The organism is Jiella sonneratiae (assembly GCF_017353515.1).
GTDB lineage: Bacteria > Pseudomonadota > Alphaproteobacteria > Rhizobiales > Rhizobiaceae > Jiella > Jiella sonneratiae.
Genome location: NZ_JAFMPY010000004.1, coordinates 170,011 through 227,681, shown reverse-complemented (window position 1 = coordinate 227,681; position 57,671 = coordinate 170,011). Strand labels below are relative to the sequence as shown.

Sequence of the window (57,671 nt, the reverse complement as noted above, 5' to 3'; positions counted from 1 at the left end):
GGCTCGCCGGCGTTTCGCAGGTCACCGTCTCGCGGGCGCTGCGCGACCCCTCGAAGGTCTCGCCCGACGCGCTGCGGCGGATCAGGGACGCGGTCGCGACCACCGGCTACGTGCCGAATGCCGTCGCCGGCGCCCTCGCCTCGAACCGCAGCCGGCTGGTGACGGCCCTCGTCCCGTCGATCACCAACGTCGTCTACTCCTCGCTGGTGAAGTCCTTCATCGAGGGAATGCGCGCCGAGGGCTACCACATCCTGTTGTCGGAAACCGGCTTCGATCCGGACGACGAGGAGGCCCTGATCGCCGCGCATCTGTCGCGGCGCCCCGACGCCATGCTGCTGATCGGCATCCATCACACCGCGCAGGCGCGGCGGCAGCTGCTCGGAGCCGGCATTCCCGTCGTCGAGGTCTGGGACATCACCGACACGCCGATCGACATGTGCGTCGGCTTCTCGCATGCCGATGCCGGCCGCAGCGTCGCAGACTTCGCGGCCGAGGGCGGCTACCTTGCGGCCGCCACCCTGACGGCCGCCGACGAGCGGGCGCGGCGCCGCGCCCGGGCCTTCGCCGAACGTTTCGAGGCCCGGACGGGACGGCCGGTCACTGCGGTGACGCTGCCGGGGCCGGCGAGCCTTGCCGAGGGCCGCCGAAGCTTCGCCAGCCTCTGCGACGACCATGGCTTTGCCGCCGGCGTCGTCTTCTGCAGCTCCGACCTGCTCGCCCACGGCGCACTGATCGAAGCGGAAACGCGCGGCATCGCCGTGCCCGAAACCGTGGCGGTCATCGGTTTCGGCGATCAGGACTTCGCCGCCCACACGGCTCCCGCTTTGACCACCGTGTCGGTCGACCGGACGGCGCTCGGACGCAAGGCCGCCAGCGCCCTCCTCGCCCGGCTCGCCGGCACCCCCCGCGAAGAGGCGGTGATGAATCTCGGCTTCAACATCGTTCGGCGGGGCTCTGCCTGATGTCGCCGGACGAACGCCGCTCTGTCCGCCGGCGGCCATCCGAAAGCGACGCCGTCACATGTCCGCCGGCATGAGGGCGTCCCGCCGGCTCGCCGCGGCGTCCTCGGGCAATGTCGGGCGGCGTCACGACATGATCAGCCCGCCGTCGACGTTGATCGTCTGGCCGGTAATGTAGGCGGCGTCGTCCGAGGCGAGGAAGGCGACGAGACCGGCGACGTCCTCGCCGCTGCCGGCCCGCGCCATCGGAATGTTCTGGACCCACTCGGCCATCAGTTCGCCCGGCTTGTAGTCGCCGAGGAGCTTGCCCCAGGCGGCGTCGTTATAGGCCCACATGTCGGTCTCGATGATGCCGGGGCAGAAGGCGTTGACCGTGATCTTCTCCTTCGCGACCTCCTTGGCGAGGCTCTGGGTGATGCCGACGACGCCGAACTTCGACGCCGCATAGTGCGGCGTGTAGATGAAGCCCTGGCGGGCCTGGCCCGACGCCGTGTTGATCAGCCGGCCGCCGCGGCCGTGCCGGCGCATGCGGGCGATCGCCTCCTTGCAGCAGAGGAAGACGCCGGTGGTGTTCACCTCCATCACCTTCCGCCAGTCGTCGACCGACAGGTCTTCCACTTTGGCGATGGTGATGACGCCGGCGTTCTGGACGGAGATGTCGATGCCGCTGCCGAAGGCGGCCTCCGCGGCGTCGTAGAGCGCGGCGATCTCCGCCTCGCTGGTGACGTCGGCACGAAAGCTCTCGGCCCGGCCGCCGGCCTTTCGGATCGCCGCGACCGCCGCGCCGCAGTCTTCGTTGGCGCTGAGCATGATGCTGGCGCCCTCCCGCGCGAAACGCGCCGCGATGGCGGCGCCGATCCCGCGGCTCGCGCCGGTCACGACGACGGTCCTGTCGGTGAAGCGGGTCATGAGTATCCTCCCTTGAATTCGACGTGAGCGGTGGGTCGCGGCCGGTGGCATGCGGCCCGAAAGGTCTCGCGGCCGATGCTCGCCGCGACGCCTCGGCAGGGTCGCGGGCGCCCGCACGTCAGTCGGCAGCGAGCGCGGCGGCGGTGTGATTGTCCGTCACCAGGACGGAGATGAAGCCGCCGAGCATCGCGGCCCTGATCGCCGCGACCTTGCGCAGGCCGCCGGCGACGCCGACGACACGCGGGATCGCCGCGATCTGCGGCAGGTCGATGCCGATGATCCGCTCGTCGCAGGACGAGCGCACCTGCACACCGGCGCAATCGAAGAAGCGCAGGCCCATGTCGCCGACCGCCCCCGCCTCTCCCAGTTCGTGCAGTTCGCCGGGAAGCAGCCGGTTGCCGCTGTCGGCCAGCATCTGCGAGGGCTCGAGCGCGCCGATCCCGACCAGCGCCAGGGTGACGTCGGCGAACTGCGCCATCGTCTCCTGGACGAAGGGGTCCTCGAGCAGGATCGCCCGGCTCTCCGGCGATTTCGTCAGACCGGGGGCGGCGAGGAGCTGGGGCTTCGCGCCGGTGATCTGCGCCATGCGCAGCGTCAGATGGGTGGCATGCTTCTCGACGGCGGGATTTCCGGTGCCGCCGAGGAGCTGGATGACCCGGCTCGCCGAGACGCGCGGCGGATGCATGTTCTCGACGGTGCGCAGCAGCGATGCGCTCCAGGAGGAGAGCCCGACGACCTCGCCCTCGCGAAGCGTCGTCTCGATGAAATGCGCCGTCGCCGCGCCGATCGCCGACAGGATGCTGTCCTCGGTCGGCTCGCTCGCCTCGACCACGATCGCCTCGGACAGGCCGAAGCGTTCGCGTAGCGCACTCTCGAGGTCGAAGAAGGTGCCGCGCGGCGCGTTGATGGTGATGCGCACGACGTCCTCTTCCTGCGCCCGCTTCAGGAGCCGGGAGATCGTCGCCTGGGAAATGTTCAGCCGCCGCGAGATCTGGGACTGGGTCTGCTTCTCCAGGAAGTAGAGCTGCGCCACCCGGCCCATCAATCTCATGTCGTGTATGCGGGCCACTCGCCACCGACCTCCTCGCGCCGCGACGCCTGCGGCGGGCGGAGCCAGGCCGCGCCGCCGGCGCGGCCGACGCGCGCTCCCGTCTCGCCGATGCAACCAGATAGCCGAGGCCGGGCCGCACCGCTAGGCATCCTCCGCGATCACGCACGGCCATCCTCCCGCTCTCCCGGCACCGCGCCCACGGCCATCGCGCTGCACAAACTTTTCTCCCTTGACGCGATTTGGAGCACGTTCTAGCCTGAATATCAATACAGATATGAATAAATATTCATGGAGCCGTGAATGGCGATGCCGAAGGCGCCCGGCGCCGATCCCGCCGCCGAACCCGCCGCTAAGTCCGTCGCACCGATGACGCCGGCGGCGCTCTCCGAAGAGGCGCGCCAGGTCCGGCGCCGGATCCTGACGACCATCCGGGCCGCGGGCCTCGGTCACGTCGGCGGCGACCTTTCGGTGACTGACATTCTGACGACGTTGTTCTTCTCGGTTCTCGCGATCGATCCGGCCGACCCGGAGAAGGCCGACCGCGACCGGTTCATCCTCTCCAAGGGCCACTGTGCGGCCGCGCTCTACACCGTCCTCGCCCGGCGCGGCTTCTTCGCGGAGGAAGAGCTCGACACCTTCATGCAGCCGCTCTCGCGGCTGAACGGCCATCCAAACCGCCGCAAGGTGCCGGGAGTCGAGGCGAATACCGGGCCGCTCGGCCACGGTCTGCCGATCGCGGTCGGCGCCGCCATCGGCTCGGGCATCCGCAAGCTCGGCTTCCGCGCCTTCTGCGTCCTCGGCGACGGCGAACTGCAGGAAGGCTCGAACTGGGAGGCGGCGATGTTCGCCGGCCACCGGAAGCTGTCGAACCTGACGGCCATCGTCGACCGCAACGGCCTGCAGCAGGGCGCCCGCACCGCCGACACCAACGATCTCTCGCCGCTCGCCGACAAGTTCACCGCCTTCGGCTGGGAGGTGCGCGAGGTCGACGGGCACGACCACGCGGCGCTGCTCGACGTCCTGTCCCGGCCGGGCGACGGCAAGCCGGTCTTCGTCCTCGCCCGGACCGTCAAGGGCAAGGGCGTCTCGTTCATCGAGGACCGGGTGGAATGGCACCACAAGGTGCCGAGCGCCGGCGAGGTCGAAGCCGCCCTGAAGGAACTGGCATGACGAGCGAGACGATGACCCAGACGGCCGAATTCGACTGCCGCAAGGCCTTCGCCGAGACGCTGATCGCGCTCGCCCGCGCCGACGAGCGGATCGTTGCCGTCTGCAACGATTCCGTCGGCTCGTCCAACCTCAAGGAGTTCGAGGCCGCGTTCCCCGATCGTCTCGTCAATGTCGGCATCGCCGAGCAGAACATGGTCGGGGTCGGCGCCGGTCTCGCCAATGCCGGGCTGGTTCCCTTCGTCTGCAGTGCCTCGCCCTTCCTCACCGGCCGCGCGATGGAGCAGGTGAAGGTCGATGCCGCCTACAACGGCTACCACATGGTCCTCTGCGGCATGAGCCCCGGCATGGCCTATGGCGAACTCGGCCCGACCCACCATTCGATCGAGGATCTCGCCTGGATGCGGGCGATCCACGACCTGACGATCCTCGTTCCCGCCGATCCGTTCCAGACCGCCGAGGCGGTGCGCTGGGCCGCGGCCGCCGCCGGCCCGGTGTTCATGCGCGTCGGACGCTTCAAGGTTCCGGCGGTGTCGAGGGAGAGCGAGGGCTTCGTCGTCGGAAGGGCCGACGAGTTGCGCCAGGGCTCCGACGTCACGCTCGTCGCCACCGGCACGCTGGTGTCTCGGGCGCTCCGGGCCGCCGAGGAGCTCGCCGCCGAGGGCATCTCGGCCCGGGTGATCAACGTCTCCTCGCTGGCGCCGCTCGACAGGGCCTGCCTGATCCGGGCCGCGCGCGAGACCCGCGGCATCGTCACGGCGGAAGAAGGCGTGCCGCAGGGCGGGCTCGGCGGCGCGGTCGCCGAGGTGCTCGCCGAGGCGCATCCCGCCCGCATGCGCATCCTCGGCGTCGACGCCTTCGCGCCGACCGGGGACGCCGCCTTCCTGCTCGACCATTTCGGGCTGAACGCCGCGGGGATCGCCAGGGCGGCCCGCGAGCTGGCGGCCTGAAGGCCATGGCGCGCGCCGACGCCATCCTGGCGATCGACCAGGGAACCAGCTCGACCAAGTGCCTGCTCGTCGATGCGGCAGGCGCGGTGGTCGCCAGCGGATCGGCGCCGCTCGGCGAGAGCTGCCCGAAACCCGGCTGGGTCGAGCAGGATCCGGAGGCGCTGTGGCAGAGCGTCGCCGCGGCGGTCGCAGCCACGCTCACGGGCATCGACGCCGGGCGCGTCGTCGCCGTCGGCCTGTCGACGCAGCGCGAGTCCATCCTTCTGTGGGACCGCAGGACCGGCGAGGCGATCTCGCCGCTTCTCTCCTGGCAGGATCAGCGGACCAGCGATCTCGCCGGCCGGCTCGGCACGCCGGCGTTCCGGGAGCGCGTCCGCCGGATCAGCGGCCTGCCGCTCGATCCGATGTTCTCGGCGCTGAAGGCGCGCTGGCTGCTCGACGCCTACGATCCCGGCCGCGACCGCAGCCGCGCGGGAGAGCTGGCGATCGGCACGGTCGATTCCTGGCTCGTCCAGAAATTCGGCGGCGGCCACGCGATCGAGATCGGCAACGCCTCGCGCACCCAGCTCCTCGATACCGCCCGCGGCGTCTGGTCCGAGGAGCTGTGCGAGGGCTTTTCCATTCCGGCCGAAGTCCTGCCGCGCGTCACCCCATCCACCGGCCCCTTCCCCGCGGTCCGCGGCCTGCCGCCGCTGAAGGAAGGCACCCCCGTCACCGCGATCCTCGGCGACTCGCATGCCGCGCTCTACGGCCACGGCGTGCGGATGCCCGGCTCGGTCAAGGCGACCTACGGGACCGGCTCGTCGGTGATGGGGCTGATCGGCGAGCCGACGGGCGGGATGGATGCTGGGACCTGCCTGACCATCGCCTGGCAGGTGGCGGGCGCGTCCCCCGCCTTCGCCGCCGAGGGCAACATCCGCTCGGCCGGCGCGACGCTGCGCTGGCTCGCCGACGTCTTCGCCATGCCGATGGACCGGCTGATCGCCGAAGCCGTCGGCTCGGCGCCGACCGACGTCTGCCTCGTCCCCGCCTTCAACGGCCTCGGCGCGCCCTATTGGGACGACGGGGCGACCGCCCTCCTGTCGGGATTCAAGCTCGGCACCGCGCGCGCGACGATCCTCAGGGCCGGGCTGGAATCGATCCCGCATCAGGTCGCCGACGTCGTTCTGTCGGTCGAGCGGACCACCGGCTCGACAATCACCGAACTTCATGCCGACGGCGGCCCGTCGGCGAACGACGCATTGATGCAGCTGCAGGCCGATCTCGCGGGCCTGACGGTCATGCGGCCGAGCGTCTCGGCGTCCTCCGCCTATGGGGCCGCACGCCTCGCGGGGCTCGCCGCGGGCGTCTGGAACGCGGACGAGGATGCCGCCCGGCAGGAGGTCGCGATGCGGTTCGCGCCGCAGGTCGCCGAAGCGGACCGCACCGCCCGGCGCGCGACCTGGCACCGGGCCGTCGAACGGGCGCTGACGGCCGGGCGCGGCGGCGCCGGCGCCTGACGGGCGGCCACAGAAGCGAACGGGAGGAGACCCCTTGACCACCGAAGTGACCAGCCCCCGGGCCAAGCGGAACCTGCTTCCGCGCATCGCGTTCGGCGGCGTCGCCGGACCGCTGATCGGGCTGGTGCTCTTGTGCATCGCCTTCAGCTTCGCGTCGCAATACTTCCTGTCGATCCGCAATGCGCTGAACGTGCTCGATCAGGTGACGGTGCTGGGCATCCTGGCGATCGGCATGACGATGGTGATCATCATCGGCGGCATCGACCTGTCGGTCGGTTCGGTGCTGGCGCTTTCGATGATGTCGATGGGCTGGCTGGAGCGGATGGCCGGCCTGCCGCTTCCCCTCGCGATGGTGCTCGGCGTCCTCACCGGCGCGGCCTGCGGCCTGGTCTCCGGCTGTCTCATCACCTTTGCCCGCTTGCCCGCCTTCATCGCGACGCTGGCCATCATGTCGGTGGCGCGCGGTCTCGCCAACCTTCTGACCGACGGGCGCCAGATCGTCGGCTATCCCGACTGGTTCACCAATCTCGCCACCGTCCGCCATCTCGGCTTCTTTTCGGTGACGGTGACGGTCTTCGTGGTGCTGATGATCGTCGCCGGGATCTTCCTGCGCTACCGCGCCACCGGGCGAAACCTCTTCGCCATCGGCGGCAACCCGGAAGTCGCACGCCTCGCCGGCATCGACGTCCGGCGCTACACCATCCTCACTTATGTCGTCTCCGGCGCCCTTGCGGGTGTCGCGGCGGTGACCCTCGCGGCCCGCCTCGACTCCTCGCAGCCGAGCGCCGGCCTCGGCATCGAGCTCGACACCATTGCCGCCGTGGTGATCGGCGGCGCCAGCCTCGTCGGCGGCGTCGGCTCGATCGCCGGCACGCTGATCGGCGTGCTGATCATCGGCGTCCTGCGCAACGGTCTCAACCTCGTCGGCGTCTCGCCCTTCTTCCAGATGGTGGTCATCGGTGCCGTCATCGCGCTTGCCGTCACCTTCGACACGATGAGCCGCGAGCGCAAGTGAACCGGGGCCGCCATGCCGGCCTCGGGGGCGCGGCGGCTCTTTTCTCCTTCACCCGAGATCATCCAGGGAGGCAAAGAATGCTGAGGACACTGAAGACAACGGCAGCCGGCCTGCTCGTCGCCGGCGTCGCCATGGCAGGCACGGTGAGGGCGCAGGCCGAGGACATGACGATCGGCCTCGCCGTCGCCAATCTCCAGGCCGACTTCTTCAACCAGATCAAGCAGTCGGTGGAGAAGGAAGGCAAGGAGAAGGGCGTCACGGTCGTCACCGTCGATGCCGGCGGCGACAGCGCCACCCAGGTCAGCCAGATCCAGGACCTGATCACCCGCAACGTCGACGCGCTGATCTACATCCCCGCCGGCGCCACCGCGGCGAGCGTGCCGGTCGAAGCCGCCAAGAAGGCGAAAATCCCGGTCGTCGCGGTCGACCGCAACCCGCCGGACGCGCCGGCCGACACCTTCATCGCCACCGACAGCGTCGCCGCGGCGAAGACGCTCGGCGACTGGGTCTGCAAGCAGTCCGGCGGCAAGGGAAAGCTCGCAGAAATCCAGGGCCAGATCGGCACGACGCCGCAGATCGACCGCGACAAGGGCTTTTCGGAAGCCATGAAGGACTGCCCGGGCATCGAGGAGGTCGCCAAGCAGGCCAGCAATCAGTGGATGCAGGACGAGGGGTTCAACATCGCCCAGGCGATGATCCAGCGGAACCCTGAGATCTCGATCTTCTGGGGCCAGGCCGACGCCCTGGCGCTGGGGGCAGCCCAGGCTGCCAAGGTCGGCAATCTCGGTGACGTCATCGTCGTCGGCTTCGACGGCGACGTCGCCGGGCTCGAGGCGGTGAAGTCCGGCACGCTTGCCGCGACCATGACCCAGCAGACGCAGCTGATGGGCAGGCTGGCGCTGGATTCGGCGATCAAGCTGGCCAAGGGCGAGGAGGTGCCGGCGATGCAGCTCCAGGACGCAACGCTGACCACCAAGGACAATGTCGAGCCGTTCCTGAAGGACCATCCGTAAGCTGCCAGCCGAACGGGCGCCGCCGCGAGGCGGCGCTCCCTCGTCCGGTTCGCCGGAAAGGCAGCCGGCGGCGACGGGACCCCGGACCATCGGTCCCCCCGCCGGCCCGCAATCCCCGATCGACAGCATTTCAGGGACGACGCCGATGTCCGCACATCTTGCCGAAGCGAGCCCGGGGCGGCCCGCCGAGACGGCCGGCCTTTCGGTACGCGGCATCTCGAAATCCTTCGGCCCGATCCGCGTCCTCGAAGACGTCTCGCTCGACATCCGGCCGGGCGAATGCCTCGCCATCCTCGGCGAGAACGGTGCGGGCAAGTCGACGCTCTCCTCGATCATCGCCGGCGTGCTCGCGCCGAGCGGCGGCACCATGACCTGGTGCGGCGAAGCCTACGCGCCGCGGTCGCCGGCCGAGGCGCTGTCGGCAGGCATCGGCCTAATCCACCAGGAGATGCGGCTGCTGCCGGAGCTCTCGATCGCCGAGAACGTCTTCGTCGGCCGCCTGCCGATGAGCGGCGGGCGGATCGATCGGCGCCAGATGATCCAGCGCGCCGAGGCCCAGCTGAAGCGCCTCGGCCTCGACGTTCCGGCCACCACCCTCGTCGGGCGCTTGCGCGTTGCGGCCCAGCAGCAGGTCGAGATCGCCAAGGCGCTGACGCTCGAGGCGAAGCTCTTGATCTTCGACGAGCCGACGGCGGCGCTCGGCGGCGACGAGACCGACCGCCTGTTCGAGCAGATCGACCGGCTGAAGGCCGAGGGCGTCTCGTCGGTCTACATCTCCCACCGGCTGGAGGAGATCGCCCGCATCGCCGACCGCGTCGCGGTGCTGCGCGACGGGCGCCTCGTCGCCGTCCACGACACCGCCAGCGTGCCGGTCCGCCAGCTGGTCGAGGAAATGGTCGGCCGCAGCGTCGACCGGCTCTTCCCCGATCTCGATCCGCCGTCGGACCGCGTCGTCCTCGAGGCGACGGGGCTGACCTCGTCCGAAGGCGCGTTCCAGGACATCGACTTCACCGTCCGTGCGGGCGAGATCCTCGGCATCGCCGGCATCGTCGGGGCGGGCCGCACCGAACTCGTGCGGGCCATTGCCGGCGTCGACCCGCTCGCATCGGGCCGGATCACCGTCGCCGGCGAGCCGCTGCGCCTGAAGAGCCCGCGCGACGCCTTCGACGCCGGCATCGTCATGGTGCCGGAGGATCGCAAGGGCCAGGGTCTGCTCCTGAAGCAGACGATCGAGGACAACATCGCGCTCGGCAATTTCGATCTCGTCGGCCGTGGCGGCTGGGTGATGCCGGCGCAGACCCGCCGCTTCGCCGAAGGCGCCATCGCCTCGATGGGCGTCAAGGGCCGGCCCGAGCAGCGCGCCGGGCGGCTGTCCGGCGGCAATCAGCAGAAGGTGGTGATCGCCAAATGGCTGGCGCGCGCGCCCAAGCTCTTCATCATGGACGAGCCGACGCGCGGCGTCGACGTCGGCGCCAGGGCACAGATCTACGACGCGATCGCCGCGCTCGCCCGCTCGGGCATGGCCGTCGTCGTCGTCTCCTCCGACCTCGACGAGGTGATCGGCCTGTCGCATCGGGTCATGGTGCTGTCGCGCGGGCGCAACCGGGGCATCATCGAGCGCAGGGACGTCAGCCACGTCGCCATCATGGAGCGCGCCACCACCTGACCGCCGGCCGATCGCAGCCATCGCCGCCATCCCCTCATCCCATCCTCTGCAAGCGGAGCGACCCCATGACACTCTTCGACCTCTCCGGCGAGATCGCCTTCGTCACCGGCGCCGGCAGCGGCATCGGCCAGGCGATCGCCGTCGGCCTCGCGCAAGCCGGCGCCGACGTCGCCGGCTTCGACCGGCCGGGCAGCGCCGGCCTTCCCGAGACCGTCGCGCGGATCGAGGCGCTCGGCCGCAGGGCGCTCGCCATCGAAGGCGACGTGACGCGGGCCGGCGACATCGACACGGCGATGGCGAAGGTCGAGGCCGGACTGGGAACCCTGAGCCTTGCCGTCAACGCCGCCGGCATCGCCAACGCCACCGCCGCCGAGGAGATGCCCGAGGAACAGTGGCGCCACATGCTCGACGTCAACCTCACCGGCCTGTTCCTGTCGGCGCAGGCCGAGGGCCGGGCCATGCTGAAGGCCGGCCGGGGCTCGATCGTCAACATTGCGTCGATGTCCGGCTCGATCGTCAACCGCGGGCTTCTGCAGGCCCACTACAACACCTCCAAGGCCGGCGTGATCCACCTGACCAAGAGCCTCGCCATGGAATGGGCGACCCGCGGCGTCCGGGTGAACGCCATCAGCCCCGGCTACACGCTGACGCCGATGAATCTGCGGCCCGAGGTCGCCGAGCAGCGCAAGATCTTCGAGGAGACGACGCCGATGGCGCGCATGGCCGGCGTCGACGAGATGGTCGGTCCGGCGGTGTTCCTGTCGAGCCGCGCCGCCTCCTTCGTCACCGGCATCGACCTGATCGTCGACGGCGGTTTCGTCTGCTGGTAGGCGGCACCCGCCGCTCCGGGAGCGTTCCGACAGACGACCGGATGCGCCGCCCGTCCGGGCTTCACGAACTGCCCGACTGCTGGACGAGCGCGAGGACGCGTTCGATGGCCTTCTCGTCGATGGGTTTGGTCACGATCTCGACGACGAGGTCGCGATGCGCTTCGGCAAGTTCGGTCTGGCCGGTCACGAAACATCCCGCCGTGCCCCGCTCGCGCAGCCAGCGCGCGGCGTCGATCCCGGTCTTTCCGTCGGTCAGATCGATGTCGATGAAGACCAGGTCGAGATCGAGATCCTGCCACATGGACCGCGCCTCGGCGAAACTGCCGGCCGAACCGACGCACTCGTGGCCGGCGTCCTCGATCATCATTTCCAGATCGAGCGCCACCAGCGGGTTATCTTCCAGACAGAAAACTCTCATGACCCCCGGTCCGCTCGAACAGCATCAACCAACGTCTTCGCCCGCATATCGATCCGGCCGCGGAGCGGCTTCGACGCGGCTCCTCTGCCCGTGCCCCTCGACCACCAGCCCGCCGGGCTCGAAGCGCAGGTCCGGCGGATTGCCGAAAAGCGTCTGCAGCGCGCTGCGGATATAGCGGGTACCGTAGCCCCGGCGGGTCGGCTCGACGAGTTTCGGCCCGCCGGTTTCCCGCCAGCTGAGCGAAAATTCCGAACCGTCGATCCGCCATGCGACGGAAATCCGCCCGCTCGGCACCGACCAGGCGCCATATTTGATGGCGTTGGTCGCCAGTTCGTGCACCGTCAGGCTGAGGCTGGTGGCGGCGTCCTTATTGAGGCTGACCGGAGGCCCGGAGAGATCGTATTGCGATCCGCCGCTGGTTTCGTAGGGCGACAGGACGAGGGATATCAGCTGTCGCATCTCCACCGCCTCGCCGCCCGACTCGAACAGGGCCGAATGGACGTTGCCGAGCGTCGCCAGCCTGCCGCTGAAGCGCTCGGTCAGGTCGTCGCGGCTTTCGCTGACCCGCGCCGTCATCCTGAAAATCGCGGTGACGCTCGCCAGGATGTTCTTGACGCGGTGGTTCAGCTCGTGCCGGAGTTCGCGCTCGAGCGCCATGTGGTCGCGCACGTCGCGCTGCCGCAGCCGGGCCAGCAGCGCCGTCTGGATGCCGCTCAGAAGTTCGATCGTCGCCAGCGGCCGCTGATAGAAGACCTGCCGCGAGCCCGGCCACCGGTCCGCCAGCTGCCGCGCCATGGCGGCCTGCGACGCGCCCTTCTCCACCAGCACGAAGACCGTCAGCTCCGACCATTCGGGCTGCGCCGCCAGATGGTCGTGGACGATCGCCATCGCCCGGTCGGTCAGCGCCTCCTGCGTCATCACCAGCGCCCCGGGCAACTGCCCGCCCAGAAAGCCGGCCAGCGTCTCCTCGTCCGTACACTGGAAGACGGGGATGGCATGCGTTTCGAACAGGCTCGCCAGCATCCGGCAGTCGTTGCGAAAAGGCGCATGCACGAGCACCTCTTCGAGGTCGGTGGCCAAGGGCAACTCCCCGCTATCGCGACATGTCGAGCGCCGAGGGACTGACGCTGACGCCTTCCGGGGTGATGGAAAGCTCGTGCACGCTCATCGCATGCGGCCCATGTCGCTTCTTGACCGCCGTGATCGAGCGCTTCAACTGATGTCCCACTTCTTCGATCCGAAGCAGCAGCACCGTATCACCGAGAAAGCTGACGTCGACGTCGATCGACACGTTTTCGCCGATCAGCCCGTGCTGCGCGACGATCAGCATCGTCAGGACGCCGCGACGCGCCAGGAATTTCAGCAGCGACTGGATGTCCTGGACGGCCTGGTCCCGGTTGGGAAGCGCGCTGAGATAGCCCGTGAAGCTGTCGATCACCACGACGCGCGTGCGATCCTTGCCGACCTCCTCCTGGACGATCTGTCCGAACTGGCCCGCCGTGACCTCGCCGGGATTGAAGTCCTTGATGAGGAGCTGGCCGTTGTCGACGAAGCCCCGAAGATCCATGCCGAGGCCTTCCGAGCGGCGGAAGAAGGTCTCGACCCGCTCCTCGAACAGGAACAGGGCGACGTGCTCGCCGCGCTTCAGCGCCGCCGTCGCATAGAGCGAGGCCATGGTCGACTTTCCGGTCCCGGCCTGGCCGATGACGAGCGTCGTCGTACCCGCCTCCTGGCCGCCGCCGAACAGATTGTCGAGATTCTCGACGCCCGACTTGATGAGGTCGAGCGACTTCGTCTGCTCCGGAACGACCCTCGGCACGATCCGCGGGAAGCAGACGACGCCGTCGCCCTCGCGGATGACCATGTCGTGGTATCCGTCCGCCACCGGCCGGCCGCGCATCTTCGAGACCTCGATGCGCCGCCGCGCCACGCCGTAGTCGGGCAGCGTCTTGTCGAGGCGGATCACGCCGTGGGCGATCGCCTCGATCTCGTCGTCGCGCGAATGCCCCTGCGCCGTGTCGGTGTCGATCAGGATGCCGGTGATGGCGCGCTGGGAGAGAATGGTCTTCAGGCCGATCAGCTCGCGGCGGAAGCGCGCGTCGTCGCCGGTGAGGACGCGGACCTCGAGCAGGGAATCGTAGACGACCCGGCGGGGCTTGTACCGGTCGATCGCGGTGACGATGGCGCGGCGGGTTTCCTCCAGCCTGAGATCGGCCGTCTGGAAGATCGACTGGTCGACGGCGATCGCCGCGTCCTCCGACGCCGACAGTTCCGCAATGTCGATGCCCTCGAGGCTCCAGTCGTGGGAGGCGGCGATCTGCTCCAGCTCGACCCTGGTCTGGGCGAGGCTGACATAGAGGCAACGTTCCCCCTGTTCGACGCCGGCGCGAAGAAACTGCAATGCCGCGGTCGTCTTGCCGGACCCCGGGACACCCTTCAGAACGTAGATGTTGGAAACCGGGAAGCCGCCTTTCAACACCTGGTCGAGACCGGGTATTCCGGTGGTGATCGTCGAATATTCGTGCGGCATGGGCTTCTCCAGACTGTCTCGTCGCAGCAACGGCTTCAGAAGCCGACCGCAGCGTGGGGGGACGGTACCCGAATTGCGCGGCTCGGGCGAGGATCGATCGCCGACGCCCGGGGCCGGCACCCTCGGGCCGGATTCTCGGCGGGCTGCTGTCGCCGGAAGGCGGCGGGCGGCGGGCGGCGGGCGGCGACCGCGGGAAGGGTCGCTTCGATGACACCATCCACGGAACCGGCATCCGCAAAGTTGGCTGAATTCGATGCCCGAAGGGGCGTGAAGGATCCGACCGGCGGGGTGTTCGGAAAGGGCGGAGGCGGCGGCTTCGAGCCGGCCGGCAGGGCGAGCGGGACGGGCGCACCGGGTTTCGGGCGGCAGTCCCGCTGCGATTCCTACGCTGCGAAAGGCCCGGCTTCAACCCGCAGGTCGCCGGCCGATGGCACGCGCGCGAAGACCGGGAGCCGTCGTCGACCTGCCCGCCGAAAGGCCGCCATTGCGGAGCGATCGGCCGGACGCGGCGTCACGCGCCCACTTCGACGATCGCCTTGACGATGTCGCCGCGGTCGGCGGTCCACGCGTCGAGAGCCTCGACGACGTCGGAAAAGCGCGCGGTCCGGCTCTTCAGCCGCGCGGCGTCGATCGCGCCGCTGCGCAGCGCCGCCATCACCGCCTCGAAATCCTCGCGCGTCGCGTTGCGGCTACCCATCAGCGTCGTCTCGCGCTTGTGGAACTCCGGGTCGAGGAAGCTGATCCGGTCCTTGACGACGCTGACGAGGACGTAGCTTCCGCCGTGGCCGACGAGGGAAAAGCCCGCCTCGATCGCCGCGACGCTGCCGGTCGCGTCGAAGACGGCGTCGAACCCCTCGCCCCGGCTCGCCCGCTCGAGCGGCTCCTGGCCTTCTGCGAGCGCGTGGACGCGTTCGAAGCCGAAGCTCTCGCGCAGCGCCGCGAGCCGCCCCGGATTGGCGTCGAGGAGGTGTACCTTCGCGCCGCGCATCCTGGCGAAGAGCGCCGTGCCGAGGCCGATCGGCCCGAGCCCGACGACGAGGACGCGGTCGTCCGCGCCGAGGCCGGAGCGGCGCACCGCATGGGCGCCGATCGCCAGGAACTCCACCATCGCCGCCGCGTCCGGATCGAGGTCGCCGGCGGGATAGAGGTTCTGGGCCGGCACCGCGATGCGCTCGCACAGCCCGCCGTCGCGATGGACGCCGAGGACGGCGATGTTGCGGCAGCAGTTCGGCTTGCCGCGCAGGCAGGCGCGGCATCGGCCACAGGAGACATAGGGATTGACGACGACGAGCTCGCCCTTCGCAAGGCCCGGCGCATCCGAGGCGACGCGGCCGCTCAGCTCGTGGCCGATGACCCGCGGATATTCGAAGAAGGGCTGGTTGCCCTTCAGGATGTGATAGTCGGTGCCGCAGATTCCGACCCTCGAAACGTCGACCAGCACCCAGCCGTCCGGCGCCTCCTGCGGCTTCGCGCGCATCTCCAGCCGGATGCGTCCCGGCGCCTCGACGACGAGGGCGCGCATCGTCGCGCCGCCCTGCCCCGGCCCGCCGTCCGCCGAGGCGTGACCTTCCTCCATGCCGCGTCCTTTCATGTGAACCTCCCCCCGCGCCGGCCCGGCGCCCAGTCGTTTCGCCGGCCCGCCGGATGACCGATGGCCGGCGGCCGGCGACCCCGCCCGCCCGGCATCGGGATTTCGATCGAGCACGTTCCGTCGTCCCGGCTGGCCGATGGTCTCTTCGGCGACGACGCCGACATTCACATAGGGCTCGACGGCCGGGTGCTGGAGGGCTTCACCGCAAGAGGCGATCGAACCGCCGGATTTCCGCGGCTGGATCGAGGCGGAGCACCAGCGCATCCTAGGCATCTTCGCCGCGATCGGGACAGCCTTGCACGCCGTCTCCGCCCTCGACGGCCGCTTTGGAAGGCCATCGTCACGACCACCGGCGATTGCTTCGTCCAAGTATTCCGGAAGCCGGTGTCGCTGGCCGTTCGCCACTACCAAAGATTGAATTCACGCGACCGCCGCGACACCTCCCCGCGCATGCCGGCCGGGCCGGCGTCAGCCGCGCCGCGCCTTTGCCCGGCGCAGAAAATCGCAGGAATGTGAAAGCTTCCACGGTTCCGCAGATCGCCTTCACGTTGTATCCTCTCAGCATCGTCGGTCGTTGTCGTGCCGGGCCCAAGTCGCGGCCCGGGGAAACCCGTTTCGTACCAAGTCGATCTGAAAGTCGCCGCAAGCTTCGTCGTCCATTCGCTCAGGAACAGCCGCTCGGCTGCCGGGGGAGGTCGCAATGCGCCGTCTTCGTAAACTGTCGTCCGTCTTGTCGCCGGTCTTCCTGTCGGGGATCTTCCCGCCGGCAGCCTTCCCGCTGGCGGTCTTCCTGCTGGTCTCGGCCGCCCTCCTCGCAGCGCCCGCCGGGGCGCAGATCGGCCCGACCCCGGCCCCGGCCGTGCGGGTCGAATCCGGGCAGAGCCAGGCGGCCGGCAGCGATCCCGTCGCCGTCGCTGCCTATGGAAAGCTCTTCGACGCCTCCGGCAGGATCATTTCCGTCACCCCGAAATTCCTCCGCGAAACGCTCGATTTCTACATCGAGCAACTGACCAGCGAGGCCGGCCCCGACAAGCGGGCCGACGTCGACGAGCGCCGCCGCCGCCTCGCCGAAACCTTCCGCGACGACGACATGGTACAGAAATTTCTGCTCCTCGACTATCTGACCGGCTTGGCGCCGCCGGCGGCCCAGGCGAGGATGGAGGTGCGCGGACACGTGCTGCGGCGGCTCTGGTACGAGGGCCTCTACGGCATCGAGCGCTACCGCGACGAGATCGACGAGCGCAGCGCGCTGCCCTTCAAGATCCGCGACCTGGCGGAGGAGCGCGGCATTCTCGCCAAGGCCACCACCTCCTCGGGCAAGAAATACATCGAGGAATGCCGCAAGGCCGAGGTGCCGATCCCGCCAGGCTGGGGCAACGCGGCATGGAAGCATGTCGGCAATCTGACGACCAACTTCCTCGGCTTCGGCAACCCGGCCGAGGTCTGGCGCTGGGACAGTTCCTCGCCGAAGGGCCTGTGCGTCGCCCTGCCCCGGGTCGACGGCTCCAACATCAGCGCGCTCGGCATCATCTGCCTCGGCCGGGAAAGCAGCAATGCCTGCTTCTTCGACGCCGAAAACGTCCCGGTCGGGGCGTCGAAGCCGATCAGCGACTTCCTCGGCGGCACGGATCTCTTCAACGGCGTCTGCACCGACTGCCATGCCGGCGAGAACCCCTATGTCGTGCATCCGGGCGGCCCGCTCGACATGCGGCCGGACAACCATCCGGCGCAGTTCTACACCCCGCTGATCAAGCCCTCATGGCCACAGAATCCCGGGCCCTTCGGCCTGCTCGCCATGGTGCCGATCAACGAGCTTCCGCCGGTCAGCGACGGCAGTTGCCTGAGTTGCCACGTTCCCGGCGACGCCGGGCGCTTCCCGGACATCCTCGCCCTCAACGCCTGGGCCGGCGGGCAATCGGACTACTGCCGGGTGATCGTGAAATCGGCGATCGGCAACACCATGCCCGGCCCGGGCGGGCCCTTCGACAAGCACGTGCAGGCGATGCTGGCCTTCTGCGGCCAGTCGACGCCGGAGGGCGGCGACGTGCCGCCGGTCGACAAGGACGATCCGCAGGTCGTCTCGCCGCCGCTGCTGCTCGGCCCGCTCTATGCCTGCGTCGACATGGTCGAGGTCGGCGGCGGCATCTACGACGCCAAGATCACCGTCTCGGTCAACGGCAATCCGCAGCCCTCTGTTCAGGTCAAGACCCCCAGCAAGACGCTGGTGAAGATCTCGCCGCCGCTCGTCGCCGGCGACGTCGTCAACGCCGTCCAGGAGAAGAACGGCGTCGTCTCGAAGCCCTCGCCGGACGTCGTCGTCCTCGATCACACCGTCGCCTATCCCTTCGGCCTGCCGGCCCCGAAGATCGACCCGACGCGGATCAACGAATGCGGCCGGACCATCGCCGTTCGCCACATCAAGGGGGCGACGGTCACGGTCTTCACCAATGGCGGCACGCCCGCGACCTATTCGACGGGCGGCGACTGGAGCAACCTGCCGCCGGCGATCCGCCCCTTCGTGCTCGCCGACCGCTACAAGGCGCAGCAGAAACTCTGCAAGGACGTCAGCCCGGATTCGGCCGAGGAATCGGCGGTCTCGCCGCCCGCCCCGATGCCGGTCCCCAAGATGGACCCGCCGGTCGCCGGCCAGCCGCTGGTCGCCGTGTCGAACCTCGCCGAGGGGGCGCAGACCACGATCGACGAGGCCTCGGCCGGCACGGTCAGCAGCTTCTCGACGGCGGTGACGTGGAATCCGGAGGTCGACGTCGCCACTGCCCTCGGCCGCAACATCAAGTCCGGCGACACCTTCACCGTCATCTCCGAACTCTGCGACGGAACCAAGGTCGAGATCCCGCCGGCCCGGCCCTGCAAGAGCCTCGACCCTCCGAAGATCGCGACGCCGCTCGTCGGGCAGAACTTCGTCACGGTGACCTCGGCGGCACCCGGCGCCCGCATCCTGGTCTACGACGCTTCCCTCGCCAAGATCGGCGACGGATCGGGCATCACCGTCGGGCTGACGCGCAAGATCAAGTTCGGCGATGTGCTGAAGGTCATGCAGCGGCTCGAGGAATGCACCAGCAGCCAGGCCTACCAGACCGGCGTCGTCTGCGCCTCGAACAAGGACTGCGGCTGAGCCGCCGCCGCGCGGCTCCGGACCGTTCGCACATGCCGGCGCTTGCCCCGGCGCGCCATGCGCCGGCTTGAGGTCGCCTGCCGCGCGGCATAGAACGGGAGCCGTCGTCTGCGGCGGGACGTTTCGCTGCAGGCGGCGCCAGGGCCGCATCGCGGCCCGCCCCGAGCCCCGCGACGACGAGCCCTTCCCATGACCGCGACTTCCTACACCGGCGCCTGGCCGGTCGCCCCGACGCCCTTCAACGACGACGGCAGCCTCGACCTTCCCGGCATGCGGCGCGTCGTCGACTGCATCGTCGACCAGGGCGCCGACGGCATCTGCATCCTCGCCAACTTTTCCGAGCAGTTCCTCCTCGCCGATGCCGAGCGCGAGACGCTGACGCGGCTCTGCATCGAGCATCTCGCCGGGCGCCGGCCGGTGATCGTGACGATCTCGCATTACGCGACGCCGATCGTCGTCGAGCGGGCGAAGCTCGCCAAGGCGCTGGGCGCCGACGCGGTGATGATGATGCCGCCCTATCACGGCGCGCTGCTGAAGGGCACCGCCGAGCAGACCTTCGAGCAGTTCGCCCGGGTCGGCGAGGTCGGGATCCCGATCATGATCCAGGACGCGCCGCTGTCGGGCGTCGACCTGCCGGTGCCGCTGCTCGTCCGGATGGCGCGCGAGATCGAGATGGTGAAGCTGTTCAAGATCGAATGCGCCGGCGCCGCCGCCAAGCTGCGCCGGCTCGTCGCCGAGGGCGGCGCCTCGGTCGAGGCGCCCTTCGACGGCGAGGAGGGCATCACCATGCTCGCCGACCTCGATGCCGGGGCGCGGGGCACCATGTGTTCGGCAATGGTGACCGAGCACATCCGGCAGGTGGTGCTCGACCATCTCGGCGGCGACCGGGCCGCAGCCGCCGCCGGCTACCAGCGGCTGCTGCCGGCGGTCAATCACGAGAACCGCCAGTGCGGCTTCCGGGCGGCCAAGGCCGCGATGGTCGAGGGCCGGGTCTTCGCCTCGGCGTTCTGCCGCCATCCGGTGCCGCCGCTTTCGCCGGAGACCCGCGCCGAGCTTCTGGACCACCTGCGGCCGCTCGACCCCATCTCGATGCGCTGGGGCCGGTAGATCCCGACATTGGCTTCCGTCTGGCGGAATCGCGTCGCAGATGTCGGAATGGAATGATCATTCCACCGGATGCCGCAATGACGCGGCGACGGCCGTCGATTGCCGTCGCCGCGTCACGAGCTGCCACGCGCCCCTCGTGACAGCCTTACCCGACCGATACCGGTGCGTTTCCGTTGCCTGTCGAAATGATACGGTTTCCGGCAGATCACTTCGCGATGCCGGAAACAACGACGCTCATTCGCCGCGCGGACTTGATACGAGCCCCGCTCTGATCGAGCGGATCTCGGTTTACGGACCGCGCCGCGCCGCCGCGACGGAAGTCTTCATCTTCCGTGCAATCAGTCCCATGACGATGATCCGGAAGCTGGACAGCAGCATCTTGCCGAACTCGATGTGTTCGATGTTGATCTGGTCGCGCCGTCCGATCGCCTTCATTTCCAGGATGTTCGTATGGTCCGCCACCAGGATCGCCGGAACATGCTGGTTGGCCCCGCTTTCGTTGCGGATCTGCTCGAGAAGCTCCATGCCGAGAGCGCCCTGCACCGCGCCGGCAATCACCAGGATGTCGAACCTATTCCCCCGCACGAGGCCAATCGCTTCGCCAAGATCGGTTGTCGCGCGCACGTCCCAGCCGAGTATGCCGCTGTATTCGACGTAGCAGTCGCGCTCCACCCGGTCGCGACACGCACACAGCACGGACGGCACCTTCGCAATCTCGCCCGTCGCAAATACAGGCTGATTGACAGCAGAATAGCTGGACATGACGGCTCTTGTGAATGACGGCTGGGGATGGCAATTCGGCGAGCAATTGCCCATCGTTTGGGAACTTGCCCAAACGGCACCGCTCTGTCGCATCTTTCCGACGCAAAGTCAGTAGCCGATGGAATAAATTTTCCGTGCAGTATTTGTGATAAATTCGACGGATGATGGCGGCCGGGCAGCCGCGCGGCGCTACGACATCCGCAACATCGCCGCAACGACCGTCCGGAAAGGCTTGCACGGCCGCATGGCGCGGCGGCCGCACGTCAGACAAGCACAAGCTCCGTGCGCCACCTTGCCGCTCCCTTCGAAACAGCGGCCGGGACGACATGGGATTGCAGCTCGACAAGGCGGTGGGAAAGGCCCGCAGGCTCGAAAAGTCCGGCAACTTCGACGCCGCGGCCGAGGTCTATGCGCAGCTTTTGCGGCAGTTTCCGCAGAACCCGCGGATCGCCGCCGCGCTCGAGGCACTGCTGAGAGAGAACGCCAATCCGCCGCTCGCCCGGCTGCAGGCGCTCGAAGCCGCCTATGCGCGCAGGGACTATGCCGGCGTCCTCGCCGGCGGGCGGGCGCTCGCGGCGGCCTTTCCCCGTTCGGTGACGCTCCACAACATCCTCGGCGCGGCCGAGCTCGCGTTGCGCGACGCCGGCGCGGCCGAGGCGAGCTTCCGCCGGGCGCTGGCGGCGAACCCCCGCGACGTCGACGCGCTCGGCAATCTCGGCGTCGCCCTGAAGGCGCAGGGGCGCACGGACGCGGCGCTGGAGGTCTACGCGATGGCCGCGGCGGTCGCGCCCGACAACGCCAACGTCAAGTTCAACCTCGCCAATCTCCTGCGCCAGTCGGGCCGGCGCGAGGCGGCGCTCCAGGCCTATGAGGCGCTGGCCGCGGCGCGGCCGGGCGACGCCGAGCCGCACTTCGCGATGGCGGCGATCCGCCAGGAACTCGGCCAGGGAGCGGAAGCCGTCGCCGACGGGCTGAAAGCCCTCGCCGCCGATCCCGGTCACGGCCGGGCGAAGGCGCTGGTTATCCACCAGCTCGGCCATTTCTGCGACTTCGAGGCGCTGGCGCCGCTCGTGCCCGGCATCGAGACCCTCGGCATCGACGGGCCGCCGGTGGAGCCCTTCGCGCTGTTGTCGATCGCCGACGCCCCGGCGCTGAACCTGAAACGCGCCCGCGCCTGGTCGACGCGCTTTCCGGCCGCGCCGGCGCTCGCCCGCACGCCGCGCCGGGAGGGTCCGATCCGGGTCGGCTATTTCTCGGCCGACTTCCACAACCACGCGACAGTCTATCTGATGTCGCAGGTCTTCGCCCGGCACGACCGCAACGCCTTCGAGATCTGCCTCTATTCCTTCGGCGGCAAGGAGGGCGGCGCGATCACCGAGCGGCTGCGGCAAAAGTCCTCTCGCTACCACGACGTCCACCTTCTGCCGGACGCGGCCATCGCCGCCCTCGCCCGCCAGGACGGGCTCGACGTCGCGGTCGATCTCAAGGGCTATACCAAGGATGCGCGCCCCGGCATCTTCGCCAGCCGCGCCGCGCCGGTGCAGATCAACTATCTCGGCTTTCCCGGCTCGATGGGCGCCCCCTTCATCGACTACGTCGTCGCCGACCCGATCCTCGTTCCGGACAGCCACGCCGGCTTCTATTCGGAACAGCCGATCCTCCTGCCGGACAGCTACCAGCCGACGGACGAAACCCGCGCCATCCCCGTGGACGGCTCGTCGCGCGCCGATCACGGCCTGCCGGAGGCCGGCTTCGTCTTCTGCGCCTTCAACGCGACCTACAAGATCCAGCCGCGGGATTTCGCGCTCTGGATGACGATCCTTTCCGCCGTCGAGGGCAGCGTCCTCTGGCTGTTTCGCTCCAACGCGGCGGCGGAGGCCAATCTGCGCAAGGCGGCGGCCGGCCACGGCGTCGACCCGGCGCGGCTCGTCTTCGCCCCCTCGCTGCCGCATCTCGGCCATCTGGCGCGCCACCGCCACGCCGATCTCTTCCTCGACACCTTCGCCTACAACGCCCACACGACGGCGAGCGACGCGCTCTGGGCCGGCCTGCCGCTGGTCACGCGGATCGGCGAACAGTTCTCCGCGCGTGTCGCGGCGAGCATCCTGACCGCCGCCGGCCTGCCGGAGCTGATCACCCGTTCGGACGCGGAATATCTGGCGCTGGTGCTGGCGCTGGCGCGCGAGCCCGCACGGCTCAGCGCCCTGAAGGACAGGCTCGCAGCGACGCGCACCACCGCGCCGCTGTTCGACAGCCGCCGCTACACCCGCCACCTCGAGGCGGCGTACCGGGCCACCCATCGCCGTCATCTCGACGGCCTGCCGCCGGCGCCGATCCGCGTTTCCGCCGAGCCGTGACGCCGAAGCCGCGGGCAGAGAGAGAGAGAGAGAGAGAGAGAGAGAGTCCGGCGGCGGCGACCGGGGGCGGCAGCTTCAGGCTCGCACAAGTGCTTCGACGCTATTTCCGAAAGGTGCAGAGAGCCCATCGCAGCGCGTCGTCCCTGCCGGCGGCGATCCTCCGCCAGACCGTGAAGACGCCTTTTCAAGCCAATCGTTCGGGAGCGCCGGGATGAAGGTCGTGATACTTGCCGGCGGCCGCGGCTCGCGGCTCAGCGAAGAGACGACGGTCCGGCCGAAGCCGCTGGTCGAGATCGGCGACAAGCCGATCCTCTGGCACATCATGAGCATCTACGCGCATTACGGCTTTGCCGACTTCATCGTCTGCGCCGGCTACAAGAGCTACCAGATCAAGGAATACTTCGCCAATCTGGTGCTCCACCATTCCGACATCACCGTCGATCTCGGCAAGAACACCATCCAGTACCACCACTCGACCCGCCCGGACTGGAAGGTCACCGTCGTCGACACCGGCCTCGACACCATGACCGGCGGGCGGCTGAAGCGGATCCGGCCGTTCCTCACCGAGGGCGAGCCCTTCCTGATGACCTATGGCGACGGTGTCGCCGACGTCGACGTTGCGGCCGAGGTCGCCTTCCACCGCGCCCACGGCCGCAAGGCGACGATGTGCGCCATCGCCCCGCCCGGGCGCTTCGGCACGGTCGAGCTCGAGGGCGAGAAGGTCGCGGCCTTCGTCGAGAAACCGACGGCGAACCGCCAGCGTATCAATGGCGGCTTCTTCGTCTTGGAGACCTCGGTGCTCGATCTCGTCGACGGCGACCGCACGCATTTCGAGGGCTGGCCGCTGGAACGGCTGGTCGCCGAGGGCGAGCTCGCGGCGTTCCGCCACGACGGCTTCTGGCAGCCGATGGACACGCTGCGCGAGCGCGACCATCTCGAAGAGCTCTGGCGCACCGGCCGCGCGCCGTGGAAGCTCTGGGCATGAGCGGCTTCTGGCAGGGGCGCCGGGTCCTCCTCACCGGCCAGACCGGCTTCAAGGGCGCCTGGCTCGGGCTCTGGCTGGAGCGCCTCGGCGCCGGCGTCACCACCGTCGGCCTCGCGCCCGACACCGAACCGTCGCTCTTCCAGCTGCTGTCGCCCTTTTCGGGGCAGCGCCATCACGTCGAAGACGTCCGCGATCTTTCCGCCCTGAAGGACGTCGTCGCCGCGGCGCGGCCCGAGATCGTCTTCCACCTCGCCGCCGAGGCGTTGGTGCGGCGCTCCTATGCCGATCCCGTCGCGACCTTCGAGACCAACGTCATGGGGACGGTCAACCTGCTCGAGGCGCTGCGCTTTGCGCCCGAGGCGAAGGCCGCGGTGATCGTCACCACCGACAAGGTCTACGCCAACGACGAGGCGGGCCGGCCCTTCGAGGAGGCCGACCGGCTCGGCGGCAAGGATCCCTACAGCGCCTCCAAGGCCTGCTGCGAGATCGTCGTCGAGAGCTACCGCCGGAGCTTCTTTGCCGCCGGCGGGCCGGCGCTCGCCACCGCCCGGGCCGGCAACGTCGTCGGCGGCGGCGACTGGGCGGCCGACCGGCTGATCCCCGATTTCGTCCGCGCCCTCGGCCGCGGCGAGCCGCTGCGGCTGCGCGCGCCCCTGGCGATCCGGCCGTGGCAGCACGTCTTGGAACCGCTCGCCGGCTATCTTTGCCTCGCCGAACGCCTCGCGGCGGACCCCGCCGGCGTGCCCGGCGCGCTGAACTTCGGCCCGGATCCGGCGCAGTTCGCCAGCGTCGCGAAGGTTGCCGAGACGCTCGGCCGGGCCTTCGACGCGCCGCTCGCCTGGCTGCCGGCCGGCGGCGTCCACCCGCCCGAGGCGCAGCATCTGAGGCTCTCCTCCAGGCTCGCGGAAGCGGCCCTCGGCTGGCGGCCGCTGCTGCCGCTCGGCGAGACGCTGGCCTGGACGGCCGCCTGGTACCGCGCCCACCGCGACGGCGCCGACATGCGCAGTGTCAGCCTCGCCCAGATCGCCGCCTACGAGGCGCTCGCCTTCGAGAGCCGGAGCGAGGCCGCCTGATGCGCTTTTTCGAGACCGCCGTCGCCGGCGCCTACCACATCGAACCCGATCCCTTCGTCGACGAGCGCGGCGTCTTCGCCCGCACCTTCTGCGCCGAGACCTTCGCCGAAAAGGGCCTCGTCGAGCGCTTCGTCCAGACCAACACCTCCTTCAACCCGAGGAAGGGGACGCTGCGCGGCCTCCACTGGCAGGATCCGCCGAAAGGCGAGACGAAGCTCGTGCGCGCCACCCGCGGCCGGCTCTTCGACGTCGTCCTCGACCTTCGGCCGGAGTCGCCGACCTATCTCGCGCATGCCGGGGTCGAGCTCGACGCCGACCGCCGCAACGCCCTCTACGTCCCCGTCGGCTGCGCCCATGGCTTCCTGACGCTTTCGGACGACACCGAAGCCTTCTACCTCGTCTCGGAAAGCTACTCCCCCGACCACGCGCGCGCCGCGCGCTGGGACGACCGCGCCTTCGCCATCGCCTGGCCCTTCGCCCCGACCGTCATTTCGCCCCGCGACGCCACTGCCGAGGATTTCACCCCATGACGCTTCCCGTCGATCCCGCGACGCTCGCCGGCGCCGAACCCGCGGAAGCGGCCGCGCCGCGCACCGAGGTGGTGCTTTCCCTCTGCGTGCCGACCTACAACCGCGCGCATTTCCTGCGCCATCTCTTCCCGCACATCCGCGAGGCGGCGAAGGCCTTCGACTTTTCCTACGAGATCGTCGTCTCCGACAACGCATCGCCCGACGAGACGCCGCAGGTGGTGGCCGAGTTCAAGGCGGAGGGCATGCCGATCCGCTATTTCCGGCAGGAGGAGAACAAGCGGCTCGCCAATCTCTTCTCCGCCTTCCGCCATGCCCGCGGCGAGTTCGTCGTCTACCTCGCCGACGACGACCTGGTCATCCCCGAGGCGCTCGCCGACAACGTCCGCTTCATGCGCGAGAATCCCGAGATCCGCGTCGTCTATACCCCCTGGGAGATCTACGACGCGGTCGCCGAAGAGCGGACCTGCCTGTTCTACCGGCTGCGCAAGCCGCTCGAGGTGTTTCAGGCCGGCCAGGAGATCGATCTCCTGAAGATGATGATCGAGAACAACGTCCTGCCGGAGATCGCCATGTACCGGGCCGAGGCGGTGCGCGAGCTCGTCTCGGCGCCGCAGTTCTGCTACTGGGCCTTCGCCTATCTCTCGACGATGATCTCGCAGGGGCCGATCGCCTTCCGCGACGTTCCCTACTACCGCTCGGTGACGCTGACGCCGGTGGTGCCGAACCGGCACCAGGAGGGCATCCACGATTCCCTCTACAACTGGGACAACATCCGCGGCGGCATCGAATTCATGATCTTCAGCCTGCTGAAGCGGCTCGGCCTGACGCCGGACCGCGAGCTTGCGGTGATCTTCCGCGACATGGTCGACCACTACATCCACCTGCGGCTGCACGTGGCGCTGCGGCTGTGGCTCAGCCGCAAGGACTATCTGCGGGCCTACGAGGTCATCACCCGGCTCAGCTACCTCAATCCCGAAAGCACCAGGAACATCGGCAGCGTCGAGTCGCTGCTGCCGCTGCTCAGGGCCCAGATCCTCGCCCAGCTCGCCAGCGGCATCGCCGAAATCGAGCGTTTCGTGGCGATCGGCGTCGAGGACTTCGCGGGCTTTGCGACGAAGCTGCGGGAGGTCGGGCTGCGGCCGGACATCGCCGTCGTCGGGCCTGAGGATCTCACCGGTGCGGGGGCGCGCGAAAAGGCCTTCGTCTTCATCCGCGACGAGGCGATCAGGGCGAGCGTCCTTCAAGCCGGCTACGAGCCCGGCCTCGTCGTCAGCGCCCGCGACGTCGAGGTGAACTTCCCGATCTGACGCGCGTCAATCGCGGGTGAGGCAGCTCCGCCAGTCGGCGAAGCGCTCGCCGAAGCGCTGCCGCAGCCCCTCGCGCTGGCTCCTTATCTGGAGGATCTTGGTGTGGGCGACCCGCCCGACGAGATCGGCGACGGGTTCGAGGCTGGCGCTCTGCGCCGCGATCAGGCCGGGAAGGACCGGCGCTCCGTAGAGAAACTGCTGGGCGTGCAGAAGCTCGACCTGGTCCGGGTCGAGGCGCTCGTTACGGTCGATGGCGATCGTCCCGGCGGCGAGCCCCGCCTCGATCTCGGCGAGCGCCGTTTCGCCGATGCCGGAAAGAGCAAGCAGCCGGCGCCCGGCGAAGCCTTGGACGAAATCGGAGAGTTCCCAGCAGTCGACGGCGACCTCGAAGCCCGCTCTGGCAAGATGCCGGCGCAGGGCCGCAAACAGCGCCGCATAGTCGAAGACGTAGGCGACCGGCACCGTTCCCTGCCATGCGGTCCAGTAGTATCCCTGCGCCAGCACCGCCTGCGCCGACTGCTCGAAGCTGATCGGAAACCACTTCGCGGCCTCGGCATAGATCGCCTCGAAATAGTCGAACGGGTCGCGGACCGAAAAGACGAAGCGGACCTCCGCCGCGCCGGCGTCGCGGAAGGCGGTGGCGACGGCGAGGCCGGAGGCCTTGCGGCACAGAATGTTCTGGAAGTGCTCGCTCGAGACGACGACCGTCGCGGCGTCGACGCTGCGGGCGGCATCCATCGCCTCCGCAGCCCAGTCGAAATCGTCGAAATAGGCGCGTTCGGCGAAGTGGCGGTGGCCGAGCGACGCCGGCGGGTAGTGAACCCCGTGAGCCGCAAGCGCCGGGCCGATCCGGGCCATCAGCGTCTGAAAGGCGGTCGAGCCGTTCTTGGCGCAACCGGCGTGGATGACGACCTTCACATCCAGCTCCATGCCGATCGAAGGGTGCAAGTCGGCGCCGTCGTCGGCGATGTCCGAGAGTTCGGCGCCGCGCCGCAGGACTGTGTGGCACGGGGTCCGGAAGGCTGCAACCCTGCGGCGGGCCCGCCGGACCCGGCGGCCCCGCGGCAACGGGGGGTCAACCCGCCAAAGCCTGAAGCGCGGCGTCGCCGGGAAAGCACTCCCTGAAGTGGCGAAGGCTGCCCTTCGACGGCAGGCGAGAGACGACCTGCGGAAGGCTGCCGGCGGCGCTGCCCGTCTCGGCGATTCCGCCGACGCTTGCCGCGAACCAGTCGGCCGGACCGGCGCCGAGCGCACGGCCGTAGGCGCGGCGCCGAGGCGGCGCTGCCATGACCTGCCGGTAGAGCGCCGAGAAGGCGGCAAGGCTCGCCTCGGGCGAATGGCTTTCGGCGATGCGCCGCGCCGCTTCGGCGCCGAGCCGGGCGACGTCGGCGGGATTGTCGACCATCCAGGCGAGCCGCCGGACGGCTTCCTCGACGGTGTTCGCGACGAGCCCGGTCGCGCGGTCTTCGACGATCGCCCGCTCGGCGGGATTGGCGAAGACCAGCGGGCAGAGGCCGAGCGACATCGCCTCGACGAGGGCGTTCTCGCCGGTGCCGTAATGGTCCCGGGAAAGCAGGTAGAGAAAGCCGTCGGCGCCGTGAAGCGCGGCGGCGGGGTCGGCCACGTGGCCCTCGAACACCACCCGCTCCGGATGGCGCATCGCCGCCGCCGCCGCCGCCACGTCGCCGCCGGGGTCGACATGTCCGAAGAGCCGGACCCGGAGATCGCGCGCAACCGCGTCGACGACGTCGAAGAAGCCGCGATGCAGCTTGGCGAAGTCGAGGGTGCCGAGCATTACGAAGACCGGCATGCCGCCGGACCCCTGCCGGGGCTTCCGGCTCCGCGGCAATGACGATGCGGCAAGGCCGAAGCCCGAATTGACAGCTGCGAACGCCTGCGGCCGGCGGGCGATGGCCGCGGCGAGATTTTCCGCCTCGAAGGAGCAGGCGGAGGTGAACGCCGTCAGGTCGGCGATCGCCGCGAGGCCGGGGGGAAGGAGCGGCGGCGCCAGCCCCGAGACGTGGCTCCATAGAAGCAGGCGATGGGCCGGCAGCGGCGTTTCGGCGAAAACGCCGTAGAGGCGCGGATGGCCCCACCATTCGACCTGCAGAACGTCCGCCGCGCCGACGAGCGCCGCCACCTCGGCCGCCGGCGGTGCGACGACGAGGGTGCATCCCGCGGCCGCGATGCGCTCGGCAAAGCGCGCGTCCCGCGGCGTTTCGAGAAGCAGGAAGCGGTGATCCTCCGCCGTCCCGGCCGCCCGCCGCGCCTCGGCGAGGGCGGCATGGGCCTTGCCGACGCCGCCGCCGAGATGGGCCGCGACGTGCAGGATCCTCATTCGGCGGCTTCCGGCAGCCGCCTGAGGCCGCCCGGCGCCGGCACCGTCCGGTCGAAGGCGACCGTCTCGCCGAAGCGCCGAAGCAGCGTCTCGCGATAGGGATCGATGTTGTCGGGCAGGCAGTGGGTGAGCTGGCCGCAGCCGCCGCACACGCCGTTCTCGCAGCGCCGGCCCTCAAGATGCTGGAGCCGCAGCGCGTTCATGGCGTCGGAATTCCAGATCGCCTTCATCGACTGGACCCGCGCGTCGCCGATGACGAGCTTGCGCTCCCAGTCGAGGAAGCAGGAGCTGACGAGGCCGTCGGCATTCACCGAATAGCCGTAGAAGATGTAGGGGCAGGTGTCGGTGTCGCCGACCTCCTGCTGGTAGATGCCGGTCTCGATCTTCACGCCCGTATGGGCCTCGATGTCGAATTCCGGCCAGCAGGGCGCGAAGTTCTCGATGAAGATCCGGTCGCAGTGGTCGCCGAAGGTGTCGAAGAACTCCTGGCGCTGCGCCTCGGTGATGAGTTCGCCGGGGATCTTCACGACGACCTCGCAGTCGCCCTTGTTGGCATAGAGCCAGCGGACGTTCGCGACGAAGCGGTCGAAGTCGAAATCCGTCTTGGTGAAGCGCCGGTACTGTTCGCGCGTCATGCCGTCGACGGAGACGTTGATCTTGTCGAGGCCGGCCTCGATCACCGGGCCGAGCCGCTCCGGGGTGATGAAGGTGCCGTTGGTGGTGGTGTCGATATAGTCGATCCGGCCGCTCTGCTTGGCGTAGCGGACCATGTCGGCGAAGCGCTTGTTGAGGAAGGGCTCGCCGTCCTTGTAGAGCCGCAGGACCTTGATCGGCCGGTCGAACTCGCCGAGGTCGTCGACGATCTTCTGGAACAGCTCGAACTTCATGGCGCCCTGGTAGCGGCCGGTATCGCGGATCATGTCGCGATGGCCGGTGGGGCAGAAGGTGCACTGGAAATTGCAGGCGCTGGCCGGATCGACGAAGACGATGAACGGCGTTTCAAGCGGGATCACCGTCTCGAGACGGGTCCGGCCCTCAAGGTTGATGCGCGGCTTGATCTCGGCTTTCATCGCTTTCCGCTCGTAGAGATGCTTGCGGCGCGAGGTTGGGCACGCCGACGACGGCTGCCGGGTCGCCCGGCCGCAAGGCGGCCGTACCGAATTCCAGCAGGTCGCGCCGGCCGTTTTCGTCGGCGATTGCCTCGACGAAGCCGCGCAGCGTGACGGGGCGACCTGAACAGATGTTGATTGCGCCAGCCTGTTCACTCGACACCAGGCCGGCGACCATGCGGCCCGCCTCGGCGACGTCGAGAAAGTCGCGGAGCTGGGTTCCGGCGGAGAGCCGCGCCGGCCGCCCCTCGGCGAGGCAGGCGCGCACGTAAGGCACGAGCCGGCTTGGATGCTCGCCCTCGCCGAAGAGATAGAACAGCCGCGCCCACGAGAAGCGGACGTCGTGCCCCGACAGGAAGCGGCCGAGCGTCGAAAACAGCGCCAGCTTGGTGATGGCATAGAGGCTTTCCGGCCGCAGCGGCGAATCGACGGCGAGACGGTCCGACGGCAGCGCGTATTCGAAACAGGTGCCGAGGCCGACGACATGGCCGACGCCGACGCTCGCCGCGGCCCGGGCGAGCACCAGGCTGCCGGAGAGACAGGCGAGGTTCTCCTCGGCCTCGAGATAGCGGCCCGGCTCGACATACCAGGCGGCGTGAACGAGCGTGTCGACGTCCGCAAGCGCCGCCCGGAGCGCCGGCAGGCTTTCGGCAAAGAGATCCGTCGTCTCGACGATCTCCGCCGGCGCCGCGAGCCGTGCAGCGGAGGCCGGCCGCACCAGGACCCGCACCCGGTGTCCCTCGGCCACCAAGGCGCGATGGATCTGGCGGCCGACGAAGCCGGTGGCGCCGGTCAGGAGAACACGTTTCGGGCTGGTCTCGGTCGCCGGCATGTCGCCCCTCGCAAAGGTCCCTTTCGGATCGCTTCGGCGCGTCCCGTTCCACCTTTCGCGCCGTTCCGCAAGGTTTGAGCGAGTGACGCCGGTCATATGCTCGGCACGATGTCTCGATCGGACGAACTCACCAGACGGGCGGGCGCCGTGACGGCCCGCAGCTTCGAGGCCCCGCCGGACGCCGCGGCGGCCTTCGCGCATCTGTGCGCGGTCAACCGCCGCGCGCCGGCCGCCGGGCCGACGCTCGTTGCCGGCAGAAGGCTGTGGCTCTACGGCGCCGGCAATCTCGGCCGTCTCGCCCGCGCCCATCTCGATCACGTCGGCCAGCCGATCGCCGGCGTCGTCGACCGCGATCCGGCTGGCCATCGCGGCGCGCCGGAATGGGCCGGGCTCGACATCAGGCATCCCGCCGAGGTGCTGCCCGGGGAAAAGGCCGGCGCGCTGCTCGCGGTCTCGATCGTCACCAGCCCCTTCGCGCCGCTCGCCGCCGGGCTCCGCGCCGAGGGATGGCAGACCGTCGTTCCCTTCTACGACGTCGCCGAGGCGTTCCGGCACGTCCATCCGCTGTCGAACGGCTGGTTCGCCGAAAGGCTGGCGGAGACAGGTCTCGCCATGGCCGAGCGGGTGCTCGAAGGCTTTGCCGACGACGTCTCGCGGGCCCACCATCTGGCTTTCGCCGCCTATCGCCTCGCCCGGGAGGAGTGGAGCTTCGTCGGCGCGCCGGTCACGCCCGGCGACCGCTTCTTCATCGCCGAGGCGCTCGCCGCCCTGCGGCCAGGCGAGCGCATCCTCGACGGCGGTGCGCATCACGGCGAACTGCTGCCGCGCTTCTTCGCGGCATGCGCCGGCCGGCCGGACCGCCTTTTCGCGGTCGAGCCGGATCCGGCGAGCCTTGCCGCCATCGACGCCGCACGGGCGGGCTGGCCGCGGGAGGTTACCGAAAGGGTCTCGGTCGTCGACGCGGTGCTCGCCGATCGTGCCGGGCCGGTGCGCTTCCACGCAGGTCTCGGCTATGCCTCTCAGATCGCCCCGACCGGTGCGGCGGAGCGCGAGGCGACGACCATCGACGCGCTGGACGTCCGGCCGACGATCGTCAAACTGCATCTCGAAGGCGGCGAGCTCGCCGCGCTGAAGGGCGCCGCGGCGACCATCGCGCGGCACCGGCCGATCCTGATGCTCACCACCTATCACGACGCGGCGGGCCTCGTCGAAACCCCGCTCTACCTGATGACGGCGCTCGAGGACTACGCGGTCTTCATGCGCGCCCACGGCTTCTGCGGCACGGGCACCGTCCTCTACGCCATTCCGAAGGAGCGCATGAGCCGATGAGGACTTCTCGCGACGACGCCGGTCTCGTCATGGATCTCGGCGCGAACAACGGCGACGACACCGCCTATTACCTCGCCAAGGGTTTCCGCGTCGTCGCCCTCGAAGCCAATGCCGGGCTCGCAGCTTCCTGCCGCGAACGCTTCGCCGCTGCCATCGCGGCCGGAAGGGTCGTCGTCGAGGAGGCGGCGATCTGGCGAACCGACGGCGAGGTCACCTTCCTCGTCAACGAGGCGAACGACCACTGGAGCAGCATCGAGCCGGGCTGGGCCGGCCGCGAGGCGAGCGCCACGCGCCCGGTGACGGTCGAGGCGGTGACCCTCGCGACGCTGGTCGGCCGCCACGGCGTGCCGCATTACCTGAAGATCGACGTCGAGGGCGTCGACGGCATCGTGCTCGACCAGCTCGCCGCTCTCTCCGAGACGCCGGCCTATGTCAGCGTCGAGGACTGCCGCTTCGGTTTCGACTACATCGCGACGCTGTCGCGTGCCGGCTACGACCGGTTCAAGCTGCTCGACCAGTCCGAGGTGCCCTCCCTCGTCGACGAGGCCGTCCCGCACCGCTTCCTGCCGGGCGCCTCCGGCCCGTTCGGCGAAGAGGTCCCCGGTCCCTGGTCGGACACCGACGCCTTCGTCGCGCTCTATGCGAGGACGGTGCGCGACCGGGCCGGCAACCGCCTCGCCCCGCGCAGCCGCTGGTGGGACATCCACGCGGCGAAATCCTGATCAAGGGCGTCGCGCGCGGTGCCCGAGGGCGACGGCGGAACCCAAGATCGGCGCCGCCTCACTCCGCCGCGGGCACGGCGCGCTTCAGGCTCGCCGCCGCATCGACGGAGACCGGCCGGCCGAGATAGTAGCCCTGCGCCAGGGGCACCTCCGCCCGCTCGAGGAAGGCCATCTGCTCCGGCGTCTCGACGCCTTCGAGCACGACGGAGAGACCGCGCCGGCGCACCAGCTGCAGGATGTCCTTCAGGAAGCGCTCGCCCTCCGGCGTCGCCGACGCCTGCAGGAAGCGCTGGTCGATCTTCACCAGGGTGAAGTCGATCGACTGCAGCCAGGAAAGGCCCGCATAGCCGGTGCCGAAATCGTCCAGCCAGATCTCGATCCCGAGGTTGCGCAGCGCCGCGATCGCCTCGAGGACGCAGGGATCGGAGGCGATGTCGAACCCTTCGGTGATCTCCAGCGCCAGCGACGAAGGAGCCAGGTTCATCTCGGAGAGGAGACCGGCGACGAACAGCGGGAAGCTCGCCTCGCGCAGCTGCACCGCCGACAGGTTGACCGACAGCTTCGGGGCGAGGCCGGCCTTGAGGATCTGGGTGCAGGCGGTGCGGAGCGCCCAGCGCCCGAGGGAGACGATCGCGCCGGTGCGCTCGGCGACCGGGATGAAGACCGAGGGCGGGATCGGCGTGCCCTCCGGCCCGCGCAGCCGCATCAGCGCCTCGAAGGCATGGACCTCGCCGGTGGCGACGTCGACGATCGGCTGATAGGCCAGAGAGACGAGATCGTGATCCAGCGCCTGGTCGAGGACGATCGCGATGTTGCGATCCTCGTTTTCGGTCTGCGGCATCTTCGGATCGTAGACCTGGGTGGCGTTGCGGCCGTTGGCCTTGGCCGAATAGAGGGCGTTGTCGGCCTCGCTGGACATCCGGTCGAGATCGGAATTCTCGTCGCTGCGGGTGATGCTCGCACCGATGCTGACGGTGACGATGCCGGTGCCGTCGCGGCGCTTGGAATGCGGCAGGGCGAAGGCCTCGACGGATTTGCGGATCGCTTCGGCGAAGCCGAACAGCGCGTTCCGGTCGGCGACGTGGGTAAAGGCGATGAATTCCTCGCCGCCGTAGCGGGCGAGGACGCCGCCGGCCGCGGTGGCGGCGCTCTGCAGCGCCCGCGCGACGTCGACGAGGCAGCGGTCGCCGGACTGATGGCCGTAGTGATCGTTGTAGGCCTTGAAGTGATCGACGTCGATCAGGAGCACGCCGATCGGCGTGCCCTCCCGAAGCCACCTTTCCCGGAAGACGGCATATTCCGCGACGACGGCGCGGCGGTTCTTCAATCCGGTCAGGTGGTCGGTGTTGGCGATCCGCGCCAGCTGCTCGCTCTTCTCGCGCACCGCCAGTTCGTTGAGCTGGGCGCGCGTCGCATTGAGGAAGGTCACGTAGCGCTCCGCCGCCAGCTGCCAGGAGAGATAGAGGGCGAGGCAGAGGAAGGAGACGAAAAACGTCACCAGGATGATCTTGAAGGTCGGATCGATCTCGGCGGCGAGCGCCGCCCAGGCGAACATCACGGTGATCAGCGTCGAACCGAGCGACCCGACCCAGAAGCGGATGCGGAAGAACAGGCTGGAACTGACCACGAAGACCGTGCCGAAGATGATGTATTCGGCAAAGCTCGTCTGGTACTGCGTATGGTCGGCCACCAGGATCCAGCCCAGCGCCGCGGTGGCGAGGCCGCCGGCGCAGGTGGCGTTGATCGCGGCCATGCTGCGGCCGCTCGTCGTCTGCCACTCGACGACGCCGAGGAAGCCGAAGCCGATGAGAAACCGCGTTGCGACCGTGAACCGGCCGACGTCCGGCAGCAGCCAGAGATCGTAGAGGCCGAACAGCAGGAAGCAGATCACCGCCGCCCGGACGCCGACGCGCGTCGATTCCCGGTCGAACTGGTCGGTGCTGTCCTGGAACATCCGGTAGAGGTCGGGATCGGTGGGTCGCCACCTCTTGGCGGAAAGAGCCCGTTCGACGCGCTTGCGGAGTTCTTCCTCAGCCTGAGCCATCTGCTCGTCTCCGACGCTCCTACGGGAAAAGGCTGCAAGCCGCCCAGGAAGCGGCATGTCTGCGCCCGTGACGACACGTTTCGCCGCGATCAAGCTAACCGGAGAACCTTACCGCCCGTTGAACGCGCCGGGAGCACGGCCGAATCGCGCACAAATGTTAACCATCGGCAATATTAACGCTTTCTTAATTTCGTCACCTAAGCTTTAATCTCCAATGCGTTGTCGTTCTGGAGTTCCGCAATGTCTGCAGCCAAGCCCTCTATCAAAATCGACGAGCAAAGCCTCATAACGAGCAAGCTTTTCCGCGGCAGTTCCGAAACGTCATCGACTGATGACTTGGGAAATGATTTCAGTCAATCGGTCGGTCAACTTGCACTTATCCTTGAGGTTGCAAAACAAGGCTTCGATAACGGGCGTCCTGCCGCCGAGGTTGTAGCTCGGCTGGCCGGCGAACTGCATCAGCTGCGCGCTTCGTCCCCTGCGGCAGTCTGGGAGAGGCTGGTCGCCGTCGCGCAGAATCACGCCGTCGGAAAATTTTTGTCGCAGGATCCGCTGTCGAACTGGTCGTTCACGAAGCCGCGGGGCTATTCGGGCGACGCGAGCCTGCTCGACATCTACTACAAGCACCCGTCGATGGACGACGTGGTCGCGGAGGCGACGCCGCTCGGCCGGCAGATCTACGACTATACCGTCAACGTGCCGGCCTGCGCCGCCGGCCGCGAGCGCTGCGAAATCCTCGCCCGCACCGTCGACGAGGCGGCCGACGCGTGCGACGGGGCGGCCGAGATCTTCGCCGTCGCCGCCGGGCACCTGCGCGAGGCCGAGATCTGCCGGAGCCTTCCGGCGAAGGCGATCCGCCGGTGGGTCGCCCTCGACCAGGATCCGGTGAGCGTCGGCGTCATGACGCGCGACCACGCCGGCACCGCGGTCGAGCCGATGATCGGCTCGGTGATGGGCCTGCTGAAGCGCTCCTACGCCCATCTCGGGACGTTCGACCTCGTCTACGCCTCGGGCCTCTACGACTATCTGCAGCGCAAGGTCGCGATCAAGCTGATGCAGCGGATGACCGACTTCGTGCGTCCCGGCGGCCGGCTGCTCTTCGCCAATTTCAGCGACGAGATCACCTCCGACGGCTACATGGAGACCTTCATGGACTGGCCGCTGATCCTGCGCTCGGCCGACGACATGTGGGACATCATCACCGCCAGCGTCGACCGCAACGCCTTCGACTGCGAGGTCTGGTACGGCAGCAACCGCAACATCGTCTACGGCACGCTGCGGCGGAAGTGAGCCCCGCGCCGGATCTGCCGGCCGGCCGGGCAACCGCCCGGGCGGCCGGGCCGGCGCGCCGAGCCTTCGATCCGGCGGAGCTCCGGCCCCGGGCTTCGGATCGCACGAGCCGCGACGCGATCGTCCGGATCGCGTCGCAAGCCTGAAGATCCCGGCGACCGGCGACGGGCCGGTTGCGGACCGGGGACCGGGACCGGGCGACGTCCCTCAGCCGTAGTGGTTGCGCACCAGGGCGTTGGCGATCTCCTCGCGCCCGATGATACCGACGATGTCCTCCGGCCGCGGCAGGCCGCGCGTGTCCCTGACGACGATCGCATAGGTGCGGTTGCGGCGATTCATCCGGGTGACGACGGTGTTGAGGTTGCTGGCGTTGGAGGCGATGATGAACTCGCTCGAGGCGATGTCGCCGAGCGTCTGCCTGGCGAAGCGGTCGGCCTGATAGGGGATCGTGCCGAAGCGGACATAGCCGGTGATGCGGGTGCCGTCGGTGGTGATCACCCGGGTCTTGTGCACCTCGACCTGCTTGAGCGCGTCGGTGACGGTCATCGAGCCGGGCAGAACGACGAAGTCCCGATACATCACCTCGCTCGCCTGGCGCACCAGGAACATGTTGGTGGTGCGGTCGGTCGGGATCGGCTTGCCGCGGTTGCGCAGCTTGATGGTGTAGATGTCGGCGGTGGTCAGCGCCCGCCTGACGCCGATGGCGAGCGCGACGGCAAGGACCAACGGCAGGATGATCTCGTAGTCGCGGGTCATCTCGAAGATCATGACGATCGCCGTCATCGCCGCCGAGGTGGCGCCGCCGACCATCGCGCCCATGCCGAGGATGGCGAAGGTCTGCGGCGTAATGCCGGCGCCCGGCAAAAGGTATTCGCCGATCACGCCGACCGCGCCGCCGAGGGTGGCGCCCATGAACAGGCTCGGCGAGAAGATGCCGCCGGACGCCCCGGCCCCGAGGCTGACGCAGGTCGCGACGAGCTTGCCGGCGAACAGGACGAGGAGCAGGCCGGCGCCGGTGATGCCGCCGTTGAGGACGTCCTGGATGGTGGAATAGCCGACACTGTAGACGTGGTAGTGGCCGCTGAACAGCATGAAGCCGTAGCCGAGGAGGCCGACCGCGAACATGCCGAGGATGTTCTGCAGATAGGGATTGATGCCGGAATCCTCGAAGACGTCCTCCGCCCAGGCGAGAACCTTCACGAAGGCCCAGGCGGCCAGCCCCATCAGCACGCCGAGGGCGGCGGCGAGGAGAAGCTCGGCGCCGTTGACGAGATGGCCCTGGGCGAGACCGTCGAAGGCGACGACGAAGGCGGACTCGACGCCCATCACCGCGCGGTAGACATAGGTGGAGGTCGCCGTCGCCACGACCACCGGCAGGAAGGTGCGGGTCGAGACCTCGGGCAGCAGCACTTCGGAGGCGAACAGCACGCCGCCGAGCGGCGTGTTGAAGGTCGCGGCGATGCCGGCGCCGGCGCCGGCCGACAGCAGCGTGATCTTCTGGTGCTGGACGAGGTTGAGCGCCCGGGCGAAGGTCGAGCCGAAGGACGAGCCGATCTGGATGATCGGCCCCTCGCGCCCGACCGAGGCGCCGGTGCCGATGGAGATGGCCGAGGCGAGCGACTTCACCGCGGCGACGACGCCGCGCACGTTGCCGTTCTGGTGATAGATCGCGAACATCACCTCGGGCACGCCGTGACCCTTGGCCTCCGGCGCGAAGCTCCTGACCAGCCAGACCACGACGAGGCCGCCGATCACCGGGACGAGGACGATGCCCGCGCCCCAGGAACTCGCAGGCCCGTAGACGTTCGGATCGAGCCGCAGCGAGAAGATGCCGTAGAAGGCAAGATTGTAGATGAAGGCGATCAGATATTTGAAGAAGATCGCACCGATGCCCGCGACGATGCCGACGACGAGCGACAGAAGCAGCATGACTTTCAGCGTCACTTCCCGTTCCGGCGGCGCCTCCGCCTCCGATGCGACGGTCGCAGCGGAAGTGGCGGGCGGATTGGCGACGGACATGGGTGCTGACTGACTTTACGGCTGGAACGGAATTGTCGGGAGGGCTTCTCTATTTCATCCTTCGCCGGCCAGCGGAAGGGCGAAGCGGGAAAAAAACCCCGTCCGACGGCTTTTTTGCCGTAATCGGCGGTTCGCCGCGCGGCTGACCGCCCGGCCTCGGACGGATCCGTCCCGAAGCGTCCGAGATCCGGCTTGCCGCCGGGATCAGCCGGCCCAGGCGGCGATCGCGCCGGGCGCCTCGCCGCTCACCGGATCGGTCTTCGGCAAGGCGAGGCCGCCGATCCGCCGCGCCGCTTCGCCGACCGCCATCGCTCCGGCCCTGGTGATCGCGCCGTTCTGGCCGGGCGGATAGGCCCCGACGACCTGAAAGTCGCTGCCGCCGGAAAGCCGCTTGTGGGCGACGCCGGCCGGAATGATCACCACGTCGCCGGGCCGCATCGCGACCTCGGCGCCGCCCTCCCCGCCGAAGCCGACCGTCGCCTTGCCCGAAACGCAGGCGAGCACCTCGTGACCCTCGACATGGTAATGCCAGTAGTCGAAGACGGTGTAGAGCCAGGTCCCCTGCCAGCCGTTGCTCTCGAACCGCCGCATCACCGCCTCCGGCGTCGCCTCGGCGGGCGCGATCGCGCCGGCCATGACGAGCAGCGGCAGGTTGCCGTTCGGGATCGTCGGGGTCGGCGCAAACCTCCTCGCCTCGATCTTCATCGACCGTCCCCTCCGCGGCCCGCGGCTCCCCCGCCGTCCGGCCGTCTTCCTTCGAAACGCGTGATCAGCCCCGCCCCCGCGGCGGCGAGGGCTCGCACATTTGGTACAAACTCGATCGTGACTTCCTGAACTCCTCGTCCGGTATTATTCATTCGCGATACATCCTTTGGTTCGGCATGATCGGCGAGGGTGCGATGTCCGGCGAGGAAGACGACGAACTCCGGGAAATCTGCGAGGAACTCCTGAAAGACGTCTGCAGCGTGTTCTACACGCTGTTGTTCATCGCGTCCTATTGCTTCCTGACGGTCGCCGGCATCAGCGACGAGGATTTTTTCACCAAACACAAATCCGTCGAACTGCCGATCATCGGGATCGACGTCCCGACGCAGATCTTCATGATCGCCGGCAGCATTTCCGTCACGGCGATCTTCATCTTCTTCCTGATCACCCTCTGGAAGCTCAGCGACATGTCGCGATCGCTGACGGACGCCGGCATGCGGTCGATCCGGTTGCGGACGCCGTTCTACGCGGCCTGGGTGCTGAAGCTGCCGAAGCGGGCGCGCCGCTACAACGAGGTCTCGCTCGCATTCGCCGTCGCCCTGATCGTGCTCTCGGGTCCGCTTCTGACCGGCTACCTGTGGGTCCGATCCTTCGTTCGCCACGACCTGCTTTCCTCGTCTGTTCTCGGCTTCCTCTTCGTGGCGACGGTGCTGGCGATGGTGGGGCTGAGACTGGCGATCCGGCAGGCGGCGAAAAGCCCGAACCCGCCGAGCGGCACGGTGCGGGAAACCGCCTGGCCGACGCTGTTTTCCCGGCCGTTCCGCCGCGCATCGGCCGGCCTGTTCATCCTCGCGGCCGTCCCGATGTTCCTGGCGACGGCGTGGCCGATCAAATCCGGCGAACGCACCGACGCCTGGACGACGCTGGCGCGGGCCGATCTGGCCGAGGCGAATTTCACGCAGATGCCCGCGACATACCAGTATCGCGAGGACTTCGTAGAGGAGTTCCGCTCCAGCTATCTGGGGCGGAACCGGCCGCAGGGCGAATCGGTCCCGGCGCGCCAGGCGTTCGAGAACGAATGGCGACGCCGCCGGCAATTCTACATCCAGACCCTCAGCAGGACCAATCTCAGGGGCTTCGACATGCGCTACGCGGACATCCGCAAGGCGTTCATGGTCGGGGCGGACATCCGCGATACGTCCTTCGACCGCGCGCTGCTCCTCGACACCAACATGGAAGCGGTGAACCTCGAGGATACGAGCTTCGTCTTCGCCCACATGGACCGGCTGCAGCTTCCGGCGTCGAACCTCGTCAGGGTCGTCGCCGATTCGGCCTTTCTCAACGACGCCGTCATCGAGGATGCCTTCCTGCAGCAGAGCAGCTTCGAGGACACGATCGCCTGGCGCGGACGTTTCGACGCCAGCTTCATCGACCGCGTGTCCTTCGCGCGGGCGAGGCTGGGCGATGCGTCGTTTCGATATGCCTATCTGAAGAACGTCTCGATGAGGGACAGCCTGCTCGAGCGAACCAGCTTCGAGGGGGCGGTTCTCGTCGACGTCGATTTCGCCGATGCCGAGGGCCTGCGGCCGGAGCAGTTTTCGATGGCGACGATGGACGAGGCGACGCGGGCGACCCTCCCCGCGACGATCCGCGCCAAGCTTTCCGGCGACTGTCCGCCGCGACGGGACCTGCCGTTCCCCTTTGCCACGCAATGGTGGACGCAGCTCGAGAGCTTCCGGGAGCGGATCGGCCGGATCTGCGCCAGGGGAGCCGGCAGTCCGCAATCGCCGAAGCCCGGCGGTGCGGACGACGACACGGTGACGTCCAGCGTCGGAAAAACCAACTGAGCGCCGGGAGCGTGTGCCGGCCGCTCAGCGCGCCTCCATCCGCAGCGTCTTGTCGACGACCTTGGCGAACTGCTGCAGGCGCCCCTCCGGCCGCTCGCCGACGAGATCGGCGAGATGCGCCGGCAGCACCAGCGTGAAGCCGCCGCGCGGGTCCTGCGCCCATTTGAACTGGTCGAGGATGCCCGGCATCGAGGCGGTCATCAGATAGGTGACGCGGAACAGCGAGGCGAGGATCTGCGCCCGCTTGAGCAGGCGCTCGCCGGCCAGGGTCTCGAGCTCGGGAATATGCTGCTGCTCGAGGCTGCCCTCGTGGCGGTAGAAGTTGGTGAGGCCGAGAAACGCCCGGCCGCGGTGGTCGACCGCCGGCATCGCCGCATGAGCGATGATCGACAGCGCCTGCTTGCCGCGATAGTCGGGATGGGCGCGCCAGCCGATGTCGGCGAGGAGGCAGGCGGCGACGCGCAGCCGCTCCTCCTCGGCGGTCTCGTCGATGCCGAGCGCCTCGAAGCTGCGCCGCGACCAGTCGACCATCTCGCGCGCATGCTGCGGCGAGCGCGAGCGCAGGAGCGCGAGCTCGAAGGCGCTCTCGATCAGCGGATCCTTGGCCCGCTCCTCCGGCGAAAGACGTTCGTAGAGGAAGCCCTCGCGCAGGCCGAGCGCCGACAGCACGATCTTCTGCGGCTTGACGAAGCGCACGACGCTCTTCAGCGCGACGGCGCCGTAGGCGAGCAGGGCGCGGCGGGACTTCGACACCGCGGCGATGCCCGGCAGCTTCTCGGGGTCGGAACGGATCACCGCATCGAGAAAGCCGTCGATGCCCGCCGTCGGCATCTCGTAGGCGTGCATGACGTGCAGGGGATAGTTCTGCTGCTCCATGTGCAGCTTGGCGAGATTGCGCCAGGTGCCGCCGACGGCGAAGAACGACCGCCCGTCGCCCCGGCCGGCGAGCGTCGAGGCGGAGACGTGGCTGTCGGCGATCGCCTGGGCCTTGCCGAGGTCGCCGCCGGAAAGATCGCGCAGGCGCAGACCGCCGAGCGGGGTGGTGATGCCCTCCCCGAGCCCTTCCGGCGTCACTTCGATGAGCTCCAGGCTGCCGCCGCCGAGATCGCCGACGATGCCGTCGGGCCGGTGAAAGCCGGCGAGCACGCCGTGGGCGGCGCCGATCGCCTCGTCGGCACCCGACAGGATGATGATCGCTCGCCCGAGCACCGCCTCGGCCGCGGCGATGAAGTCCGGCCCGTTCTGCGCCTCGCGCGCGGCGGCCGTGGCAATCGGGTAGAGCTCGCCGACGCCGGCCTGGCGCGACAGCAGCGCGAAGCGCTTCAGCGCCGCCAGCGCGCTCTCGACCGACTGGCCGTCGAGCCGGCCGGTCTGGGCGAGGCCCTTGCCGAGGCCGCTCAGGACCTTTTCGTTCAACAGCACGGTCAAAGAACGCGCGAGCCCCTCGTAGATGACGAGGCGCACGGAGTTCGAGCCGATGTCGATGACGCCGACCGGCGTCATGCCCGGAAGCCGGCCGAGCGCGGGTGCCTCAGTCAAATCGGCCATGCTCCGCCTTCTGTCTGGCAATCAGCCGGGGGGCGTCGGTCTTCAGCGCCTTCCCCCGGCCCGAGAGGCTGGGATTGGTCATGAAATACCGCTGGGCATTGAAAGGTTGCTCTCCCGGCGAGGGAACGATGCGGCGCGACGATCCGTCCGCCGCCACCGACCAGCTCTGCTGGTTATCGAGGATATTGCCCAGCATGATCTGCGACAACACCTGGCTGTGGACAGTGGGATTGGTGAGCGGCACCAGCACTTCCACCCGGCGGTCGAGATTGCGGGGCATCATGTCGGCCGAGCCGAGATAGACGACCGCCTTGTCCGAGGGCAGGCCCTGGCCGTTGCCGAAACAGTAGATCCGGCTGTGTTCGAGGAAGCGGCCGACGATCGACTTGACGCGGATGTTGTCGGACAGGCCGGGAACGCGCGGCTTCAGGCAGCAGATGCCGCGCACCACGAGGTCGATCTCGACGCCGGCCTGGCTCGCGCGGTAGAGCGCGTCGATGACCGCGGCGTCGACGAGCGAGTTCATCTTCATCCAGATCTGGCCCGGCCGCCCCGCCTTCACATGGGCGATCTCGTCCTCGACGTGGCGGATGATCTTCGAGCGCATGGTCACCGGCGAGACGGCGAGCCGACGGACCTCCGAGGGCTCGGCGTAGCCGGTGATGTAGTTGAAGACGAGGCCGACGTCGAAGGTCACCGCCGGATCGGCGGTGAAGTAGGAGAGGTCGGTGTAGATCTTGGCGGTGATCGGATGGTAGTTGCCGGTGCCGATGTGGCAGAAGCTGACGAGACGCCCCTCCTCCCGCCGCACGACGAGCGAGAGCTTGGCGTGGGTCTTCTTCTCGATGAAGCCGAACACCACCTGGACGCCGGCCCGCTCCATGTCGCGGGCCCAGCGGATGTTCGCCTCCTCGTCGAAGCGCGCCTTCAGCTCGATCAGCGCCGTCACCGACTTGCCGGCCTCGGCCGCGTCGATCAAAGCGCGCACGATCGGGGAATCGTTGGAGGTGCGGTAGAGCGTCTGCTTGATGGCGATGACGTTCGGATCGGCGGCGGCCTGACGGACGAACTGCACGACGACGTCGAAGGATTCGTAGGGGTGGTGGACGACGATGTCCTTCTCGCGGATCGCCGCGAAGCAGTCGCCGTTGTGTTCGCGGATGCGCTCGGGAAAGCGCGGGATGTAGGGCTGGAACTTCAGGTCGTCGCGATCCAGCCGGCAGAGCTGCGACATGGAATCGAGGGCGAGCATGCCGTCCATCACCGAGATGCGGGCCTGCGGCACCTCGAGCTCGCCGGCGACGAAGTTGCGGAGCGCTTCCGGCATCACCGAATCGAACTCGATGCGGATCACCGAGCCGCGGCGCCGCCGCTTCAGGGCGCTCTCGAACAGCCGCACGAGATCTTCCGCCTCCTCCTCGACCTCGATGTCGGAGTCGCGGATGATCCGGAAGGTGCCAGAGCCCTTCACCCGATAGCCGGGAAACAGCTTGCCGATGAACAGCGCCGCGACGCTCTCGATCGGCACGAAGCGCACGACGCCGTCCTCCGTCACCGGCATCTCGACGAAGCGCTGCAGCGCGACCGGCAGGCGCAGCAGCGCGTTCATGCCGGCGGAATCGCGCTCGCGCACCAGCGAAAGCGCGATCGAGAAGCCGAGATTGGGGATGAAGGGAAACGGATGCGCCGGGTCGATCGACAGCGGCGTCAGCACCGGGAAGATCCGTTCCTCGAAGACCTTCTGCAGCCAGGCCCGGTCCTCGCCCCTGAGGTCTCCGGCGCCGACGATCATGATCTTTTCGGCGCGCAGCGCCTTGACCAGCCCCGCCAGCGAGGCCTGCTGCTCGCTCTGCAGCCCGGTCACCTCCTCGAGGATCCGGTCGAGCTGCTCCTGCGGGGTCAGGCCGTCGATCGAGCGCACCGGCAGCTTCTCGCGCACCTGGCCGGCAAGGCCGGCGACGCGGACCATGAAGAACTCGTCGAGATTGTCGGCCGAGATCGACAGGAAGCGCACGCGCTCGAGCAGCGGATGGTTCTCGTTCTGGGATTCTTCGAGGACCCGGCGGTTGAACTGCAGCCAGGAGAGTTCGCGGTTGATGTAGCGGTCGGCCGGCAGTTCCGCCGCCTCCTGGGTCAGGCGCGGCGCCGGCGGGGGCGTCACCGCGACGTCGGCGAGGATCATCGCGGCCTCGGAGACCAGCGCCTCGGCGCTGCTGGCGACTTCGCTGGCCGTCGGCCCGGCCGTGGCGGATGCGGACGCGGCGGCAGCGCGGCGGCCGGGCTTGCCGTTGCCGCCGGCGCCCGGCGCGCGGCTCTCGCCCTTGGCCGGCGCGGCGACCGGCCTGCGGCGCCGGGTGGCGGTCGCGGTCACGGTTTCGGTGCCGCGCTCCTTCGCCTCGCCGGCGCCTGCCGGTCCACGGTCCGAAATGCCGTTGCCTTCGTCGTCGCTCATCGTTCCACCCCCATGAACCGGACCTTGAGCTAGCTTTTTGAAAAGACGCCAGGATGACATGGCGCGGTCAGCCGAAAAGCCATCCCCCCTCGTCGAGCACCCGGCGCAGCAGCGGCCGCGTCACCTTCCGCTTGGCCGAGAGCGCCTCGCGGTCGATCTCGGCGACGATGCGGCGCGCCGCGTCGAGCGAGCGCTCCATGCGGGCGACGAGATAGGCGAGCGCGCCGGGCTCGACCTCGATCTGGCGGTCGGAAAACAGCTTGGCGAGGACGCCGGTCAGGAGCGCGTCGTCCGGCGCGCCGAGCGGCACGGTCGTCGCGGCGGCGAGGCGCGAGCGCAGATCCGGCGTCTGGATCGCCATGGCCGCGGGCAGGACGCGGCTGGTCAAGAGCAGCGAGCCGCCGCCGAGGCGCGCCGCATTGACGAGGGCAAAGAGCGACGCCTCGTCGAGGCCGCCGCGATCGACGTCGTCGACGACGCCGAGGAACGGCCTTTCGGCAAGGATCGCGCCGACGCCGTCGCGCCGCGCCGTGGCGCCTCCCGCCTCGGCGGCGAACACCGCGGCGAGGTGGCTCTTGCCGGAGCCGGGCGGCCCGGAAATCAGCACCACCGGATGCGGCCAGTCGGGGAAGGCGTCGATCGCGCCGACGGCCAGCCGGTTCGCCTCCGAGACGACGAGGTCGTCCCGGGAATAGGACGGGCGGTGCGGAAGCTCGAGCGGCAGTTGCCTCGCCATGGCCGCGCCTCAGACCGTCGGCCCGGCACCGGCCCCCGGCCGCGGCGGCAGCGCCGGCGGGACGATGTCGTTCTCGATCATCTCGGTCTCCTCATGCGTCGGCTCGCGGCCGAAATACATCTCGCTCTGGAGATACCGGGTGAGGGCGAAACGCACGAGCACGCCGACCGCCGCGGCCGAGGGGACGGCGATCAAGAGGCCGACGAAGCCGAACAGCGCGCCGAAGGCGAGCAGCGCGAACATCAGCCACACCGGATGCAGCCCGACCGAGGCGCCGACGAGCTTCGGCTGCAGGATGTTGCCCTCGAAGAACTGGCCGACGAGGAACACCGCGACGACGGCGACGACCCAGGGCCAGTCGGGCCAGAACTGGACCAGCGCCACGCCGACGGAGACGACGAGGCCGGTGATCGAGCCGACATAGGGGATGAAGGAGATCAGGCCGGCGAAGAGACCGATCAGGAGCCCGAAGTTCAGGCCGACCAGCGACAGGCCGAGGCCGTAGAATGTGCCGAGGATCAGGCAGACGCTGCCCTGCCCGCGCAGGAAGCCGGCGACCGAGCGGTCGATGTCGCGGGCGAGGCGCCGGACGGTGTGGACATGCTGGCGCGGCACCCAGTCGTCGATCGCGGCGACCATCTTGTCCCAGTCGAGCAGCATGTAGAAGGCGACGACCGGGGTGACGACGAAGAGCGAGACGAAATTGACGACGGCGAGCGACGACGACCAGAGCGAGGCGACGAAGGAGGACAGGAAGCTGGCGCCCTCGCTCACCAGCTTGCCGAGATCCTGCTTGAGATTGGCCTCGCCCTCCGGCAGCAGGCGCCCGACCGAACTCGATCGGAGGCTTTCGACCAGCGCCTGGAGACGCTCGATATAGTCCGGCACGCGGGCCGCGAGCCCGCCGATCTGGCCGGCGATCACCGGAACCAGGATGACGATGACGCCGACGAAGACCAGCGTGAACAGGCCGAGGATCAGCACCGTCGCCCACAGCCGGGAAATGCCGCGGCGCTCCAGCCAGTCGGCCACCGGGTCGAGGAAATAGGCGATCACCATGCCGAGGACGAAGGGCAGGAGGATGCCGGAGAACAGCCACAACAGGAGGATCGCCACGATGGCCGCGACGCTCCAGAACAGTATCTGGCGCCGGATCGGCGCGCTCCTGTCGGTCATGGATCCTCGCTGTCTCCCTGAGACGTTTCGTGGGGCGAGGCCATGTGGCGCAGCCAGTCGACGAGATAGGCGGTGGCCGAGGCGACGGTCAAGATCAGCGTCAGGCCGACGAGAAGATCGGTGACGAGCCCGAGGCGGACGCCGAGCGCCGCCTCGCCGAGGACGCCTGCGGCGAGACAGATCTGGGCGGCCGTGGTCAGCTTGGAGACGAAGAGCGGCCGCACCGCGACCGGCAGGCCCATGACGTAGGAGAGCATGAAGGCGGCGACGATCAGAACGTCGCGGCTGACGACGGCGATCGCCAGCCAGTCGGGCAGCCGCTGCAACAAAGCGAGGCCGATGTAAACGGTCGACAGCAGCGCCTTGTCGGCCATCGGATCGAGATAGAGGCCGAGCGCCGACTGCTGATTGAAATGCCGGGCGATGGCGCCGTCGACGGCGTCGGAGACGCCGGCGATCACGAACAGCCAGAAGGCGACGGCGAAGCGGCCGTCGATCAGCGCCCAGATCATCACCGGGACGACGAGCAGCCGGGCGATCGAGATGAGGTTCGGTATCGTCATGGCGCCCCCGCCCGCTGCAGCGTCGAGGCCGCCGCGGCAAGGAGCGGCGCGCGCTCTCCTTCAAGGGCCGGCGGCGGCGCCGGCCGGACACTGCCGCCGGCAGCGACGCAACCTGCCCGGACCGTTTCGACGGCGCCTGAGAGAGCCTCGACCATCCCGCGGGTCTTGCTCGCGCTCCCCGATCGTGTCAACTCCGGCTGGAACGGGGCACGGGGCGCATGGCAGACAATCACAAATCCATGACCTATCGCGACGCCGGCGTCGACATCGACGCGGGCAACGACATGGTCCGGCGGATCAAGCCGCATGTGCGCGCGACGGCGCGGCCGGGAGCCGACGGCGAGATCGGCGGGTTCGGCGGGCTGTTCGATCTCAGGGCGGCGGGATTTTTTGATCCGATTCTCGTCGCCGCCAACGACGGCGTCGGAACCAAGGTGAAGATCGCCATCGAGACCGGCCGGCACGAGACGATCGGCATCGATCTCGTGGCGATGTGCGTCAACGACCTCGTCGTCCAAGGCGCCGAGCCGCTCCTGTTCCTCGACTACTACGCCACCGGCCATCTCGATCCGGCGGAGGGCGCCGCCGTCGTCAAGGGCATCGCCGAAGGCTGCCGGATCGCCGGCTGCGCGCTGCTCGGCGGCGAGACGGCGGAGATGCCGGGCCTCTATGCCAAGGGCGACTACGACCTCGCGGGCTTTGCCGTCGGCGCCGCCGAGCGCGGCACGCTGCTGCCGAAGACCGATGAATTCGCCCCCGGCGACGTCGTCCTCGGCCTCGCCTCCTCGGGGGTGCATTCCAACGGCTATTCGCTGGTACGGCGCATCGTCGAGGCGAGCGGGCTTTCCTACGACGCTCCCGCCCCCTTCGAGGCGGAACGCAGCCTGGGCGAGGCGCTGCTCGCCCCGACCCGGATCTACGTCAAGCCTTTGCTTTCGGCGCTACGCGGCGGCGCCGGCATCAAGGCGCTCGCCCACATCACCGGCGGCGGCTTCGTCGAGAACATCCCGCGCGTCCTGCCGGATCATCTTGCCGCCGCGATCGACCTCGCCTTCCCGGTTCCGCCGGTGTTTTCCTGGCTGCAGTCGGCGGGCGGCATCGCCGAGGCGGAGATGCTGCGCACCTTCAACTGCGGCATCGGCATGGTCGTCGTCGTCTCGGAAAAGGAGGCGGCGGGCGCCGCCGCGATGCTCGAGGCGGCCGGCGAGACGGTGGTGCCGCTCGGCCGGCTGGAACCGCGCAGCGGGCCCGGCGTCACCTTCCGCGGCGGGCTGTCGCGGCGATGACCGGGCCGCAGCGAAAGCGCATCGCGATCCTGATTTCCGGTCGCGGCTCCAACATGGGGGCGATCATCGCCGCCTGCATGGATCCGAACTTTCCCGGCGAGGTGAAGGCCGTCCTTTCCAACCGGCCCGACGCCAAGGGGCTGGAGACGGCGCGGCGCTACGACATCGCCGCCCATGCCGTCGACCAGAAGGACTTTGCGAGCCGCGAGGCGCACGAGCGCGCCGTCCTCGACGTCCTCGGCGCGGTGGAGCCCGACGTCATCTGCCTCGCCGGCTACATGCGTCTCCTGACGCCCGATTTCGTGCGGCGCTTCGAGGGCCGGATGATCAACATCCATCCCTCGCTGCTGCCGCTCTTTCCCGGCCTCGACACCCATGCGCGGGCGATCGCCGCCGGCATGCGCGTCCACGGCTGCACCGTGCACTACGTCACCGAGCGCATGGACGAGGGCCCGATCATCGCCCAGGCGGCGATCGCGATCGAGCCGGGCGACACCGCCGAAACCCTCGCCGACCGGCTGCTGCGCGCCGAGCACCGGCTCTACCCCCACGCCCTGAAGATGATGCTGACGGGCGACGTCAGGATGGTCAACGGCCAGGCGGCCTATCGCAGGCGCGCGCCGCTGGTTCCGGACGACGGGCAGGAGCCGGCCTTCGCCGCCCGCGCCCCGCAGATGCTCGTCTCGCCCGACGCCAGGCAGAACTGACCGCGAAGGAGACGAACCCGCGGCGGCTCCGGCCAACCGCGCCGCGCCGCGCCCGGCACGCCGCCAAGGGATCACCACCGCCCCGAGATTTCAGCCCTCACCACCCCGAAGAAGCGACGCGACAGGAGAAAGGCACGACCATGCCGAAACCACTTGCCACCGCCGCCATCGTCGTCACCGCATTCGCGGCCGGCGCCTGCTCGAGCGGCAGCGGCCGCATCACCACCCCGCCGCCGGCAGCGAACACGCCGCTGCCGCCGGCCGGCGGCGGCGCCGGGGGAGGCTTTCTCGCCGCGCCCGGCGGCGCGGCACCGGTCGCCTCGGCAGGCGGCGGCGCCGGCAGCTGCAATGCCGCGGCGGCGCAATTCCTCGTCGGCGAACTCGCCACCAGCGTCGCCGTCGACAAGGCCAAGGAGGCGACCGGAGCCGAAACGGTCCGGATCCTCTATCCCGGCCAGCCGGTGACGCAGGAATTCGTCGCCGGGCGGCTCGACCTCGATACCGACGACCGCAACCGGATCACCGCGGTGCGCTGCGGCTGAGCGCCGCGCTCCGGCTTTCCGGACAGGGACGACGACGACGGGCATCGGCCGCGCGGCCGGTGCCCTGCCCTGCCCTGCTCCTGCGCGGCCGGCTGCCCGCACCCACCACCCCGCCCGCTCCTGCGGGTTTTCGTCGCGACCGAAGAATCGAGTCGCCCGCGGCGACTGGAACAAATAAGGAACATCTCGGAGGTTCCGGTGTTCCTGACCATCGCCGATCTGCGCCGCCGGCGCCTGTGGCTGGAAGTGCGCTGCGTCGCCTGCCGGCACACAACGTTCCTGCCGGTCGGCCTTCTGCCGCGGGGCCTGCGCGACGACCTGCCGGTGCATCTGGCGGCGGCGTTCTTCCGCTGCCGCTGCGGCTCGAAACAGCTGGCGACGGTGATGGTGGACCTCGATGCCGGCAAGCCGAAGCCGCCCGGCCCGTGACGCCGCCTTGCCGGCGCTGCCGCGGGCATTCTTTGAGCGCGCAGACGGGCCGGCGGCGAACCGGCCCGTCCGATATAATTGCGTGGTCCGCGCGTGTGGCTCCGGGGTAAGGCGCGTCGCCCGAAGGCGCCGGGCTCACTTGTCGTCGAGGCGGAACTTCTCGTGGCAGTTCTTGCAGTTCTGGGTCACCATCCCGAACTGCTGCTTGAAGGCGTCCTCGTCCTTCGGGGCCGCATCGAGCGCCGCCTTCGTGTCCTCCTGATACTTGACCAGCGCCGCCTTGAAATCGTCCGGCTTCTGCCAGATCGCCGGGGCCGCCTCGGTCTTGCCGCCTTCCTTGGAATCTTCGGGGAAATAGTCGCCGAACTTCATCGCGACCTCGTGCATCTCGGTGAAGATCTCGGTCGCCTTGTCCGGGCTGAACTTCGCCTCGCCCTTGAGGATCATCGCGCCCGCCTTGGTCGCCTTGCCGTTCTTCTTCATCAGCTCCTGGCGCGCCTTGATGGCGTCGAGATTGGCGGCGACCGCCGGCACGGCGACGATCGTGGCCGCGGCAACGGCCAAAACGGCGAAACGGAACGGGCGTTTGTCAGTCATCGAGAGACTCCCAGGAGTGCCGCGCGACAGGCGCGGAATCTCAACCACTTGGAACCCTTCCAGATTCAGGCAACTGCCTGATGACGGCGCGCGGCCGGGCGGCCTTCGCCGAAAGGCTGCGTGGCGGGTGTCCGGCTCGCGCTAAGCCTTTGAGAAGCCATGGGCCGGACGCTGCGCGGCCGGTCGCCGGCGGGCATGCCTGAGCCTTCGGTCACGAAGACTTGTCGAGGCCGTGACGACGAAAAAAGGCCCCGGCAGTGCAGCCGGGGCCCCGAAAAAAACCTGTTGCCGGCGGCGTGCCCGATCGAGCGTCGATCGTCGGGCCCCGGCCGGAAAAGCGCCTCAGGCCGTCGCCTTCTCGTAGCATTCGAGGACGTAGTCCCAGTTGATCAGGCTGTCGACGAAGGCCGAGAGATATTTCGGCCGGGCGTTGCGGTAGTCGATGTAATAGGAGTGCTCCCACACGTCGACGCCGAGGATCGGCACGCCGCCGTGCACCAGCGGGTTCTCGCCGTTCGGCGTCTTCATGATCTCGAGCTTGCCGTTCTTCACCGCAACCCAGGCCCAGCCCGAGCCGAACTGGCCGGCACCGGCGGCCTCGAAGTCGGACTTGAACTTGTCGTAGCCGCCGAGATCGGAATCGAAGGCGGAAGCCAGCTTGCCGGGAAGGCTCTTGCCGCCGCCGTTCGGCTTCATCCACTTCCAGAAGTGGATGTGGTTGTAGTGCTGGCCGGCATTGTTGAACAGCGCCTGGTCGGTGCCGTGGGACTTCTTGACGATCTCCTCGAGCGGAAGATCGGCCATGCCGGCCTTCTCGGCGAGCTCGTTGCCCTTGGTCACATAGGCCTGGTGGTGCTTGTCGTGGTGATACTCGAGGGTCTCCTTCGACATGTAGGGACCAAGCGCGTCATAGGCGTAAGGAAGCTCGGGAAGGGTGAAAGCCATGTTCGTCTCCTTCGTTTCGGGTTCGATGGGCGGCGTGTCGGATAAGCGTCTGCGGCACGGGGCCGCCCGGAGCCTCGTCCGGGGCCGTGACCGCTTCGCGTGACCGCCGCAGGGTTCGCGGTCGACAGTTAGGGTGCGGCAGAGCTTCCGCCACCGCCCGCCTCGGCCTTCTGGCGGAAAAAATCCCGACGGGCGGCAGCGCTCAGCCGGCCTTGCGGGCGAAGGCCATGTAGGCTTCGCGGGCCTCGCGATAGACCGGCCCCGGCTGCAGCGGGCGGTCCTCGATCCGGTTCACCGGCACGACCTTCGAGTGGTTGCCGGTCGAGAAAATCTCGTCGGCGGCCATGAACTCGGCGACCGAAAGGCTCTTCTCCACGACCTCGCGGCCGGCTTCGCGCAGCAGCGCGATCACCCGCTGGCGGGTGATGCCGTTGAGGAAGCAGCCGTTCGGCGCGGGGGTGTAGACCACCCCGTCCCTGACGCAGAAGATGTTGGAGGTGCCGGTCTCGGCGACGTTACCGATCATGTCGAGGACGAGGGCGTTCTCGAAGCCGCGGCGATGCGCCTCCATGATCGCCCGGGCGTTGTTGGGATAGAGGCAGCCGGCCTTGGCGAGGGTCGGCATGGTCTCCGGCGTCGGCCGGCGGAACGGCGAGACGGTCAGCGAAAAGCCGGCCGGCTCGATCATCGGCGTCTCGTAGAGGCAGAGGCAGAAGCGCGTCGATTCCGCGTCGGCCGGAACGCCCATGTAGCCGCCGTCCTCGGCCCAGTACATCGGCCGGATATAGACGGCGGTCCGGCCGGAAAAGCCCTTCAGCCCCTCGCGGGTCAGCGCCTCGATCTCCGTCGCCGGCATCGTCGCCTTCAGCCCCAGCGCCTCGGCCGACCGGTTGACGCGCGCGCAGTGCCGGTCGAGGTCCGGGGCGACGCCGTCGAACCAGCGGGCGCCGTCGAACACCGACGAGCCGAGCCACATGGCATGGCTCTTCGGGCCGATCAGCGCCGGGCTGCCCTCGTGCCAGGCGCCGTCGACGAAGGTGCGGGTCAGGAGCTCCGAGGACGGGGCGTGGGACGCATGCGACATCAGCTGATTCTCCTCTGGCCCGCCGCGCCGGAGGCGAGAGGCGGGTCGGCGTTCGAAAGACGGGCGGGCAGAACCTTTGCCGGCCGTTCCGTTCCGGGGTAGACCCGGCGGCGGCGCTTTTCAATCGCAGGCCGGTATGGCGCGCCGGGGACATCGCCCCATCTAGTGGTCCGATTCCGACATCCGGGGCGACGCTCGACCCGGCCATATTTCACGTGTCAAGATCGCGCCCCCGCGCGCGCTCGACCAAGCCGATTGCCAGAAGAGGACGCCCGCCTTGCATTCCGTCTACGTCTTCGATGCCTATGGAACGCTGTTCGACACCGGTGCCGCCGTCGCGCGGCATGCCGGCGCGATCGGCGCCAGGGGACGCGAGCTGGCGGAGGTCTGGCGGCGCAAGCAGCTCGAATATTCCTGGGTACGCGGGCTGATGGGCGACGCCAGCCGGAACTTCTGGGACCTCACCGAGGACGCGCTGGACTATGCTTTCGAGAAGGTCGGCGGCGTCGACCGGACACTGCGCGAACCGCTGCTCGAGGCCTATCGCGACCTCGACTGCTACGAGGAGGTTCCCGCGACGCTGAAGGCGCTCAAGGACAAGGGCGGACGCGTCGCCATCCTGTCCAACGGCTCGCGCGACATGCTGGCGCGGGCGGTGCGCTCGGCCGGACTCGAGACCCTTGTCGACCAGCTCTTCTCGGCCGAGGACTGCGGCCAGTACAAGACCGCGCCCGCCGTCTACGACATGGTGACGACGCATTTCCGCATCTATCCCGACGCGGTCTCCTTCCAGTCGTCGAACCGCTGGGACGTCGCCGGCGCGACGCGCTTCGGCTTCCACACGGTCTGGATCAACCGGCGGGGCGAGCCGGACGAATATCTCGACCTCGCCCCCGGCGCGATCCTGCCGGACCTCAAGGGCCTCGCTGCACGGCTCTGACCGGCCTTTCTCCAAAGGTCGCCACGGCCGGAAAGCCGGCGGGTGCCGCGATGTCACAGCCCGGCCGGGATCCTCGTTCTTTCAACGCACTGTGATCGTGGAACCGCGCGCCCGGTCGATCGTTGCTATACAAACATATCGGTGGGTCGGCCCAAATCCCGGGTACGGCCCCAAAAACAAAACCAAGGCTGGACCATGAGTGACCTCGATCAGCGCGCCCTTTCGCGGCGCGGCTTCCTTTCGCTTGCGGGCATTGGTGCCGCTGCAGCCGTTTCCGGCTGCTCGAGCAGTTCCCGCGCCCGCATCTCCTCGCTGACGGCGTTTTCCGGCGGCGGGACCTACGGCGACCCGCGCTACACGTCGATGTACGGCCGCATGGTCGACCACGGCGAGGTGATACCAGCCGTCAATCTTTCCCGCGTCCCCGAGCAGTACTGGCGCCGTGAAGTCGCGGACCCGACCGGCGAGAAGCCGGGGACCGTCGTCGTCGATACCGACTCGAAGTTCGCCTATTACGTCATGCCCGGCGGACGGGCGATGCGTTACGGCGTCGGCGTCGGCCGCGAGGGTTTCGGCTGGAGCGGCCGCGCCGAGGTGCGCGCCAAGAAGGTCTGGCCGACCTGGACGCCGCCGCGGGAGATGATCGAGCGCAAGCCGGATCTCGAGGAATATGCGAGCGGCATGCCCGGCGGCATCATGAACCCGCTCGGCGCGCGGGCGATGTATCTCTACCAGGGCAATCGCGACACGCTCTACCGGCTGCACGGCTCGCCGGAATACTGGACCATCGGCACGAACGATTCCTCCGGCTGCATCCGCTTCATGAACCAGGACATCATCGACCTCTACGGCCGCGTCGCCGTCGGGTCGCCGGTCCTGGTGCGGGCCGGCGCCTACGTCTGAGCCGAGCCGAGCCGGGACCGGCGCCGCACGCGCGGCGCCGCATTCTCCCTCGCCTCATCGTCAAAGCGAGTGGCCCCGCGCCGCTCGCTTTTTTCGTTGCGCGGAGCGGGACCGACGGCCACCGGTTGTGGTGTGCCTGATGCAGCCAGGCGGGAGAAGCCCGACCCGGCGATGACGCTCGCGCGTCGACGGAGACGATGACGTCTCTGAAAGCGCAAGGCCTGGCCCCGAAGCCGCCGGCTCGCGCAGAGACGCGCCGTCAGCGGCCCTGCGCGGCACGCCTTTCGAAAGGCCGCCGCGCCCGTTCGAAGGCCACGAGCTCGTCGAGCGGCATCGGCCGGGCGAGCAGATAGCCCTGGAAGCGGTCGCAGCCGATCGCAGCGAGAAAGTTCAGCTGCTCTTCGTCCTCGACGCCCTCGGCAATGCAGATCTTGCGCATCGACCGGCAGAAGGCGACCATCGCCGCCAGCAGTTCCCGGCCCTCCCCGTCGCCTGCGCCCGCCATGAAGCTCCGGTCGATCTTCACCTTGTCGAAGGGCAGCCTGCGCAGATAGCTGAGGCTGGACTGGCCGGTGCCGAAGTCGTCGAGGGCGATCCTGATGCCGAGCGAGCGCAGCAGCCGCATCGAGGCTTCCGCCGTCTCGAAGTCCCTGACCACCGCGGTCTCGGTGAGTTCGAGGATCAGCCGCCCCGGCCGTACGCCCGAGCGCCGCACCAGGGCCATGATCGCCATCACGGTCTCGTGGCAGGTGATGTCGTGGGCCGAGAGGTTGAAGGAGAGGTCGATCTCGGCCGGCAGGTGGTCGAGGCACGCCAGCGCCTTGGCGAGAAGGTCGAGCGTCAGCCGATGCATGATGCCGACCCGTTCGGCGAGCGGGATGAAGACGTCCGGCCCGACCGGACCGAGATGCGGGCTCGTCCAGCGGGCGAGAGCCTCGACGGCGGCGAGCGAGCCGTCGCCGACCGCGGCGATCGGCTGGAGATGGACGGTCATCTCGGCGCCGAGATCGGCAGTCTGCAGGGCGGCTTCGACGGCGCGCTCCGACCGGATGCGGCGCTCGTGGTCGGGGGAATAGAGGGTGGCGAAGCCCCGCCTCTCGCTCTTGGCCTTATAGAGCGCGTAGTCCGCGCCGTCGTAGAGCGCGCGGGCGGACCCGCCGATGTCGCAGGACGCCGCGACCCCGCAGGACGCACCGATCGTCACCGTCAGCGCGCCGAGGGAATATGGCTCCGACAATGCGCGGCAGGCATCGCCGGCAAGCGCCACGGCGCGCTCGGCCGGCCCCTCGCTGAGGAAGGCGAACTCGTCGCCGCCGAGCCGGGCGACAAGGCCGTGGTCCGCGAAGACGGCGCGCAGGCGCGTTCCGGCCGCCTCCAGGAGTTCGTCGCCGAGCACGTGGCCGAAGGTGTCGTTCACCGCCTTGAAGCGGTCGAGATCGATGACGCCGAGCGCGACTTCGCCGCCGGCCGTGCGGCAGCGCTCGACGCTGCGGTCCGCCTCCTGGAAGAACAGCCGCCGGTTGGGCAGGCCGGTCAGAATGTCGGTGTGGGCGAGCTTGGTGATCTCGCCGTTGAGCCGCTCGGTTTCCACCCGGGTGCGGATCAGCATGGTGAAGGCGTCGAAGCTGTTGAAGAGCACCCGCAGCAACACCAGCGTGACGAGCAGGATGTTGAAGCCGACGGCCGCGTAGATCGCGTCGCCGGAACCCACGTAAAACGCCAGATAGGGCAGCGTGACGATCGCCGTGACCGCCAGCGCCGCCTGCGGCAGATGCATCAGGCAGAAGATGCAGCCCATCACCGTGATCGCGATGAAGATCGCGACATGGGTCTGCTGATGCTCGTTGCCGTATTCGCCGAGCTTCAGGGACCACGCGATGTAGGCAAGTGCGATCAGCGAGCCGAAGAACACGGTCCGCCGCAGCCCGCGGATCGCCTCGGCGGCCGTGACGGCCCTGGCCGGGGCGAGCAGCCAGCCGGCCACCCGAAGCAGGCAGACCGCCACCAGCCCGGCGGGAATCCACACCGTCATCCAGGCCGGCGCGGCGCCGTGATGGGTATAGGCGACCGCCAGCGCGTTGACGCCGAGCAGCGAATAGAGAAGCGGGATCTGCCGGCGGATCTCGCGATACTGCGCCATGGCAATGCCTGGTTCCGTCGCCCGCAGCGTCAGCCAGCCCAGGAACCGTCTCATCATCGTGGCCTCCAACCGGACTGCGAAATCTACCCATGCGGCATGAAGCGGCGGTTAACCGGCCAGATCCAGGGTTCCGAGCCGGCTACCGAGCCCGGCGGCTCCCGCCCGATCGGCAGAGCGCCCGTCGCGACGCAGGAACCTGCGTCGTCCCTGCCCCGTTGGCGCAACATCGAACGATTCCAGACTCGGGACGAAATTCATGAAGCACGATGTCTGCGCCCTCTCCGATCTGTCCGAGACCGGCCTCCACGAGGTTTCGGCCGGCGACCTGAAGATCCTGCTCGCCCGCGACGGCGGGACCGTGCACGCGACCGGCGCCCACTGCACCCACAAGGGTGCGCCGCTGAAGAACGGCACGCGCGTCGGCACCCGGGTGATCTGCCCCTGGCACCACGCCAATTTCGACCTTGCGACGGGCGACCACATCGAGCCGCCGGGCCAGGGCTGCCTCAGCCGCTTCCCGACCTCGGTGGTCGACG

The 57,671-nt window shown here is 69.0% G+C and carries 49 protein-coding genes (2 of these 49 only partly in view); 26 read left to right on the top strand and 23 right to left on the bottom strand.

Features of this window, described 5'->3' with window-relative positions; all coding sequences use genetic code 11:
- A protein-coding gene (locus tag J1C47_RS05080) for a LacI family DNA-binding transcriptional regulator (protein ID WP_245396366.1) crosses the window boundary here: on the top strand, window positions 1–962 show its 3' portion. 100 nt of this gene lie to the left of the window's left edge; the window shows 962 of its 1,062 coding nt (coding positions 101–1,062); its start codon lies beyond the left edge, outside the window; its stop codon occupies window positions 960–962.
- A gap of 123 nt (window positions 963–1,085) precedes the next feature.
- Here J1C47_RS05080 and J1C47_RS05075 read toward each other — a convergent pair whose 3' ends face one another.
- Window positions 1,086–1,868 (bottom strand): SDR family oxidoreductase, encoded by a 783-nt coding sequence (locus J1C47_RS05075; protein WP_207349635.1) that lies wholly within the window; start codon window positions 1,866–1,868, stop codon window positions 1,086–1,088.
- 118 nt (window positions 1,869–1,986) lie between these two features.
- Entirely contained in the window at window positions 1,987–2,937 is a 951-nt protein-coding gene (locus J1C47_RS05070; protein ID WP_207349634.1) for a sugar-binding domain-containing protein, read from the bottom strand.
- A gap of 348 nt (window positions 2,938–3,285) precedes the next feature.
- On the opposite strand from J1C47_RS05070, the gene J1C47_RS05065 reads away from it, so the two are divergent.
- The 7 genes from J1C47_RS05065 (at window position 3,286) to J1C47_RS05035 (ending at window position 11,059) form a co-directional block, all read left to right on the top strand.
- Window positions 3,286–4,089 (top strand): transketolase, encoded by an 804-nt coding sequence (locus tag J1C47_RS05065; RefSeq protein WP_207349796.1) that lies wholly within the window; start codon window positions 3,286–3,288, stop codon window positions 4,087–4,089.
- Window positions 4,086–5,036: a transketolase family protein gene (locus J1C47_RS05060; RefSeq protein WP_245396365.1), complete on the top strand. Its 951-nt coding sequence runs from the start codon at window positions 4,086–4,088 to the stop codon at window positions 5,034–5,036. Before J1C47_RS05065 ends, J1C47_RS05060 begins: the two co-directional genes overlap by 4 nt.
- Window positions 5,037–5,041: 5 nt before the next feature.
- The gene (locus tag J1C47_RS05055) at window positions 5,042–6,535 is read left to right on the top strand and encodes an FGGY family carbohydrate kinase (RefSeq protein ID WP_207349633.1); all 1,494 of its coding nucleotides are present in this window, start codon (window positions 5,042–5,044) and stop codon (window positions 6,533–6,535) included.
- A gap of 46 nt (window positions 6,536–6,581) precedes the next feature.
- A complete protein-coding gene (locus tag J1C47_RS05050) occupies window positions 6,582–7,550 on the top strand; it encodes an ABC transporter permease (protein WP_342591938.1) in 969 nt (322 codons plus the stop codon).
- 80 nt (window positions 7,551–7,630) lie between these two features.
- Window positions 7,631–8,563, top strand: a complete 933-nt coding sequence (locus J1C47_RS05045; protein WP_425354541.1) for a substrate-binding domain-containing protein — start codon at window positions 7,631–7,633, stop codon at window positions 8,561–8,563.
- 145 nt (window positions 8,564–8,708) lie between these two features.
- Window positions 8,709–10,229, top strand: a complete 1,521-nt coding sequence (locus J1C47_RS05040; RefSeq protein ID WP_207349630.1) for a sugar ABC transporter ATP-binding protein — start codon at window positions 8,709–8,711, stop codon at window positions 10,227–10,229.
- A gap of 65 nt (window positions 10,230–10,294) precedes the next feature.
- Complete coding sequence (locus J1C47_RS05035) at window positions 10,295–11,059, top strand: SDR family oxidoreductase (RefSeq protein WP_207349629.1); 765 nt, start codon at window positions 10,295–10,297, stop codon at window positions 11,057–11,059.
- Between the two features lie 61 nt (window positions 11,060–11,120).
- Here the strand turns inward: J1C47_RS05035 and J1C47_RS05030 are convergent, their stop codons facing one another.
- The 4 genes from J1C47_RS05030 to J1C47_RS05015 all read right to left on the bottom strand — a co-directional run bounded on the left by J1C47_RS05030 (window position 11,121) and on the right by J1C47_RS05015 (window position 15,529).
- A complete protein-coding gene (locus J1C47_RS05030) occupies window positions 11,121–11,477 on the bottom strand; it encodes a response regulator (RefSeq protein WP_207349628.1) in 357 nt (118 codons plus the stop codon).
- Between the two features lie 24 nt (window positions 11,478–11,501).
- Complete coding sequence (locus J1C47_RS05025) at window positions 11,502–12,557, bottom strand: sensor histidine kinase (protein ID WP_245396364.1); 1,056 nt, start codon at window positions 12,555–12,557, stop codon at window positions 11,502–11,504.
- 13 nt (window positions 12,558–12,570) lie between these two features.
- Complete coding sequence (locus J1C47_RS05020) at window positions 12,571–14,007, bottom strand: DUF7125 family protein (RefSeq protein WP_207349627.1); 1,437 nt, start codon at window positions 14,005–14,007, stop codon at window positions 12,571–12,573.
- A gap of 511 nt (window positions 14,008–14,518) precedes the next feature.
- A complete protein-coding gene (locus tag J1C47_RS05015; protein ID WP_207349794.1) occupies window positions 14,519–15,529 on the bottom strand; it encodes a zinc-binding alcohol dehydrogenase family protein in 1,011 nt (336 codons plus the stop codon).
- Window positions 15,530–16,298: 769 nt separating this feature from the next.
- Here J1C47_RS05015 and J1C47_RS05010 point away from each other — a divergent pair.
- A complete protein-coding gene (locus tag J1C47_RS05010; protein WP_207349626.1) occupies window positions 16,299–18,731 on the top strand; it encodes a hypothetical protein in 2,433 nt (810 codons plus the stop codon).
- 189 nt (window positions 18,732–18,920) lie between these two features.
- The gene (locus J1C47_RS05005; RefSeq protein ID WP_207349625.1) at window positions 18,921–19,838 is read left to right on the top strand and encodes a dihydrodipicolinate synthase family protein; all 918 of its coding nucleotides are present in this window, start codon (window positions 18,921–18,923) and stop codon (window positions 19,836–19,838) included.
- A 288-nt stretch (window positions 19,839–20,126) separates the two neighbouring features.
- Here J1C47_RS05005 and J1C47_RS05000 read toward each other — a convergent pair whose 3' ends face one another.
- The gene (locus J1C47_RS05000; protein WP_207349624.1) at window positions 20,127–20,600 is read right to left on the bottom strand and encodes a hypothetical protein; all 474 of its coding nucleotides are present in this window, start codon (window positions 20,598–20,600) and stop codon (window positions 20,127–20,129) included.
- A gap of 332 nt (window positions 20,601–20,932) precedes the next feature.
- Here J1C47_RS05000 and J1C47_RS04995 point away from each other — a divergent pair, with 332 nt between their 5' ends.
- From J1C47_RS04995 to J1C47_RS04975, 5 genes are all read left to right on the top strand, one after another.
- A complete protein-coding gene (locus tag J1C47_RS04995) occupies window positions 20,933–22,957 on the top strand; it encodes an O-linked N-acetylglucosamine transferase, SPINDLY family protein (RefSeq protein ID WP_207349623.1) in 2,025 nt (674 codons plus the stop codon).
- A gap of 211 nt (window positions 22,958–23,168) precedes the next feature.
- The gene (gene rfbF, locus J1C47_RS04990; protein WP_207349622.1) at window positions 23,169–23,942 is read left to right on the top strand and encodes a glucose-1-phosphate cytidylyltransferase; all 774 of its coding nucleotides are present in this window, start codon (window positions 23,169–23,171) and stop codon (window positions 23,940–23,942) included.
- The gene (gene rfbG, locus J1C47_RS04985; protein ID WP_207349793.1) at window positions 23,933–25,015 is read left to right on the top strand and encodes a CDP-glucose 4,6-dehydratase; all 1,083 of its coding nucleotides are present in this window, start codon (window positions 23,933–23,935) and stop codon (window positions 25,013–25,015) included. The genes rfbF and rfbG overlap by 10 nt, the downstream gene beginning before the upstream one ends.
- Window positions 25,015–25,545: a dTDP-4-dehydrorhamnose 3,5-epimerase gene (gene rfbC / locus J1C47_RS04980; RefSeq protein ID WP_207349621.1), complete on the top strand. Its 531-nt coding sequence runs from the start codon at window positions 25,015–25,017 to the stop codon at window positions 25,543–25,545. The genes rfbG and rfbC overlap by 1 nt, the downstream gene beginning before the upstream one ends.
- Complete coding sequence (locus J1C47_RS04975) at window positions 25,542–26,852, top strand: glycosyltransferase family 2 protein (RefSeq protein WP_207349620.1); 1,311 nt, start codon at window positions 25,542–25,544, stop codon at window positions 26,850–26,852. Before rfbC ends, J1C47_RS04975 begins: the two co-directional genes overlap by 4 nt.
- Before the next feature lie 6 nt (window positions 26,853–26,858).
- Here J1C47_RS04975 and J1C47_RS04970 read toward each other — a convergent pair whose 3' ends face one another.
- The 4 genes from J1C47_RS04970 to J1C47_RS04955 form a co-directional block, all read right to left on the bottom strand.
- Window positions 26,859–27,800: a hypothetical protein gene (locus J1C47_RS04970; protein WP_207349619.1), complete on the bottom strand. Its 942-nt coding sequence runs from the start codon at window positions 27,798–27,800 to the stop codon at window positions 26,859–26,861.
- A 127-nt stretch (window positions 27,801–27,927) separates the two neighbouring features.
- On the bottom strand, window positions 27,928–29,190 hold the full coding sequence (locus tag J1C47_RS04965; RefSeq protein WP_207349618.1) for a glycosyltransferase: 1,263 nt from the start codon (window positions 29,188–29,190) through the stop codon (window positions 27,928–27,930).
- Window positions 29,187–30,260, bottom strand: a complete 1,074-nt coding sequence (locus J1C47_RS04960) for a radical SAM/SPASM domain-containing protein (protein ID WP_207349617.1) — start codon at window positions 30,258–30,260, stop codon at window positions 29,187–29,189. The genes J1C47_RS04965 and J1C47_RS04960 overlap by 4 nt, the downstream gene beginning before the upstream one ends.
- Window positions 30,226–31,131, bottom strand: coding sequence for an NAD-dependent epimerase/dehydratase family protein (locus J1C47_RS04955; RefSeq protein WP_207349616.1), 906 nt, complete (start codon window positions 31,129–31,131; stop codon window positions 30,226–30,228). The genes J1C47_RS04960 and J1C47_RS04955 overlap by 35 nt, the downstream gene beginning before the upstream one ends.
- 147 nt (window positions 31,132–31,278) lie before the next feature.
- Between J1C47_RS04955 and J1C47_RS24095 the strand changes: the two genes are divergently transcribed.
- Together J1C47_RS24095 and J1C47_RS04945 are read left to right on the top strand one after the other, a co-directional pair.
- Window positions 31,279–32,460 (top strand): FkbM family methyltransferase, encoded by a 1,182-nt coding sequence (locus J1C47_RS24095; RefSeq protein WP_207349615.1) that lies wholly within the window; start codon window positions 31,279–31,281, stop codon window positions 32,458–32,460.
- The gene (locus tag J1C47_RS04945) at window positions 32,457–33,182 is read left to right on the top strand and encodes an FkbM family methyltransferase (RefSeq protein WP_207349614.1); all 726 of its coding nucleotides are present in this window, start codon (window positions 32,457–32,459) and stop codon (window positions 33,180–33,182) included. Before J1C47_RS24095 ends, J1C47_RS04945 begins: the two co-directional genes overlap by 4 nt.
- A gap of 58 nt (window positions 33,183–33,240) precedes the next feature.
- Here J1C47_RS04945 and J1C47_RS04940 read toward each other — a convergent pair whose 3' ends face one another.
- On the bottom strand, window positions 33,241–35,226 hold the full coding sequence (locus J1C47_RS04940; RefSeq protein ID WP_207349613.1) for a putative bifunctional diguanylate cyclase/phosphodiesterase: 1,986 nt from the start codon (window positions 35,224–35,226) through the stop codon (window positions 33,241–33,243).
- A 537-nt stretch (window positions 35,227–35,763) separates the two neighbouring features.
- Between J1C47_RS04940 and J1C47_RS04935 the strand changes: the two genes are divergently transcribed.
- Window positions 35,764–36,516: a class I SAM-dependent methyltransferase gene (locus J1C47_RS04935; RefSeq protein WP_245396363.1), complete on the top strand. Its 753-nt coding sequence runs from the start codon at window positions 35,764–35,766 to the stop codon at window positions 36,514–36,516.
- Window positions 36,517–36,723: 207 nt separating this feature from the next.
- On the opposite strand, the gene J1C47_RS04930 is transcribed toward J1C47_RS04935, so the two are convergent.
- Together J1C47_RS04930 and J1C47_RS04925 are read right to left on the bottom strand one after the other, a co-directional pair.
- The gene (locus J1C47_RS04930; RefSeq protein WP_342591934.1) at window positions 36,724–38,460 is read right to left on the bottom strand and encodes a chloride channel protein; all 1,737 of its coding nucleotides are present in this window, start codon (window positions 38,458–38,460) and stop codon (window positions 36,724–36,726) included.
- A 279-nt stretch (window positions 38,461–38,739) separates the two neighbouring features.
- Window positions 38,740–39,240 (bottom strand): cupin domain-containing protein, encoded by a 501-nt coding sequence (locus tag J1C47_RS04925; protein WP_207349610.1) that lies wholly within the window; start codon window positions 39,238–39,240, stop codon window positions 38,740–38,742.
- 194 nt (window positions 39,241–39,434) lie between these two features.
- Here J1C47_RS04925 and J1C47_RS04920 point away from each other — a divergent pair, with 194 nt between their 5' ends.
- Complete coding sequence (locus J1C47_RS04920; RefSeq protein ID WP_207349609.1) at window positions 39,435–41,087, top strand: pentapeptide repeat-containing protein; 1,653 nt, start codon at window positions 39,435–39,437, stop codon at window positions 41,085–41,087.
- 24 nt (window positions 41,088–41,111) lie between these two features.
- Here the strand turns inward: J1C47_RS04920 and J1C47_RS04915 are convergent, their stop codons facing one another.
- The 5 genes from J1C47_RS04915 to J1C47_RS04895 form a co-directional block, all read right to left on the bottom strand.
- Window positions 41,112–42,626: a Ppx/GppA family phosphatase gene (locus J1C47_RS04915; RefSeq protein ID WP_207349792.1), complete on the bottom strand. Its 1,515-nt coding sequence runs from the start codon at window positions 42,624–42,626 to the stop codon at window positions 41,112–41,114.
- A complete protein-coding gene (locus J1C47_RS04910; RefSeq protein ID WP_207349791.1) occupies window positions 42,619–44,817 on the bottom strand; it encodes an RNA degradosome polyphosphate kinase in 2,199 nt (732 codons plus the stop codon). The genes J1C47_RS04915 and J1C47_RS04910 overlap by 8 nt, the downstream gene beginning before the upstream one ends.
- 337 nt (window positions 44,818–45,154) lie before the next feature.
- Window positions 45,155–45,823: an HdaA/DnaA family protein gene (locus J1C47_RS04905; protein ID WP_207349608.1), complete on the bottom strand. Its 669-nt coding sequence runs from the start codon at window positions 45,821–45,823 to the stop codon at window positions 45,155–45,157.
- A gap of 9 nt (window positions 45,824–45,832) precedes the next feature.
- Window positions 45,833–46,999, bottom strand: coding sequence for an AI-2E family transporter (locus J1C47_RS04900; RefSeq protein WP_207349607.1), 1,167 nt, complete (start codon window positions 46,997–46,999; stop codon window positions 45,833–45,835).
- The gene (locus J1C47_RS04895) at window positions 46,996–47,562 is read right to left on the bottom strand and encodes a CDP-alcohol phosphatidyltransferase family protein (protein WP_207349606.1); all 567 of its coding nucleotides are present in this window, start codon (window positions 47,560–47,562) and stop codon (window positions 46,996–46,998) included. The genes J1C47_RS04900 and J1C47_RS04895 overlap by 4 nt, the downstream gene beginning before the upstream one ends.
- A 218-nt stretch (window positions 47,563–47,780) precedes the next feature.
- Between J1C47_RS04895 and purM the strand changes: the two genes are divergently transcribed.
- From purM to J1C47_RS04875, 4 genes are all read left to right on the top strand, one after another.
- Window positions 47,781–48,848, top strand: a complete 1,068-nt coding sequence (gene purM / locus J1C47_RS04890; RefSeq protein WP_207349605.1) for a phosphoribosylformylglycinamidine cyclo-ligase — start codon at window positions 47,781–47,783, stop codon at window positions 48,846–48,848.
- A complete protein-coding gene (gene purN, locus J1C47_RS04885; RefSeq protein WP_207349604.1) occupies window positions 48,845–49,555 on the top strand; it encodes a phosphoribosylglycinamide formyltransferase in 711 nt (236 codons plus the stop codon). The genes purM and purN overlap by 4 nt, the downstream gene beginning before the upstream one ends.
- A gap of 140 nt (window positions 49,556–49,695) precedes the next feature.
- The gene (locus J1C47_RS04880) at window positions 49,696–50,097 is read left to right on the top strand and encodes an I78 family peptidase inhibitor (protein WP_207349603.1); all 402 of its coding nucleotides are present in this window, start codon (window positions 49,696–49,698) and stop codon (window positions 50,095–50,097) included.
- 198 nt (window positions 50,098–50,295) lie between these two features.
- On the top strand, window positions 50,296–50,526 hold the full coding sequence (locus J1C47_RS04875; protein WP_207349602.1) for a hypothetical protein: 231 nt from the start codon (window positions 50,296–50,298) through the stop codon (window positions 50,524–50,526).
- Window positions 50,527–50,661: 135 nt separating this feature from the next.
- On the opposite strand, the gene J1C47_RS04870 is transcribed toward J1C47_RS04875, so the two are convergent.
- The 3 genes from J1C47_RS04870 to J1C47_RS04860 all read right to left on the bottom strand — a co-directional run bounded on the left by J1C47_RS04870 (window position 50,662) and on the right by J1C47_RS04860 (window position 53,152).
- Complete coding sequence (locus J1C47_RS04870) at window positions 50,662–51,123, bottom strand: c-type cytochrome (protein WP_207349601.1); 462 nt, start codon at window positions 51,121–51,123, stop codon at window positions 50,662–50,664.
- Window positions 51,124–51,465: 342 nt separating this feature from the next.
- Entirely contained in the window at window positions 51,466–52,068 is a 603-nt protein-coding gene (locus J1C47_RS04865) for a superoxide dismutase (protein WP_207349600.1), read from the bottom strand.
- A 202-nt stretch (window positions 52,069–52,270) separates the two neighbouring features.
- Window positions 52,271–53,152 carry a branched-chain amino acid aminotransferase gene (locus J1C47_RS04860; RefSeq protein WP_207349599.1) on the bottom strand — a complete coding sequence of 294 codons (882 nt, stop codon included), beginning with the start codon at window positions 53,150–53,152 and terminating at the stop codon, window positions 52,271–52,273.
- Window positions 53,153–53,429: 277 nt separating this feature from the next.
- Between J1C47_RS04860 and J1C47_RS04855 the strand changes: the two genes are divergently transcribed.
- Window positions 53,430–54,092 (top strand): haloacid dehalogenase type II, encoded by a 663-nt coding sequence (locus tag J1C47_RS04855; protein ID WP_207349598.1) that lies wholly within the window; start codon window positions 53,430–53,432, stop codon window positions 54,090–54,092.
- 195 nt (window positions 54,093–54,287) lie between these two features.
- Window positions 54,288–54,995 carry a L,D-transpeptidase gene (locus J1C47_RS04850; protein WP_207349597.1) on the top strand — a complete coding sequence of 236 codons (708 nt, stop codon included), beginning with the start codon at window positions 54,288–54,290 and terminating at the stop codon, window positions 54,993–54,995.
- Window positions 54,996–55,254: 259 nt separating this feature from the next.
- Here J1C47_RS04850 and J1C47_RS04845 read toward each other — a convergent pair whose 3' ends face one another.
- Entirely contained in the window at window positions 55,255–57,192 is a 1,938-nt protein-coding gene (locus tag J1C47_RS04845; protein ID WP_207349596.1) for a putative bifunctional diguanylate cyclase/phosphodiesterase, read from the bottom strand.
- A 199-nt stretch (window positions 57,193–57,391) separates the two neighbouring features.
- Between J1C47_RS04845 and J1C47_RS04840 the strand changes: the two genes are divergently transcribed.
- Window positions 57,392–57,671: the beginning of an FAD-dependent oxidoreductase gene (locus J1C47_RS04840; RefSeq protein WP_207349595.1), read on the top strand. 1,298 nt of this gene lie beyond the right edge of the window; the window shows 280 of its 1,578 coding nt (coding positions 1–280); its start codon is at window positions 57,392–57,394; its stop codon lies off the right edge, out of view.

Coding starts and splice junctions, on each gene's coding strand:
- J1C47_RS05075 (WP_207349635.1), bottom strand. CDS start 1,868: ATGACCCGCTTCACCGACAGGACCGTCGTCGTGACCGGCGCGAGCCGC.
- J1C47_RS05065 (WP_207349796.1), top strand. CDS start 3,286: ATGACGCCGGCGGCGCTCTCCGAAGAGGCGCGCCAGGTCCGGCGCCGG.
- J1C47_RS05060 (WP_245396365.1), top strand. CDS start 4,086: ATGACGAGCGAGACGATGACCCAGACGGCCGAATTCGACTGCCGCAAG.
- J1C47_RS05055 (WP_207349633.1), top strand. CDS start 5,042: ATGGCGCGCGCCGACGCCATCCTGGCGATCGACCAGGGAACCAGCTCG.
- J1C47_RS05040 (WP_207349630.1), top strand. CDS start 8,709: ATGTCCGCACATCTTGCCGAAGCGAGCCCGGGGCGGCCCGCCGAGACG.
- J1C47_RS05035 (WP_207349629.1), top strand. CDS start 10,295: ATGACACTCTTCGACCTCTCCGGCGAGATCGCCTTCGTCACCGGCGCC.
- J1C47_RS05030 (WP_207349628.1), bottom strand. CDS start 11,477: ATGAGAGTTTTCTGTCTGGAAGATAACCCGCTGGTGGCGCTCGATCTG.
- J1C47_RS05020 (WP_207349627.1), bottom strand. CDS start 14,007: ATGCCGCACGAATATTCGACGATCACCACCGGAATACCCGGTCTCGAC.
- J1C47_RS05015 (WP_207349794.1), bottom strand. CDS start 15,529: ATGCGCGCCCTCGTCGTCGAGGCGCCGGGACGCATCCGGCTGGAGATG.
- J1C47_RS05010 (WP_207349626.1), top strand. CDS start 16,299: ATGCGCCGTCTTCGTAAACTGTCGTCCGTCTTGTCGCCGGTCTTCCTG.
- J1C47_RS05005 (WP_207349625.1), top strand. CDS start 18,921: ATGACCGCGACTTCCTACACCGGCGCCTGGCCGGTCGCCCCGACGCCC.
- J1C47_RS05000 (WP_207349624.1), bottom strand. CDS start 20,600: ATGTCCAGCTATTCTGCTGTCAATCAGCCTGTATTTGCGACGGGCGAG.
- rfbF (WP_207349622.1), top strand. CDS start 23,169: ATGAAGGTCGTGATACTTGCCGGCGGCCGCGGCTCGCGGCTCAGCGAA.
- rfbC (WP_207349621.1), top strand. CDS start 25,015: ATGCGCTTTTTCGAGACCGCCGTCGCCGGCGCCTACCACATCGAACCC.
- J1C47_RS04975 (WP_207349620.1), top strand. CDS start 25,542: ATGACGCTTCCCGTCGATCCCGCGACGCTCGCCGGCGCCGAACCCGCG.
- J1C47_RS04965 (WP_207349618.1), bottom strand. CDS start 29,190: ATGAGGATCCTGCACGTCGCGGCCCATCTCGGCGGCGGCGTCGGCAAG.
- J1C47_RS04960 (WP_207349617.1), bottom strand. CDS start 30,260: ATGAAAGCCGAGATCAAGCCGCGCATCAACCTTGAGGGCCGGACCCGT.
- J1C47_RS04955 (WP_207349616.1), bottom strand. CDS start 31,131: ATGCCGGCGACCGAGACCAGCCCGAAACGTGTTCTCCTGACCGGCGCC.
- J1C47_RS04945 (WP_207349614.1), top strand. CDS start 32,457: ATGAGGACTTCTCGCGACGACGCCGGTCTCGTCATGGATCTCGGCGCG.
- J1C47_RS04940 (WP_207349613.1), bottom strand. CDS start 35,226: ATGGCTCAGGCTGAGGAAGAACTCCGCAAGCGCGTCGAACGGGCTCTT.
- J1C47_RS04925 (WP_207349610.1), bottom strand. CDS start 39,240: ATGAAGATCGAGGCGAGGAGGTTTGCGCCGACCCCGACGATCCCGAAC.
- J1C47_RS04920 (WP_207349609.1), top strand. CDS start 39,435: ATGTCCGGCGAGGAAGACGACGAACTCCGGGAAATCTGCGAGGAACTC.
- J1C47_RS04910 (WP_207349791.1), bottom strand. CDS start 44,817: ATGATCCTCGCCGACGTCGCGGTGACGCCCCCGCCGGCGCCGCGCCTG.
- J1C47_RS04905 (WP_207349608.1), bottom strand. CDS start 45,823: ATGGCGAGGCAACTGCCGCTCGAGCTTCCGCACCGCCCGTCCTATTCC.
- J1C47_RS04900 (WP_207349607.1), bottom strand. CDS start 46,999: ATGACCGACAGGAGCGCGCCGATCCGGCGCCAGATACTGTTCTGGAGC.
- J1C47_RS04895 (WP_207349606.1), bottom strand. CDS start 47,562: ATGACGATACCGAACCTCATCTCGATCGCCCGGCTGCTCGTCGTCCCG.
- purM (WP_207349605.1), top strand. CDS start 47,781: ATGGCAGACAATCACAAATCCATGACCTATCGCGACGCCGGCGTCGAC.
- purN (WP_207349604.1), top strand. CDS start 48,845: ATGACCGGGCCGCAGCGAAAGCGCATCGCGATCCTGATTTCCGGTCGC.
- J1C47_RS04880 (WP_207349603.1), top strand. CDS start 49,696: ATGCCGAAACCACTTGCCACCGCCGCCATCGTCGTCACCGCATTCGCG.
- J1C47_RS04870 (WP_207349601.1), bottom strand. CDS start 51,123: ATGACTGACAAACGCCCGTTCCGTTTCGCCGTTTTGGCCGTTGCCGCG.
- J1C47_RS04865 (WP_207349600.1), bottom strand. CDS start 52,068: ATGGCTTTCACCCTTCCCGAGCTTCCTTACGCCTATGACGCGCTTGGT.
- J1C47_RS04860 (WP_207349599.1), bottom strand. CDS start 53,152: ATGTCGCATGCGTCCCACGCCCCGTCCTCGGAGCTCCTGACCCGCACC.
- J1C47_RS04850 (WP_207349597.1), top strand. CDS start 54,288: ATGAGTGACCTCGATCAGCGCGCCCTTTCGCGGCGCGGCTTCCTTTCG.
- J1C47_RS04845 (WP_207349596.1), bottom strand. CDS start 57,192: ATGATGAGACGGTTCCTGGGCTGGCTGACGCTGCGGGCGACGGAACCA.